We start from the raw sequence: 55,776 nt of genomic DNA, 5'->3' as shown, positions 1-55,776 counted from the left end.
AGGTCGACATTCGTGACGTCGAGGCGTTCCTGTATCGCGAGGCACGGTACGCCGACGAGAACGACTACGACGCCTGGGAGGCCCTGTGGACCGACGATGCGATCTACTGGGTGCCCGCGGCCGACGCCGACGGGGATCCGTTGACGACGGTCTCGGTCATCTTCGACAACCGAAACCGAATTAGCACACGCTTGAAGCAGGTTCGGACCGGTAAGCGCTACGCCCAGGCTCCGCCGTCGAACCTGCGACGGTTGATCTCGAACGTGGAGATCCTGGGCACGGTCACAGCGCCGACCGGCGACTCCGATCTCGAGGTCGGGGCCAATGTGCTCGTCTTCGAGTCCCGCGAGCGTGGCAACGAACTCTGGGGCGGCCGGATCACCTACCACCTGAGGCGCTCACCGGACGGATTTCGGCTGTCGTACAAGAAGGTCGTCCTGGTCGATCACGACAAGGCCATTCCCACTCTGGGTTTCCTGATCTGAGACACGATGGCGGTGATCAAGATGAAAGGAACCGGCGACGGTGACGATGCCGTCTTGTCCAGTGGTGACGTGATCGGCAGTGAGTTCGCCGAGGTGCGGGTCAGTGTCGACCATGCGGGCAATTCGAGCCGCCTGCGCCTCGAGGACCTGCGCACCGGGCGCGTGCGCCACCTCGACGCCTTGGAACTCGAGACGATCGTGTGGCTGACCGACGGACATCTGAACCGGTTGCTCGATCCGTCCGCCGACCGCTGGAACGAACGCAACGGAGATCACCGATGACGGCCGGGATCATCTCCTATGCAACCTATCTGCCGACCTGGCGACTCGACGGAACCGACATCGGCGCCCGCGGCGACCGGGTGGTTGCCGGCTTCGACGAGGACAGCACCACGATGGCGGTGGCGGCTGCCGATGCCGCCCTGTCCGGAGCGGACCAGGTGGACGGGGTGTACCTGGTGACCAGTTCCCCTGCCTACGCCGACAAGACCAATGCCGTCACGGTACACACCGCACTGGGCATCGAATCAGACGTGGTTGCCGCCGACCTCGTCGGGACTGGAAAGTCGGCAGTTGCCGGCCTCACCCTGGCGGGTCATACAAGTGGACTGGCCGTCCTCTCCGATGTCCGGGTCGGACTGCCCGGCAGTCTCGACGAGAAGAGCGGAGGCGATGGCGCGGCCGCATTCCTGTTCGGCACCGGCCAGGATAGACCCGTCATCGCCGAACTGATCGGGGCGGCAAGTCGATCCATCGAGATCCTGGACCGCTGGCGAGCACCGTCATCGACCACCGGCGAGCGATGGGAAGAGCGCCTCGGCCAGGAGGTCTACGAGCCTGCCGTGCGCACTGTGGTCGCGCATGCGCTGGCGCAGGCCGGTATCGAGCACGTCGATCACGCCGTAGTGGCATCCGGGAATCCGTCGGTGGTCAAGCGGGCGTCGAGACTCGTTCCCGCTCAGCGCACCACGACCTCACCCGTGGGGTACTCCGGTGCGGCAGACCTCGGTATCGCACTGGCAGCTGCCTTCGACGTCGCCGCACCCGGCGAGGTTGTCGTCGCCGTGTCTGTCACCGACGGGGTCGATGTGCTCGTCTTCCGTACCACCGGTGCAATTCTCGATGCGCGGCAGGATGTTCCGGTCGCCGAGTCACGTGCCCACGGCACCCGCGTGGACTATCCGCGGTATCTGCAGTGGCGGGGGCTGCTGTCGCGGGAGAGTCCGCGACGACCCGAGCCGGATCGGCCCGTCGCACCTGCCTCGATGCGTAACGTCGAATGGAAGTTCGCGCTGACCGGGACTCGCTGCAACGCTTGCGGTTTCCTGCACCTACCGCCAATGCGGATCTGCCGGTCATGTGGTGCGGGTGACCTCATGGCCCGTGAGCGGGTGGCCGGACGAGGCGGCAGGGTGGCCACGTACACGGTTGACCGGCTGGCGTACTCGCCGTCGCCACCGGTGGTGGGAGCAGTCATCGACTTCGACGGTGGTGGCCGTTACACGTTCGAGGTGGCCGACGGCGCCGAGGGCATCGAGGTCGGTGCGCGCGTCACCACGACATTTCGGCGGCTGTACACCGCGGGATCGGTACACAACTACTTCTGGAAGGCGCGACTTCTGTCCACCGTCGACAGCGGGAACGGATCGGGCGAGGGCGGTGGCAGGTCGAGCGGTGTCGGAAGCCGACGAGAGGAGATGCCCGCATGAGCAGGGGTATTCGTGACGCCGTTGCGGTGGTGGCCATGGGTTGCACGCGATTCGGCGAACGCTGGGAGTCCTCGACTGACGATCTGCTCATCGAGGCGGTCGGCGAATGCATGGGCGATTCCCGAAAACTGGAATTCGCCGACGTCGAGGCGTTCTGGCTCGGCACCCTGGCCTCCGGGCAGAGCGGGATGACCTTGTCGCGCCCCCTCGGCATCGACTACCGTCCGGTGACCCGGGTCGAGAACTACTGTGCGACAGGCTCTGAAGCATTTCGGAACGCCTGCTATGCAGTAGCCTCGGGTGCCTACGACACAGTGATGGCGGTGGGCGTCGAGAAGCTCAAGGACTCCGGCTTCTCGGGCCTGCTCAGAGGAGACCCGCCGGCCGACCAGACCGCGTCGGAGGTGTCGTTCACCGCCCCCGCTGCGTTCTCCCTTCTCGACCCGGCCTACTGCGCCCGCTATGGTGTCTCCGCAGAGGAGATGCGCGCGGCCATGAGCCACGTGGCGTGGAAGAACCACGTGAACGGCGCCCGAAATCCGAAGGCCCAGTTCCGGTCGGAGGTCTCGGTCGAGAAGATCGAGGCGGCACCGAAGGTCGCCGGGCGGCTGGGTGTCTTCGACTGTTCGGGGGTGTCGGACGGCGCGGCGTGCGCGGTGATCGTGCGCGCCAAGGACGCGCATCGATACACCGATCACCCGATGTATGTGAAGGGGCTGTCCCTTGCCGCGGGCCCGGCGCAGGGCGCCGCCGATCCCGTTTACGATTTCACCACTTTTCCCGAGGTGGTGCGCAGCGCGCACGACGCCTACGCGCAGGCCGGCGTGACCGATCCGCGCGGAGAGTTCTCGTTCGCCGAGGTTCACGACTGTTTCACCCCGACGGAGATCGTGCTCATGGAGGATCTCGGTTTCGCCGACCGTGGTCAGGCATACAAAGACGTCCTCACCGGAGAATTCGACGCCGATGGCGTCTTGCCGGTCAACATTGACGGCGGGCTCAAGTCGTTCGGTCACCCGGTGGGTGCCAGCGGTCTCCGGATGCTCTACGAATGCTGGCTGCAGTTCAGCGGGCGAGCAGGCGACCGGCAGATCGGCGACCCGAAGCTCGCGTTGACCCACAATCTCGGTGGCCGTCCGGGAGGGTGTGTCTCATTCGTCTCGGTGGTGGGGTCGACTCTGGGCTGACACGAACTCCGGGCGCACACGGACGTGGGCGCACCCGGGACATGGCTGCCGGTCGCAGGCGCGAGCGAGAGTTTTCGAAGAGGAAGTCAAAAAGCGATCCGAAGAGGTGATGTCGATGGATGCGCCGGTCCGCCTTTCCGGCACCCGCGGTGCGGGCGTGCACGAACGCCGTCGCCGCATTCTGGACGATCATCCCGAGTGGCAACCACGCACGCTGAGCCGATGGCTCGATGACTGCGTGCAGCGATACGGTGACCGCCCGTTCATCCTCACCGATGAGATCACGTGGACCTATCGCGATGTGGCCGCACGGTCACGCGACCTGGCCGACGGGCTGCACATGCTTGGCGTGCGGCGTGGTGACCGGGTGGGCATGCTCATGGCCAACTATCCCGACTTCGTGGCGATCAAGTTCGCCATCGCCCGAACCGGCGCCACCGCAGTCCCATTCAACTATCTCTATCGTCGCGACGAACTCGCCTACGTGCTCGCACAGTCCGAGTGTTCGGTGCTCGTTACGATGACCTCCTTCGCGGGTCTGGACCAGTGCGCGATGCTCGATGACATCGTCCCGGGCTGGGACACCGAGGGATTCGCCGAGCGTGCGACCGACGCCGACGGCGTTCCCGCGCTGCGGCACGTGATCACCCTTGACACCGGTGGTCGCGCACCGGGTATGTCCACCGTCGAGTGGTTGGCCGAGGTCGGACGTCGGAATCCGGGTGTTGCCCGGGAGAATGCCGCGCCGCAGGATGTCGGTGACATCCTGTACACGTCCGGAACAACGGGATCACCCAAAGGGGTCATGGTCACCCACGATGCGGTCCTGCGCACGGGTTTCGCGTCGGCGTACACGCGCGCTTACGAGGACGGTCGTCGAATCCTGTTCTCGCTGCCGTGTTATCACATGTTCGGCTACGTGGAGGGGTTGCTCTCCGCCATGTACGTCGGCGGGTCGGTGGTGATGTATCCGTCGTTCTCCGCCGAACAGTATCTGGCCGGAGTGCAACGGCACCGTGCCACCGACCTGTTGTGCGTACCGACGATGGCCGTGGCGATGGTCGAACACCCCGATCGTGCCCTGTACGACCTGAGCAGTCTGACCGCGATTCTGTGTGGTTCGGCACCCGCGCCGATCTGGTTGTGGCACAAGGTGAGTGAAGAGTTCGGTGTGGACGAGATCGTCACCGGATATGGCATGACCGAATGTGGTGGTGCAATGACCCTGACTCTTCCCGAAGATCCCTTGACTTTGACGTCCGAGACCGCGGGAGCGCCGAAGATGGCCGGCCCGGCAGGAATGCCGCCAGACGGCAGGCTGACCGAATACGTTGCGCTCGACCCGCTCACCCACGAGGTGTTGCCCGCTGGAGAAGAAGGTGAACTGGCCTCCAGAGGACCCACGACGATGCTCGGCTATTGGCGCAAACCTGCCGAAACCGCGGCGTCGACGCACAACGGTCTGCTGCTTTCCGGTGATCTCGGAAGGGTGCGGCACAACGGCTACCTGGAGATCACCGGTCGAAGCAAGGAGCTCTACAAGAGTGGGGGTGAGCTGGTGATGCCCAGGGAAATAGAGGATCTGCTCGCCGCGCACGACGCCATTTCGCAGGTGTTCGCCGTGGGAGTTGTCGACGACCGGTGGGGAGAAATCGGCGTCGTGGTGATCGTGCGGACTCCCGGGTACGACATCACCGCAGAGGAAGTCGTGGACATCTGTCGCGAACACTTGGCTCGATTCAAGGTGCCCAAACGCGTCGTCTTCCTCGATCCCGAGGACCTCCCGAAAACGCCCACCGGGAAGGTTCAGAAGTTCCGGTTGGTGGGCCACGTGACCGAGAACGCCCGCACCGACAACGCGATACAGACGAGGAAGTAGACCATGACTGACAACCCACCCCGCCGACTCGTCGTGGTCGGAGCGTCGCTCGCCGGGCTCCGCGCCGTCGAAGCCGCGCGCAGACAGGGTTTCGAAGGAAGGATCACCCTGATCGGAGCCGAGGAACATCTGCCGTACGACCGTCCGCCGTTGTCCAAGGCGTATCTCGACGTCCTCGACGACGGCGATCCGCAGATCCCGTCTTTTCGTACCGAGGACACCTTTCGCGAGGAGTTGCGAGTGGAGCTGATGCTCGGGGCCGCGGCGACCGGCCTCGACACCGACGCTCGATGTGTGATCGTCGGCGAGACAACAGTTCCCTACGACATCCTGGTCATCGCGACCGGTGCGGGTGCGCGATCATTGCCCGGCACCGACGGCATTGACGGTGTACATGCGTTGCGGACACTCGATGACGCGAGGGCAGTGCGTGAAGCACTGGAATCCGGCGCACGCACGGTGGTGATCGGTGCCGGTTTCATCGGATCGGAGGTTGCGTCGAATGCCAACAAGCGAGGCCTCGAGGTGACCGTGATCGAAGCGATGCCGACGCCGCTCGTCCGGGCGATCGGGGCCGGCATGGGCACGGCCATCGCCGCATTGCATGAGCAGAATGGAACCGAACTGCTTTGCGGTGTGGGGGTATCGAAGATCCTCTCGGATGCCGGACGGGTCACCGGCGTGGAATTGGCCGACGGCCGTGTGCTGCCTGCGGACCTGGTGATCGTCGGCATCGGCAGTATCCCGGCGACGGAATGGCTGACCGGGAGCGCGGTTCGGCTCGACAACGGCGTGTTCTGCGACGAGTACCTTGCCACCGGAGTCCCCGGGGTGTTCGCTGCCGGCGACGTCGCCAATTGGTACAACGGTCTCTTCGACAGACATCAGCGACTCGAACATTGGACGAGCGCAGCCGAACAGGCAAGCGCAGCCATCCACAACGCCCTGCATCCGGAATCCCCGAAACCGTATGCGACAGTTCCATACTTCTGGTCGGACTGGTACGACAGCCGGATTCAGTTCGTCGGGGTGACCGATGCCGACGAGATCCGGCCGGTCGAGGGTGCACCGGGGGCCGATCGTCGATGGGTTGCCCTGTATCGCACCGGCGACCGGATCACCGGTGCGCTGGCGGTCAACGGGCAGAACGTCATCATGAAATACCGCATGTTGATCATGCGCGGAGCCTCCTGGGCCGAGGCGCTCGAATTGGCTGAGAAGCGCAAGGTCGCCGCCGGGCGATGAACCGAAGGACCGCAGCATGACCAGTACTGAGACTCCTGGATTGCGCAGTGAATCGCGTTGGGAGAAGGACACATCGATCGATCTCGACGAGTCGACGATCGGCGCGGTGCTGGTGCGCCGGGCACACGACCATCCGACCGTCGTGGCACTGATCGCCACCGCGCATGACGGGTCGGCCGTCCGCCTCACCTATTCGGAGTTGCTGGACGAATCGCGTCGGGTGGCCACACGGTTGCGCCAGCTCGTCGCCCCTGGCCAGATGATCGCGCTGTGGGCGCCGAACGTGGCCGAGTGGCCGATCATCCAGTACGGAGCGGCCCTGGCCGGCGTGGTGCTCGTCGCGGTCAATCCCGCGCTGCGGCCGCCTGAGTTGGAGTACGTGCTCCGGCATTCGGGGGCCACGGTGCTCATCCATGCCGATCGAGGACGTGATTACGACATGGCGGCGGTGGCCGAGGAGGTCGCCGCCACGGTGGGAGACGTTCGTACTGTGAGCCTGTCGGACCGAGACCGTTGGCGCGGAACGGATTCGGCGCCGGACGTCGAGGCCGAAAGCCGGATATCGCCCGACGACGTCGCGATGCTCCAGTACACCTCGGGAACCACGGGAAATCCCAAGGGTGTCTTACTCCGTCATCGGTCCCTGATCAATGTCGCGCGACTGACGATGCGTGAAGCACGGATGCCCGACCACTTGACGGCGGTCAATCCGCTGCCGATGTTCCATACCGCTGCATGCGTCATCGGCACGCTGGGGCCCTTGAGTGCGGCAGGAACGATGATCTTGGTCAAACAGTTCGCACCCGGACCGGTCATCGACGTGATGCGGTCGGAATCGGCAAACGTCCTGTTCTTCGTGCCCGCGGTGTTATCGGCGCTCGTCGAGTACGTGCGCAGTACCGGAGATGGCGCGCCAGAGTTGCGGGTCATGCTCGGTGGGGCGGCCACCATTGCCGCGACTCTCATCGAGTCCGCCGAGGCGACATTCGGTGGTCGCCTGGTGAACGTGTACGGGCAGACCGAACTCGCGCCGGTGCTCACGGCGACGAGGCCAGATGATTCACGTGAGGACAAACTGCGCACGGTCGGTCGTCCGCTACCCCAGGTCGAGTGCACGGTAGTGGACCCGGTGACCCGCGAAATCGTCCCGGTCGGTGTGGTCGGAGAGATTTGTGCCCGCGGATATCAGCAATTCGTCGCCTATCACGACGATCCGGAAGCGACCGCCCGTGCCGTCGACGGCGCAGGCTTCGTGCACACCGGTGATCTGGGTTCGATGGACAGCCGAGGATATCTGACGATCACCGGGCGACTCAAGGAACTCATCATCCGTGGCGGCGAGAACATCGCACCGGCCGAGGTCGAATCGAGGATTCTCGAGGTCGATGGGGTCGTCGAGGTGGCGGTCGTGGGCTTGCCCGATGCCCGTCTCGGCGAGACGGTCGCAGCTGTCCTGCGTTTGTGTGACACCTCCGTCGACCCTTCCGACGTGAGTCAGCAGGTTCATGCTCACCTGGTGACGTGTCTGACGCCTTTCAAGATCCCGGCGAGGTGGTTCATCGCCGATGCGCTACCGGTGACCCCCACCGGGAAGGTGCGCAAGTTCGCGATCGTCGAGGCGATTGCGAGCGGAGCGCTGGCGGAGATCTGAGGCGCGCCGCCAGAAAAAGGGGTCAGCGGGGGGAGAGGCTGGCCCGCACCATCGATTGTGCGGTGGCCACCACGGAGTCGACAGAGCCGCGGCGTGGGCGCCACCACTCAGCGGCCCAGTTCAGCGCGCCCAGGATCAGCATGCGTGCCACGAAGAGATCGAGATCCGCGCGGACCTCGCCCTCGTCGAACGCGTCCTTGATCAGGCGACGCCAGATGTCGCCGTACTTCTTCTCTTCCGAGCGTTGCCGGTCCCTGATGTGCTCGGGAATCTGGCCGGCATTGCGGATCGACGCCGTGGTGTAGTCGGACACCTCGAGCTCGTGCCGCAGATGGGCGTCGACCGCGATCATGATGCGGTCCATGGGGGTGTCCTCCGGAGTGGCCTGATCGAGCGCGGCCTGGAGATAGGCGCGCATCTCGGCCAGCCCGGACCACATGACCTCCTCGACGAGTTTCTCGCGGGAGTCGAAGTAGTAGTAGATGGCCGGCGCCTGCAACTCCGCGACTTTCGCCACGTCGGTCAGTCTGGTCCCCGCATACCCTTTCTCACTCAGTACGCGCGCCGCGGCATCGAGGATGCGTGCTCGCGTCCTCGCGGATTTCATTTCCCGATCGGGCTTCCGCGAGCGAGATTTTGATCCTGGGTTAAGCGTCACCACCTCACTATATCGACGGTGCGGTGCTGCGATGAGTCGGCCCGAGCCATCCTCACGCCTCAGGCGTATCCGCCCCCAATCGCGCCGCCGGCCCGGTGAAATAGTGTTCGCCATCGAACGATGCCGGATGCCCGGCCGCCAGGTATGTCCCGATGCCGGTCTGGGTGAGTTCGGCGAATAGCGGGTTGTCGGTGAGTGCTCCCGAGGCGACCACCTCGTCGAAGGTGCGGTAGCGCTGCGCGAGCACCGACGACCCGTTGAGCGCGGTGGCCGCCTCATCGGTGGAGTGTTCGGCGAACCACCTGCCGAACAACGCATTCAGCACGCTACGATGGATGTAACGGTCGGCCTCACGGGAGAAGTCCGCGTCGAGCGCCTGCTCGAGCGAAGCGATGACGGACTCGGTTCCGGTGATACGAACCAGATCCCGGAAATGCCGGGGCGTCAAAGCCACGAGCATGAATCGGTCGCCGTCGGCGGTGACGACGTCGGTGCCATAGGTGCCGTACACGTCATTGCCGGTCGCCGGGCGTGAGTATGCGTTGACCTGCGGTTCGGTCAGGTAGCCCAGGGTGCTGGCGATCGACAGTGCGGTGTCCTCCAACGGCAGACGGATCGACGCGCCCTGCCCGGTCCGCTCACGCCGGCGAACTGCGGAGGTGACGGCCAGAGCCGCATACAGACCGCAGATCACGTCCCACGCGGGTAGCACGTGATTGACAGGTCCGTTGTGGTCGACGGGGCCGGTGATGTTCGGGAATCCCACTCCTGCATTGACGGTGTAGTCGACGGCGGGCGAACCGTCGGAGCCGCCGAGCAACTCCAGGACAATGACGTCGGGGCGAAGTCCGCCCAGGGTGGCGTAGCTCATCCAGTCCCGACCACCGGCGTTGGTGACGAGAATGCCGCCGCCAGGACCGGATTCGGTGACCAGACGCTGAACCAGCCGCTGACCTTCGGCAGAGCGAAGGTTGGCGGTGACCGACTTCTTGCCCTTGTTGAGACCCGTCCAATAGATCGAGGTAGTGCCGTCGTCGGTGAGTGGCCAACGGTTCACGTCGGCGGCGCCGCCGATCGGATCGACCCGGATGACCTCTGCGCCCAGTTGTGAGAGGGTCAGCCCACAGAGTGGGGAGGCTACGAAGCTCGACACCTCGACCACCCGGACCCCGGCCAGGGGCCGGGGGTGTTCGGTCGGCATGTCAGAGGGCCTCGACGGTCGCGGCGAGACCCTGACCGCCGCCGATGCACATGGTGACCAGTCCGGTACCGCCACCTCGGCGGTGGAGTTCGTGGAGCAGGGTGGTGGTCATCCGAGCGCCGGTGGCTCCGATCGGGTGGCCCAGCGATATCCCGGAACCGTTGACGTTCAACCGATCCTGATCGTCCCACTTCCAACCGTCGAGCACACTGAGTACCGCTACGGCGAATGCCTCGTTGAGTTCGACGAGGTCGCACGTCTCCAGTAGTGCCGCGGCGGAGTCCAATCCGCCACGGGTGGCCAGCTTGTCGACCGCCGGTACCGGCCCGATGCCCATCCTCGACGGATCGCATCCCGCAGCAGCCCATCCGGTGAGGTAGCCGATCGGTTCGAGCCCGAGCTCATCGAGCTGGTCCTCGGCGACGATCAGGCAGGCGGCTGCGGCGTCGTTCTGCTGACTGGCGTTGCCGGCGGTCACGGTGCCGCCAGGCGTGACGGTGCGCAGCCGGGCCAACGATTCGGGAGTCGAGTCGGGCCGGATGCCCTCGTCTCGGGCGAAAACGATCGGGTCTTTTTTGCGTTGCGGCACGGTGATTTCGACGATCTCGTCGTCGAAACGGCCAGCTTCCCAGGCGGCGGCGGCACGCTGATGGCTGCGGGCGGCGTAGGCGTCCGCAGCCTCACGGGTGATGTTGTACTCGGCGGCGAGGTTCTCGGCGGTCTCGATCATCCCGGAGATCTCCCCGAAGCGCCATACCGGTTGGGAGCGTTCGCGTCCGCGGTCCAGGCGGTCATACATGGTGACATTGCCCGAGCGCGCGCCCCAGCGGTTCGTGGTCGAGTAGTACTCGATTCGGCTCATCGACTCGACCCCACCGGCCAGCACGGCGTCGGCGGCGCCGGTCTGCACCATCATCGCGGCGGTGACCAGAGCCTGCAGTCCACCACCACACCGGCGATCGAGTTGCATGCCGCCCACCGAGATGGGGAGGTCGGCGTGCAGCGCGATCCAACGTCCGACGCACGGAACCTCGGAATTGGCGTAGGACTGGGCGAAGACGACGTCGTCGATGCGTTCCGGGTCGATACCCGAGCGGGCGACGACGGCTTTGGCGACCGCGGCGCCGAGATCCTCGACGGGGACATCGCGCAACGCGCCACCGAAGGTGCCGACGGCGGTGCGCGAGGGTGCCACGATAGCCGCGCGGCGTAATCGGTTGCTGCTCATGTCACATGAACCGCCCGCCGGTGACCTCCATGACCGTGCCGGTCATGTAGGAGGACAGGTGACTCGCGAGAAACAGTGCGACCGTAGCGACCTCGCTGACCTCACCGGCCCGATTCATCGGGATCTCGGCCATCTTCTGATCCCACGCTTTCTGCGGCATCGCCTCGGTCATCGCCGAGCGGATGAGGCCCGGTTGGATCGCGTTGACTCGTACACCATGGTGTGCAAGCTCTTTCGCCGCAGCCTTGGTCATCCCGACGATCCCGGCCTTGGCTGCCGAATAGTTGGTCTGCCCGACCATGCCGACCTTTCCCGACAGGGAGGAGAGGTTGACGATGGCGCCGCTCTTGCGTTCGCGCATGATCGCCGCCGCCTTGCGGGTGCCGTTCCAGGTGCCCTTGAGGTGGACGTTGATGACCTGGTCGAATTGCTCTTCGGTCATATTGCGCATGGTGGCGTCCCGGGTGATGCCCGCGTTGTTGACCATCACGTCGACGGGTCCGAAATGTTGTGCAGCAGTTGCGAGCAGCGCGTCCACGTCGTCGCCGCGGGTCACGTCACACGCCACGCCGACGGCAACGCCGGCGTCGCCGAGTTCGGTGGCGGCCTTCTGCGCGGCCTCGGCGTTGATGTCGCCGATGACGACGTGGGCGCCTTCGTCGACGAATAGCTGTGCGATGGCGAAGCCGATACCCTGTGCGGCACCGGTGATCACGGCGGTCTGGTCCTTCAAGAGCGGTCCGGGCATGGGAATCCTGTCGTGTGAGTGTGCTGGGATGGTGTGGGGCGCGGCCGGCTACTTACTTGCAGCACGAATGAGGTTGCCGCCGATGATGAGTCGCTGGATCTCACTGGTGCCCTCGTAAAGCCGGAGCAGACGGACGTCGCGGTAGATCCGCTCCACCGGAACCTCGCGCATGTAACCGGTGCCGCCGTGGACCTGCACCGCGAGATCGGCGACCTTGCCGACCATCTCGGTGCAGTAGAGCTTGGCCACCGATGGTGCGGTCCGTCGGTCCTCGCCGGTGACGTATTTGAGCGCGGCGTCACGTACGAGTGCGCGCCCGGCCATCACTCCGGTCTGCTGGTCGGCGAGCATGGCCTGCACCAATTGAAAAGAGCCGATGGGCTTTCCGCCCTGGGTGGCAGTGGCCGCGTATTCGACCGACTCATCGAGGGCACGTTGTGCCTGCCCGACCGCGAGCGCAGCGATATGCACCCGACCTCGCGCGAGGGAGGTCAGCGCGGCGCGATATCCGGTCTCCTCGTCACCGCCGACGAGCGCCGAGGTGGGCACACGCACGCCGTCGAAGCTGACGTCGGAGGTCCACGCCCCCTCCTGGCCCATTTTCTTGTCCTTGACCCCGACCTCGACTCCGGGAGTATCGGCGGGAACCAGGAATACCGCGATCCCCGTGTTCTTGCCTTCTGCGGACTGTTCTGATTCAGCCCGCTCCCGGCGCTGGGTTCTGGCGAATACGACGAACAGGTCGGCGATCGGTGCGTTGGTGATGAAGCGCTTCTGCCCGTCGATCACCCACTGGTCGCCGTCGAGCGTCGCCTTGGTGCGCAGGCCGGCGGGATTCGATCCGGCGCCGGGCTCGGTGAGCGCGAAGGAGGCGACGACGTCACCGGAGGCGATGCGCTCGAGCCACTCCTTCTTCTGCTCGTCGGTCCCGAAGTTCACCAACACCTGCCCCGCGATGCCGTTGTTGGTTCCGAACATCGAGCGCAGAGCTAGCGTCGTGTAGCCGAACTCCATCGCCAGCTCGACGTCCTGGGTGAGATCGAGGCCGAGTCCACCCCATTCCTCGGGGATCGCGTACCCGAACAGGCCCATCTCGGCTGCTTGGGCGCGCAGGTCGTCGGGGATGGCGTCGGTCTCGGCGATCTCGTTCTCGCGTGGCACGACCTTGGTGCGGATGAAGTCGTGGACCACCGAGCGGATCTGCTCGAAGTCGTCGGCGCTGACGGCCGGGGTGTGCTGCTGTGCGGGTGAAGCCATGCGATCGAAATTATCAAATCGGGGAGGTTGTGCCAACTGTCCGACCTATATGTCCTGGCTATGGCTTGTATGGCGATTGGGCGATAGTCGAGTTTGATAATCTCTTCGCGTTGATGCGAGTCTAGGAGGCAGTGGTGGCACAGCCCGTGGGTGGTCGATCGGTCGAGGCGGCATCGTCGGTGCTCAAGCAGATTGCGGCCCAGGAGATCCGCCGTATGGTCTTCGCCGGCGAGATGCGGCCGGGAACCAAGGTCGATCAGGATGCGGTCGCCGAATCCCTTGGCATGAGCAAGCTGCCGGTGCGTGAAGCGCTGATCTCACTCAGCGGGGAGGGGATCATCGAGACGATTCCCCGGCGCGGCGCCTTCGTGGCCGACCTGTCCCGCGAGGACATTCGCGATCACTACTGGATGCTCGGCGTGATCTCCGGGCTGGCCGCCGAACGGGCCTCGGCAACGCTCTCCGATGCCGATATCGACGACTTGCGTGCTGTGGCGACCGAGATGGAGGAGGCGACCGATCTCCTCGAGATTGAGCGCCTCAACTTTCGCTTTCATCGGCTGATCAACCTCGGCACGCGCTCACGGCGTCTCATCGCCGAGCTCAAACTCCTCAGTGGGGCAATCCCGTCCGGCTTCTTCGACTCCCACCCGGACTCGGTCGCGTCGTCCTTGCGAGATCATCGCGAGATCGTCGATGCACTCGCCGGCCGCTCGCCAGGTATGGCGCGCACGCTGACCGAAGGCCACTTCCTCCGCGGAGGTCATCGTGCGGTGGCTCTCTTGGAGGAGCGCGGGTTCTGGAGGTGAGTAATCGTCCGCGGTCGGCGCGCTTGACGCGCGTCGCTCCGCGAGAGTGGCCGACGTCCGGGCGGAGCACGGCGGCGGCATGTCTTCCCCCGGAACCAAGGGTGCTGGTGTTGCGTGGGAGACCCTCGGCGAGAGTACTTACGCCTGGCTGGCCGAAGAATCGGTCCACCACCTCGATGGTGATCCGATGGTCGTGGGTGTCACGCCCTTCACAGCGGGCGCCGGCCAAGCGCGAGAAGGGAATCCGGTTGCGGCAGGCAGACAACGCGGTTCACCTGTTCGGCCCCGAGACCGGCGACCGGGCTGGTCTGACGGTGCGCCCGGCGAGGGGTCAGTGCGAGGTGGCCGGAGCTGCCGAGCCCGGTGCTGCCGAATCGGCGATCACCACGCCGGTAGGCGTCGGCTGGGGCCGTTGTTTGGGGATGCACAGGGTGATGGCCACGCCGACGAACGCTGCGACGGCGCCCACCAGGAAGCACCACTTGAATGTCGTGTGGGTGGGAATATCGTTGCCCGCCATACTGATCGTCGAGGTGGTGAGCAGTACCGCCATCACTGCCGAGGAGACGGTGGTGCCGATCGAGCGCATCAATCCGTTGAGGCCGACGGCCGCACCGGCCTCGGTCATAGGTACCGCGCCCATGATCAAGGTCGGCATCGCCGCGTAGCCGATTCCGACGCCCGACGCGGCGATGATCGACGCGATCATCAGCTGCCACGGTGAGCTCATCAGGAACATCGCGAGTAGGTAGCCCATACCGAGCACCGTCGCGCCGATGGCCAAGGTGTACTTGGCGCCGATCTTGTTGATCAACGTGCCCGAGATCGGTGCGAAGACCAGCATCATCAGTCCGCCGGGCGCCATCCACAGGCCGGCCTCGAGCATGGTCTGGCCGAGTCCCACTCCGGTGCGCACGTCCATCTCGAGCAGCATCGGGATGACGATCGACTGCGCCATCATGCCGAATCCGATGGCGACGGCGGCGATGTTGGTCAGTAGGACCGCCGGACGTGCGGTGGTCCGCAGGTCGACGAGCGGTTCGGGGGTTCGCAGCTGAGAGAAACCCCACGCGCCGAGCACGACGAGTCCGCCGATCAGCGTGCCGAGCGTGGTGCCCGACGTCCAACCCCAGTCGTTACCTTTGGACACGGCGATCAGTGCGGCCGACAAACCGATGGCCAAGCCGATCGCGCCGGCCAAGTCCAGCCGGCCACCGGCCGCGTCGGGTACGTGCGGGACGACCACAACGACCAGGGCGAGGACGGCCAACGACAGGATCGCCGACACCCAGAACAGACCGTGCCAGTTCCAGCTCTGCGCGATCCACGCCGAGAGCGGCAGGCCGATCGCGCCACCCACACCGAGCGTCGCGCTCATCGCCGCGATCGCCATCGAGGTGATCGCGGGTGGCGTGACCTCACGCATGAGGCTGATGCCGACGGGGATGAAGCCCATGGCCAGGCCCTGGATCGCGCGGCCGGCGATCATCGGGATGACCGAACTGCTCAGGGCGCACACGATGGAACCGCAGACGAGCAGCGCGGTGCTGCCCACCAGGACTCGCTGTTTGCCGAACATGTCGCCGAGGCGGCCGGCGATGGGCATTGCGATGGCGGCGGCCAGCAATGTCGCGGTGATCACCCACGACGCATTGGAATGGGAGGTGCCCAGCAAGGTGGGTAACTCGGGCTGGATCGGGATGACCAGCGTCTGCATCAAGGACGCGACGAGGCCACCGAAGCACAGTGCGATGACAGTGGTGATCGTGGCGCCATTGGACGACCCGTTGCGTGGAACGGACCTTCCTGCTCTCGGGCCTTCTGCTGACGGCGACGAAGTGGTGTCTGACACCGCACCTCCTAGGCTTTATGTAGCGTACATATGTACGGTACACATTCATGCCGCCCGCCTCGTGAGGGGCCTCGATCGGACATGCCGGGGGCTGCGGCAGAATGTCGGTGAGCGGGATGTCGAAAGAGGTCGTAGTGGGCGTATTCCACGGGGGTGAGCGCAACGGCACGTCACCTCCGGCGACCGCGACCTGCGACGGGGTCGACCACGCACCGTGGCCGTCGCCGCTCTACCGCGACATCGTCGAGGAACTCGATCGCTTTCGTCGACGCAAGAGCGAGCACCCCGCCGAGTCCGTACTCGAGCGCTCGGCGTTCGCGATCCTGCTCGTTCTCTCCGACGGCCGTGCACGGACCCTGCGGGAACTCGCCGACGAACTCGACCTCGAACAGTCCACGGTCAACCGGCAGGTGAACGCCGCGATCACACTCGGTTACCTCGAACGCTTTGACGTCGAGGGGTCGATGAGTAGGCTCATTCGCCCGACCAAGAGTGGACGTGCCGCATTCGCCCATGACGGCATGCTGCGGGTGAGTCGTCTCAAGCAGGTCTTCGCCGACCTCGATCCGGGTACCCCGGAGGTGCTGTTGCGCGAATTGCGCGCTTTCAACGAGGCATATGACCGTACGCTGCGGGCAGAACAACGGGGAGCGCGTTCGCGCGCCGACGGCTGAGGGGCGCGTGTGGGGACATACGCGGTGATCTGTTCGGCGTCGGGAATGGGTGCAGCGGTTGCTGATTCGTTGCCAATGGCCGAGCGTGTCGCGATCGGCATCGATCGAGACGAGCCGAGGTCCGGGACCGCGGCACGTGGGGCGGAACGCACCATCGTCGAGGTGAGCCTACTCGGGGTGACCGAACTACTCTTCGCCTTTCGTCTGCTACACCTTGCCGCCGGAGGGTGAAAGTGGTTGTCTTCAGCGTCAATTCGACAACAACGTTGCCGCTGGTCTTCGGGCCGCGCGGCGCCCGACTCGAGGACGGCGACACCGAGGGGCTGCAAGAATCCTGCACAGGCGGGGGTAAGGCGTTGTCGGGTCCCGCGGGCTACGCGGCGCCGAAGATCACGGTCACCCGGTGGTGTCGCGTCCACGGCACCGCCCCGAATGGGCGCCGGGAGGGCGTCACGGTCACTATCACCGCCCCCGGGCCTGTGATGACCCCGCTACCTCGGTCGTCACTGACCGGCGCGTCGTCGAAGAACGTCCGTTCGTTCCCGATTCCGTTGCGCGACTACGGAACACTGGGCCAGATCACGCAGTGGGTGATGCTGATGCTCTCGCCCTCCACCGATTTCATGGCGGGTTTGGTGATCGCCGTCGACGGTGGTATCGAGGCTCAGCTGCGTGCGCGGGATTGGCCTCGGGCCGTGCCGTGCACAGCTGTCCCGCGAGCTCGTCGCGAATGTGGGCGCCCGCCGGGTCGAGGCTCTATAGGTCGAGCACCAGCTTTGGCGAGAGCGATCGGGAGACGCAGGTCATGACCGTGTCGCCGCGTTCGCGTTCGGCACGTGACAGCACGGAGTCGCGGTGGTCGGGGGAGCCGCAGAGAACGTCAGCCTCACATGTACCGCAGATGCCTTCCATACACGACCCGATGACGTCGACGCCGGCCTCCTCGACCGCGGCGAAGATCGTCGTGTCCGGTTCGACCGTGACAGTCACCCCTGAAGCCGCGCACTCCACCTCGAAGGAGTCGAGTGCGCCCTCGGGTGCGTGACCGGTCGCGGCGACAAACCGTTCGAGATGCACGCTCCCGTCCGGCCATGCAGCGCACATCTCCTCGACGTCGTCCATCAGCGCGGCGGGTCCGCAGCAATAGACCAGGGTGTCGGTCCGCGGCTCGCCGAGTATTGCGTCGAGATCGAACCGCCCGCGGCGTTCGTCGCTGGCCCAGACCGTTACCCGATCGTCGGCGCCCAGTTCGTCGAGGAATGCCATGGAGTTCCGAGACCGACCGCAGTACAACAGGTTCCACTCGGCCCCGTCCGCCTGCGCCGCGCCGATCATAGCGCGAACCGGGGTGATACCGATGCCGCCGGCGATGAACAAATATCGCGGTGAGCCGACGAGCGGGAAGTGGTTGCGGGGACCCCTGACCTGCAGGTGCGAGCCCTCGAACAGCTTGTCGTGAACGAACTCGGATCCGCCGCGGCCGTTGCGCTCACGCAGAACCGCGACGGTCCATGACGAGCGGTCTGCAGGATCTCCGCAGAGGGAGTAGTGCTTCGACATCCCCGGACGCAGCAGAAGCTCGATGTGCGAGCCCGGACTCCAGGCGGGTAGCGAACCGCCGTCGGGATCGGTCAGGGTGAGCTCAACGACACCCTCAGCCGCGGTCCGCCGGCGCGCCACCCGCAGATCGAGCGTCCGCAATGCTGCACCACGGTTTCCGTGAGATGGTCGTGCAGGCACGTGGGCCGAACTGCTTGCTGCAGAGTCGTTGTCACCGGCCTCGCGTAGATGTGTGCGGTAGGGGCCCGGCTCGGGCCGCCGACCGCCGATCGGGGTAAGGCGCACCATCATCGAGCTGTAACCCCGCACGAAGTTCGACTGCACGCGCTCCGGCTCCGCAAGAACCTCGACGTCGTCGAATCGGGTCAGCAGTTCCTCCCACAGAATGCGCAACTGCAACTCCGCCAGCCGGCTCCCCATGCAGCGGTGCGTGCCGATCCCGAAGGCCAGGTGGTGGCGGGCATTGCGGCGGTCGATCACGAAGCTGTCCGGGTCGTCGAAGGTGCGCTCGTCCCGGTTGGCCGAGGCGTACCACATCACCACCTTGTCGCCCTGACGGATGAACTGGCCGTTCAACACGGTGTCACGTGTGGCGACCCGACGCATGTAGGCCAGCGGGGTCTGCCATCGAAGGATCTCGTGGACCAGCTTGGGCACGAGCCCAGGGTTGGTGCGGAGGCGGTCGAACTGATCTGGGAACTGGTTGAGCGCGAGCACACCGCCGGTCATCGAGTTGCGTGTGGTGTCGTTACCGCCCACGACCAGTAACACGAGGTTGCCGAGGAACTCCATCGGGCGGTTGATCAGATCGTTGGTGTCGTCGGAGAGCTGCATGAGGGTGATCAGGTCGTACCCGGGCTTCTCTCCGGCCGCCAGACGAGCCGCTTTGTCGTGCCATAGTGCGCTGAAGCTCCGTGCCATGTCGGCGGCGCCCCGATAGATCTCATCGGTGTTGTTGACCCCGCCGGTGGCCGACGCACTGGTGGCCACCAAGTCGGTCCACTGCACCAGCTTGCGTCGGTCCTCGTACGGGAAGTCCAGCAGCGTGGCCAGCATCCGTGAGGTCAGTTCCACACTGACCCCCTCGACCCAGTCGAACGGCTCACCCACCGGCAGCGCGTCTAGGACATCTCGAACCCGCGAACGGATCAGGCCCTCCATCTCCTCCAGATTCCGCGGAGCGACAACGCCCTGAACCGCGGCGCGTTGCTGGTCGTGGCGCGGCGGGTCCATCGCGATGAACATCTCGATATCGAGTCCTTCGGGTGGCGCGCCGAGAACGATCTGGGGTTCGGCGGAGAAGGTCTGAAAGTCCTTGTCGACGGTGACGATGTCGTCGTAGCGGGTCACCGACCAGAATGGGCCGAAAGCGCTGTCAGCCCGAAAGTGCACGGGCGCTTCGTCTCGCAGCCTCTTGAAGTAGGGCTGCCAGTGTCCTTGACGCCACAAGAATGGATTGCTGACGTCGATCTCGGTGAGATCCAGGTCCGCAACGTCGGGGATCTCCGACGCCTCGAAACGTGGCTGGCCATCGTCGACCATCAGCCTCTTGGCGCGCTGGAACAGATGCAGACCCTGGATTTGGCGTTCCATCGGCACCACGACCTGGGCTTTGTTGATGAGTCGATCGACAACGCGCATGACAACCATCGCTTTCGCTGGGTTCCGGGGTTCTTAGACAATAGCAGAGTAATTGTCTGCATCGGAGACAAACTGACACAATTTGTCTTGACGTCGGATCGAGTGTGGGCTCGGCCATGGACGGGGACCGGTGGGGCCGCCGCTCGGAATTCGTACCGGCCCGTGACCCCTCGACTCTGGCGATCGGCCCGCTGGCCGGCTCGGTAATCTCGTCGAGGTGAACACCCGGCAGACCTATGCGGAGGCGAGTAGGGCACTCTTGCGCACAACTCTGCTCGACGGTCTGCGGGATCTGCTGGTCGAAAAGGACTGGCCATCGATCACGATGGCCGACGTCGCCCGGAAATCGGGCGTCGGACGGCAAACGGTGTACAACGAGTTCGGTTCCCGCCACGGTCTGGCGCAGGCGTACGCGATGCGCCTGGCCACGGAATTCGCCGGCATCGTCGCATCGACCGTCGCCGAGCGCCCGAACGATATCCGCGGCGCGCTGCACGATGCGTTCGCCGCCTTCTTTGCCGTGGCCGCAGCCGACCCGCTCATCACCTCGCTCCAGCGCGGTGAGGCCAAGCCGGATCTACTGAGGCTGATCACCACCGATGCCGCGCCGCTGATCACGACCGCGAGCGCTAGTCTCACCGGCATGCTCACCACCTCGTGGCTCGGGCTCGCCGACGACGACGCGGTGTGCATCGCGCGGGCGATCACGCGCATGGCACTGAGCTACGTGGCGATGCCACCCGAGAGCGACCGCGATGTCGCCGCCGACCTCGCTGCGGTCATGGCCCCTGCGGTCATCGCTGCCCGCGGCGGTGACTCGGGGGCGGCTGTCACCCTGCCGACCGAGGAGTGAATGTTCATGGCGCAGAACCTGATCGACGTCGACTCGCTGACCGAGGAGATGCTCTCGGCCCATCCGCCGGTGATCCTCGACGTCCGCTGGGCGCTGGGGCGGACCGATGGGCGTGACCGGTATCGGCAGGGTCACCTCCCCGGCGCCGTCTACGTCGATCTCGATTCCGAACTGGCCGACCCGCCGTCGGCCGAACTAGGGCGCCACCCGCTGCCGTCCTCGGATCGCCTGCAGGAGGCCGCCCGACGCTGGGGTGTGGACGACTCGTCGTCGGTGGTGGTCTACGACGACATCGGCAACCTGGCGGCAGCCCGCGCGTGGTGGTTGCTGACCTGGGCCGGACACGCCGAGGTCAGAATGCTCGACGGTGGGCTCGACGCCTGGCGCTCGGCCGGGATGCGTGTCTCCGCCGGCGACACCGCCGCGCGGCCGGGCACCGTCAGCCTGACCGGCGGCGGTCTCCCACAGGTATCGCTGGACGAGGTGGCGCGATTGTCCTCGGAGATCCGGGACGGCCGCGATGACGTGGTCATCCTCGATGCCCGCGCCGTCGAACGGTATCGCGGGGAGACCGAACCGATGGATTCCCGCGCCGGACATGTGCCCGGCGCCGTCAGTGTCCCGACGGTCGGGAATCTCGCCGACGACGGGCGGTTCCTCTCGCCGGAGCAATTGCGGGAACGGTTCACCGAGGCCGGGGTCACCGAGAATGCGCAGGTCATTGCGTACTGCGGATCGGGAATCAACGCCGCGCACGAGCTCGCGGCGCTGGCCATCGCCGGGTTCTCGGGCACCTTGTTCCCGGGGTCGTGGTCACAGTGGTCGGCCGACGCGCGGTTGCCTGCGGCGGTGGGCCCCACCCCGTAGTGTGATGTCAGGCACTCACATGTGCACATTCGGCCATGTGTTCCGACAGAAAGATCGATGGGCCAGGTCCGCGTCGAGCATGTGCGGGGGCCGTTCCGGGCCAATCTGAGATCCACGCGACCCCGCGATACCCGAGCTCGACTTCACCCAAGGAGTGCAACGTTGCGCGATTTCCACTGCCGTAAGTGTGGCCAGCAGCTGATTTTCGAGAACTCGCTGTGTCTGAACTGCGCGAGCTCGCTGGGCTTCCATCTGCCCTCTCGAACCATCCAGGTCCTCGACGACAAGGCGCAAGCCCAGGTCGACGACACGTTGATCGGTCGCTGCGCCAACAGCGGCGTCGCGGCGTGCAATTGGCTTGTCGAGATCGGTGAGGGGTTGCCCGCTCTGTGTGAGTCGTGCCGGCTCACCCGCACCCGTCCCGACGACTCCGACAACGACGCCATGGCCGCCTTCGCCGAGGCCGAACTCGCCAAGCGCCGCGTCATCGTCGAACTCGACGAACTCCATCTGCCGATCTTCGGCAAGGACGAGGACCCGGAGATCGGCCTGGCCTTCGACCTGCTCTCCAGTGCCACCCAACAGGTCATCACCGGTCACGCCAACGGTGTGGTCACCCTCGACCTCGCCGAGGGCGACGACGTCCACCGCGAACAGCTGCGGGTGTCGATGGACGAGCCCTACCGCACCCTCATCGGCCACTTCCGACACGAAATCGGCCACTTCTATCAGATGGTGCTCGTCGGTGACGGCCCCAATCGCGGGCGCTACGAGGAACTGTTCGGTGATCCCGACGAGGACTATCAGGCCGCCCTCGATCGCCACTACGGCGACGGGCCGCCGGAGAACTGGAAGGACGACTACGTCTCGTCCTACGCCACCATGCATCCGGCCGAGGACTGGGCCGAGACCTTCGCCCACTATCTGCACATCCGCGACACCCTCGACACGGCCGCGGCGTTCGCCCTGGCCCCGGCCGGCGCCACCCTCGATGCCGACCTCCCCGGTCAGGTGGGATTCGATCGCATCATCGAATGGTGGCTGCCGCTGACCTGGGCGCTCAACCAGATCAACCGCTCGATGGGCCATCAGGACCTCTATCCCTTCGTACTTCCGCCGAAGGTCCTGGAGAAAATGGAGTTCATCCACGAACTGATCACTTCCGACGACTGAGCGGGCCGACCTCCGGTGATCCTCCCCGGTGGTCGAGGAGCCTCGTGCGGGTGCAGCGAGCACGAAGCGTCTCGAGACCTCGGCAAGCCGACGCTGGAACCCGAAACCGTCACCGGTGCACAAGGTCCCGAGGCTCCGTCGCCAGCGCTCCGGCGCACCTCGACCTCCGCGAAGGGCACGTGGGAGGTCGATCGGGTGCGTGCTTCGACCACCTGGGAGGGTCGGGCCGAGTGGGGCTTATTGTCCGGTGGTCCGGACGGGGGCCGCGGGGATTGACTCGCCGCGCGGAAAACCCTTGGGTGAGCCGAGCGAGTCGGATGAAATGGTCTGGTTGTGCACGGTATCCCCGAGTCGAAAGTGGATCGATCAGGCGTGAAGTTTCATTGGTTTCTCCCCACCAACGGCGGCGACGGCCGGACGGTGGTCGGCGGCGGCCACGGGGTGGCGGCGCAGGCCTCGTCACGTCCGGCGTCGGTGCCCTACCTCGGACAGATCGCGCGTAGTGCCGAACAACTCGGCTTCTCCGCGGCGCTCACCCCGACCGGGGCATGGTGCGAGGACGCATGGGTGTCGACGGCCATGCTCAGCAGCGTCTCCGAGCGGCTGAAGTTCCTGGTGGCCTTCCGGCCCGGTGTCACCGCTCCGTTCCTCTCCGCGCAGATGGCCGGGACCTTCCAGAATCTGTCCGGCGGACGCCTGCTGCTGAATGTGGTGACCGGTGGTGAGGATGCCGAGCAGGCCATGTTCGGTGACTTCAGCACCAAGGAGGAGCGCTACGCCCGCGCCGACGAGTTCCTCGAGATCGTCCGTCGCCTGTGGACCGGGGAGACGCTGACCTTCGAGGGCAAGTACCTCTCGGTGGAGAACGCGACCCTGCACCAGATCCCGGACCCGCTTCCCGAGATCTACTTTGGTGGCTCGTCGGCGGCCGGAATCGCCGTGGCCGCCAGGCACGCCGACGTCTACCTCACCTGGGGTGAACCGCCCGAGGCGGTGGCCGAGAAGGTCGCGCGCGTTCGTTCCGCGGCCGCCGAGCAGGGGCGGGAACTGACCTACGGCATCCGGTTGCACACCATCGCCCGCGCGACCTCGGAAGAGGCGTGGGCCGAGGCGGATCGGTTGCTGGAGAACATCTCCGCCGAGGACATCGCCCGCATCCAGTCCGGCCTGAAGCGCTCGGCGTCGGAAGGTCAGCAGCGGATGCTCGCACTCAACAAGGGTTCCAAGGACGGCCTGGAGATCTACCCGAATCTGTGGGCCGGTATCGGGCTGGTGCGCGGTGGGGCGGGGACCGCGATGGTCGGTTCCTACACCGAGATCGCCGACCTCATCGAGGCCTACCGCGACGTGGGCATCGACGAGTTCGTATTGTCGGGGTATCCGCACCTCGAAGAGGCGTACTGGTTCGGCGAGGGCGTGCTGCCGGAGCTGACCCGTCGTGGACTGTGGGAACATCCGGCGCCCCCGCGCGTCACTCGCGCCGCAGTGCCCTTCGGTGCGCCTGTCGCAGCGGTGTCGGCCTCGTGACCGTCGGCCCCGTGATCACCGCCGTCGTCGTCGGGAATCCCACGCCTGCCAGTCGAACCCAACTCACCGTGCGGCCGGTGTTGACCGAGATCGGCGGGACCATCCCCGGTCGCGGGCTCTACGTCGTCGATTCCCGCCATGACGATCCGGAGGCGTACGCCGACTGGTTGGCGGCGACCGCGCCGGTCGTATCCCGATTGACGGAGGTGCACGCGTGAGCGGGTTCCGAACCAACCAGGACCTCGACGCCACGCGACTTCGCAAGGCGTTCGGGATCTTTCCCACCGGCGTCGTCGCGGTGGCCGCGGAGGTCGACGGAGCGGTGATCGGCCTGGCCGCAAGCTCGTTCACCAGCGTCAGCCTCGATCCGCCGCTGGTGTCGGTGTCGATCGCGAACACCTCGAAGACCTGGCCGGATCTGCGTCGCGCCGATCATCTCGGCGTCACCGTGCTCGCCGACCATCAGGACGTCCTCTGCCGGCAGCTCGCCGGTCCGGTGGCCCAGCGATTCGACGGCGTGCTCCTCAACGCGTCCGATGAGGGGGCCGTCACCCTCGATGACGGTCTCGCACAATTCGATTGCACCGTGTACCGCGAGGTCGAGGCCGGTGACCACATCATCGTCCTGCTCGAGTTGCACGGCGTCGACCACCCCGAGACCGGCAGCCCGCTCATCTTTCACCGCAGCGGATTCGGTCGGCTCGCCACCACCGCGTGACGAAAGCCGCCGTAGATCCGTCACTGCCGTTGTGGTGAGCCGCATTCTGTCGGCCAACCCCACGTGAGAAACTCTGGCTTCCAGAGCAATGCATGGCCGACGACCGCCGCGCTGTCGAACGGCTCGGGACGCGGCAGCGCACCGAGGTGCAGCAGCCCCGCCGTGGCGGTGTTGATGGCGCCCCAGGCGATCGGCGCCGTGGCGCCCAGCCAGTAGCCGGGCCGAAGCACACCGGCGCGCAATCGTCGAGCCGTCAGTGCCGGTGCCGCGGTCAGTACCGTCTCGGTCATTCCGATGAGGACGAATAACCAACGGCCGTAGGCGAAGTGGTCCTCGGAGAATCTGTCCGCAGTCTGCCCGACGGTGCTCAGTAGAGCGTCGCCACCCAGACCCCTCTAGGTGCTGACCCCGGCGTGAACGAGACCGCGGATAGCGGCGATACCCAGAGCGGCGGACGCGCGTGCTGTCAGGCACTCATCCTCGTCCGAAGCCCACCGCGACAGATCCGGTCGGACCCCCCGATTGCACCCCAAAGTTGTTGTCGGGGTCAACGCCGAGTGCGTGAGTCGGGCACGGCAAAACTTCAGTGGCGCGCTACGTCGCCCACGGCGTGTTCGGTGACGCCAACCACGGCGGCGGGTTACCGTCGAGCGATGACCGAGAGACCGTCGACCGAGAGACCAGGGACGCAAAGCCGGGGGATCTTCCGGAAGAAGTCGGTCGATACCGTCATCCACCAAAACGACGAGGGGCATCAGCTCGAGGGCGGGCGACTCAAGCAGGCGCTGCGGACCCGTGACCTCATCGGGTTCGGCGTCGGAATGGTCATCGGTACCGGCATCTTCACCCTCACCGGCGTGCAGGCCAAGAACAACGCCGGTCCCGCGATCATGATCTCGTTCGTCGTGGCCGGTGTGATCGCGCTGTTCGCCGCATTCTGTTACGCCGAGCTGGCTTCGGCGGTGCCGACCGCGGGATCGTCCTACACCTACGCTTACACCACGCTCGGCGAGATCATCGCCTGGATCATCGGCTGGGACCTCATCCTGGAGTTCGCCCTCGGCGCGGCGGTGGTCTCGCGCGGTTGGTCCGGATATCTGCAGGATGTGTTCAATCTGCCGACGACCTTCTTCGGCGAGAGCTCGACGGTCAACCTGGGAGCGGTGGCGATCGCCCTGGTGCTCGGCGTGGTCGCCACCATCGGCATCAAGGAATCCGGTTGGCTCACCAACGCTCTGGTGTATCTCAAGGTGAGCATCTGCGTGTTCATCATCATCGCCGGGTTGTTCTTCATCAAGGCCGCCAACTACACCCCGTTCATTCCGCCTGCGCAGCCGACCGGCGGCGACGGCGGGTTGAGACAACCGTTGTGGCAGTGGGCCACCGGCGTCGAGGCGACGGCGTTCGGTGTGGCCGGGGTGTTGTTCGCCTCGGCGGTCGTATTCTTCTCCTACAGCGGGTTCGAGATCGTCGCGAATCTCGGGGAGGAGACCAAGAATCCGGCCCGCGCCATGACCCGTGGACTACTCGGCACCCTGCTCATCTGCACGGTGCTCTACGTGGGTGTGTGTTTCGTCGTGGTCGGCATGGTGCACTACACCGACCTCAGTGAGGGCGCGCCACTCTCGGATGCGTTCAATCAGGTGGGCTTGAGCTGGGCGGGCGTGCTCGTCGGTATCGCCGCGGTTGCCGGCCTGACGTCGGTGATCCTCGTCGATATCGTCGGTATGTCGCGGATCGGGTTCGCGCTCGCCCGCGACGGTCTGGTGCCGCATTCGGCGGGCAAGATTCACCCGAAATGGCAGACGCCATACCGCATCACGATGCTGACCACCGCGGTCGTCGTGCTCCTCGGTGCCTTCGTCCCATTGTCCGCGCTTGCCGAGATGGTCTCCATCGGTACCCTTTTCGCATTCCTTGTCGTCTCCATCGCCGTCCCCGTCCTGCGTCGAACCCAGCCGGAGATGAAGCGTCCGTTCCGGGTTCCGTGGTCGCCGGTGCTGCCGATCATCTCGGCGATCTGCTGCGCGGGGCTGATGGTGAACCTTGCGATCGAGACCTGGATACGGTTCGTGGTCTGGCTGGTGATCGGTTTGGGCATCTACTTCTTCTACGGCCGCACGCATTCCAACCTGGCTCGTGCGAACCGGGATTGGTCAATCACGGCCGAGGAGTCACCCGCGTCGTAGCGTGAGGATCGCCACCTCGGGTGGCGCACCGACCCGCACCGGTGGGCCCCAGGCGCCGGCGCCGCGCGTCGTGTACAGCGTCGTCTCGCCGACCCGGTCGAGGCCCTCGACCGATGGCTGCTGCAGCGGCACCAGATAGCGGATGGGCCAGATCTGACCGCCGTGAGTGTGACCCGAGAGTTGCAGATCCACACCGAGATCCGAGGCCCGAAGTGCCTGCCGGGGTTCGTGGGCGAGCAGCAGGCGAAAGCGTTGCGGGTCACTGCCGGCCAGCACGCCCGCCAGGTCGGGCCGGTACGGTTCGGGCGCGCTGTGGTCGTGGATGCCGACCACGTCGATCGTCGCCCCGCCGCGGCTGACGGCGACGCGCTGGTTGCGCAGCGTGGTCACGCCCACCCGCTCCCACTCGTCGAGCCATCGACCGCCGTCGTCGCTGTAGAACTCGTGATTGCCGCTGACCCCGAACACCCCGAGCGGTGCGCGTAGCGCGGTCAACGGCGCGAGATCGCCGAAGAGTTCGGCGACCGTGCCGTCGGTCAGGTCACCGGCGATCGCGATCAGGTCTGGCCGCTGCGCGTTGACCAGGTCGACGACGCGCCGGGTGAAATCGGCGTCGCGGGCCGGTCCGACGTGCAGATCGGAGATGAGCGCCACCCGCGTGCCGTCGAAGGATTCGGGCAGGTCGGCGAGCCGGATCTCGGTGTGGGTGACCCGCGGATCGGCCGCCTCGACCACCCCGTACGCGGTGAGTGCGACGGCCGTGACGGCCACGGCCCCGGTCGCCGCGCGGACCGCCTGCAGGCGTCGTCGGCGTCTCGGCCCGGCGAGCTCGTTCGGTGACCGCCGGAGGACCAGCCGCCAGATGAACGCGCCGATACCGACCACCGCCAACCCGAGCACCAGGTACAACACCGTCGCCAGCCAGGTCAGCCCGAGCCAGGCCAGGGGACGAAACGTTGAGGGATTCAGTCCGCGCCCGGTGGCGATACCGACGACGGCCAACGCCCAGAACGCGACGAGCAGGGCGTCGGCGATCACCGACCAGGGGCGCGGCAGGGCTGTGGCCCGCACGAGGCGACGATGCAGCCAGAAGGTGATGAGCGCGAGGAATGCGGCGAAGAGGACAATCATGGCAAGTTGCCGCGAACACTACCGCAGAACGGGCCCGAAGTGCTCATCCGTTCCCGCACGCTCAGTTCGGATCGCGGGTGATCTTATGCCCGGCATCCGGGTACAACATCACCCGGAACCATCCGGGCGGAGTCCATGATGGAGTGATGAGCTTCGACATCGCGACCGCACAGACCGGCACCTACTCCGAGCTCGCCGAGGCCGCGGCGGGCCTCGTTGCCGGCGAGCACGACCGCATCGCCAACGCGGCCAACATCTCCGCGCTGGTGTATCACTCACTGCCCCAGCTGAACTGGGTCGGCTTCTACTTCTTCGACGGCACCGAGCTGGTCGTCGGGCCGTTCCAGGGCAAGCCCGCTTGCGTGCGTATCGGTCTCGACCGCGGGGTGTGCGGCGCAGCGGCACGCACCCGCACGACGCAGCGCGTCGCCGATGTCCATGCGGTTCCCGACCACATCGCCTGCGACGCGCAGAGCCGCTCGGAACTCGTCGTGCCCCTCGTCGGCGCCGACGACGAGTTGATCGGCGTCTTCGACCTCGACAGCCCGGTGCCGGAGCGCTTCACCGCCGACGATCAGCGCGGACTGGAGGCCATCGCGGCGGTCTTCGTCGACTCGCTGCGGTGATCGCCGCGCACCGGCGTCGCCATCACCGCCGACCACCAGCTCGACAGTGGGGACGGGTCGGGCCACACCACGTCGGTGCGGGTGGGCGCATCGTGTTCACGGTCGGTCATGCTGTCCTCCTTGTCTTTTCGCCGTGAGACGATCGACGAAGACTATTAGCACTCTTTTGCTTCGAGTGCTAGACGAGTGCGTTCGGCGGGGTTATAGTGGGACTCGTACAGCGTGAGAGCTGCCTGTCAAAGGGTGGCAGGCAGCCTGGTCTTCAGGAGGTGAGTGCTGTGCTTCGTTTTGATCCGTTCAGTGATGTCGACGCGCTTGCTCGGGGATTGATGACCGGCTCGATGGCCGGCAGTCAGCGCGCCCCGCGGTTCATGCCGCTGGACCTGTACAAGGTCGGCGATCATTACATGCTGATCGCCGACATGCCCGGCGCCGATCCCGGATCGATCGACGTCAATGTGGACAACGGTGTGCTGACCCTCTCTGCGCAGCGCAGCGCCCCGTCTGACGACGGAGTGCAATGGCTGGCCAGTGAGCGGTTCTCGGGGAGCTATCGCCGCCAGATCACCCTGGGTGACGGCATCGACCCGGCGCGCATCTCGGCGACCTACGACAACGGTGTGCTGCATGTGAGCATCCCGCTCGCCGAGGAGGCCAAGCCGCGCAAGATCGCCGTCGAGACCAAGAGCGATCCGCACGCGATCGCGGCCGGAACATCGGGCTGAGACAACCGGTCGGGCAGAGGCACCCCATGGCCGGCCGGGGAACCGAGGACAACGCAGGAGGTTGTGATGAACATGCCTGCACAAGAACCGTTTCCGAAGGCCGACGAGGCCGACTGGGTGGAACAGACCGTCGAGGTCACCGACGACTCCGGTGTCGAGGAGTATCCGTACACGCCCCACGATGACGGTCCCGACACCCAGGCGGAGCCGATCCCCGGTGAGCAGCGCACGCCCGGTTCGCGCTGACACCCGGATCCCGCATCCCCGATGGGGACTCGATGGCGGTGGCGTCACCAACAAACGGTGGCGTCACCGCCGTCACCGCATGAACGGGCGGGCGTAGGCTCGATGTGACGTCACCGACATACGACCCCGGGGGATCTCGTGACCACTGCCTACGACTTCACCGCCACCGACATCGACGGCAATCCCGTCGATCTGAGCACCTATCGCGGCCATCCGCTGCTCATCGTGAACACCGCCTCCAAATGCGGATTCACACCCCAGTATCAGGGTCTGGAGAAGCTGCACCGCGAGTACGCCGACCAGGGGCTGGTGGTCCTCGGATTCCCGTGCGATCAGTTCGCGCACCAGGAGCCCGGTGACGAGGACGAGATCAAGAACTTCTGCTCGTTGACCTACGACGTGACCTTTCCGATGTTCGCCAAGGTTGACGTCAACGGTCACGACGCTCATCCGCTGTATCAGTGGCTGCGCCAACAGAAGTCAGGAATCCTGGGTAGTCGGATCAAGTGGAACTTCACCAAGTTCCTTGTCGACAAGTCGGGTGCGGTGGTCGCGCGGTTCGCGCCGACGGTCAAGCCGGAGAAGCTCACCGACGATATCGACAAAGTGCTCTGACGGCGGCTATCGAGCACGAACGTCTCGGACAACAACTGCGGGGCACCGGTATGAACCGGTGCCCCGCAGTTCTTTCCGCGATGCTGTGTGCCGTATCAGTCGGCAAGGGTCGCCGCGTCGATGACGAAGCGGTAGCGCACGTCGCTGTCGACGACGCGATCGTAGGCCTCGTTGATCCCATCGGCGCTGATCGTCTCGATCTCTGCGCCGATGCCGTGCTCGGCGCAGAAGTCGAGCATCTCCTGGGTCGGGGCGATTCCGCCGACCATCGACCCGGCCAGCGAGCGCCGATTGTTCAGCAGCGGGAATGCCTTGAGCTGCAGTGGATGCTCGGGTAGCCCGAGTTCGACGAAGGTGCCGTTGACCGCGAGCAACGAGAGGTATTGGTTGAGGTCGAGGTTGACCGACACGGTGTTGAGGATCAGATCGAATTCGTTGCGCAGCGTGCGGAAGGTCGACTCGTCACTGGTCGTGTAATAGTGATCCGCGCCGAACCGCTTGCCGTCCTCCTCTTTTCGCATCGACTGGCTGAGTACGGTTACCTCGGCGCCGAGGGCGTGGGCGATCTTGACGCCCACGTGCCCGAGCCCGCCCATGCCGATGATGGCGACCTTCTTGCCCGGCCCGGCGCCCCAGTGCTTCAACGGCGAGTACAGCGTGATGCCCGCACACAGCAGTGGGGTGGCCACATCCAGCTTCAGGCCGTCGGGAATCCGCAGCACGAAGTCCTCGGTCACCACGACCTGCTGCGAATAGCCACCGTGGGTGAACTCACCCTCGTAGGTGGTGGAGTTGTAGGTTCCCACAGCACCTTTCACGCAGTACTGTTCGTCACCGTCCTTGCAGGGGCCGCACTCGCCACAGGACTGGACGAAACAGCCGACGCCGACGCGGTCGCCGACCTTGTGCCGGGTGACCTCGGCACCGACCGCTGAGACGGTGCCGGTGATCTCGTGGCCGGGAACCACCGGATAGGTGGTGCCGCCCCACTCGTTGCGGGCGGTGTGGATGTCGGAGTGGCAGATGCCCGCGTAGGCGATGTCGATGAGAACGTCGCGCGGCGCGAGGTCCCGACGTTCGATGGTGGTCTTCGACAGCGGCTGGTCGGGTGCGGTGGCGATGTAGGCGTTGACGGTGGTCGTCACGGGTGTCCTTCCCGAGCGCACGCCGCAACCCGAGGGAGGTCGGGGGAGTGGCGCGGCTCTACTCGATTGCCTGCACCATCCATTGTGCTCACATATGGCCGCGCGCGCATACTCGCAGCGCACACCGTCGCGGATGCCGGTCCGGGGTGATTTGCGGAGATCGCGCCAGGTCTACGTCCGACGCCACCGCGGTCCGGGATCCACGTCGAGTCCGGCAACGTGCAGCGACCCCACAACGAGGGCCTTGACGGTCCATCGGAGGTCGGTCTCGATGTCGTCGTCGGGGAGGTCGGCGCGTGCGCTCGACGGTCGTTTCTCCCACCCGTAGGAGGCGTAGACGGTATCGGCCAGTGCGACAGCGGCAAACGCGATGCCGGAGAGCAGGGTCCGCGCGGTTGCCGGGTCCAGGTCGTACACCGCGGCGACGCGATGGTGGTGCGCGCCGATCTTGGCGACCATCGTCGCGGTGGTGTCGGTACGACGGGTGAGAAACGGGGTGATGCCGGGGTGGTGGTGCGCGAGCAGACGTATCGACAGCGCGAAGTCGAGGAGGTACTCGTGGATCGGGAGGGTTGGGTGCGGGTCGGGGATCGACCAGTCGAGGAAGATCTGCTCGGCGATGAGTGTGCGCAGTTCGCCGAGGCCGTCCACGTGTTTGTACAACGCCGCCTGGGTCACCCCGAGCTGCTTGGCCAATCCGGCGAAAGTTACTGCGGGAAGCGTCATCTCGATTCCGGTGGCGATGATGCGAGCACGGTCGAGGGTCGGTGGGCGGCCCCGACGCCGAGGTGGCGCCGGGGCGTCGGCACTCAGGCTCACCTTCTCGTCCATGATTTTTATAGTACCCATAAACTAATTGATGGTAGCGCGTATGGCCACCGAGTTCGCCACTCCGTCCGCCTGATCGGGTGACCCCGATCAGACATCACTGCGCGGCGACGAGCATCGCAGTGGGCTCACCGACCTCACCGCACGAGTGGTGCGCATCATGCGAACCAGTGCCGGACTGCTGCGTGTGGTGCTGGACATCGGTGAAGCGGCTCGGGACTCTACGTGGGCGCGGCCGAATGTGGCGGTCCGGATCGGCCTCGACGACGCCGAGGCCCGCTCCCGCGTCTACACCGTGCGTGACGCCGACCTCGACGCGGCACGGATCACACTCGACGTGGTTCAGCATGGTGCCGACAGCCCGATGATGCGATGGAGCACGGTGCTTCGTGTCGGCGATGCCGATCGGGTCCGCTTGCGGACCTATAACTCGTTGATGGCGCAGTGTAAGACGCTCGCCGATCTCGACGACCTGGCTCTCGAAGTCGGATCGACGTTCCGCGGCGGGCATCGAAAATACATGCGTGCCAGCGCATCTGGTACTTATCGCCCGATAGACGATCTTCTTCGCATATCGCCCGACGGGGTGGCTGTCGCTCGGTTTGCGTCGTATCCTCCTCCTGTTAATGGTTGTCGTTGCCAGTAGGGCGTGAGCCCGGAACGGATCGAGAGTGCGCATCAGCAGAATGGCGGTGGCGGCCGTGGCCGCTGCGGCCGTGGTGGTCGGTATCGCCGGATGTTCGAGTTCGTCGGGCGGGTCCGACGACTCGACGATCCATGCCGTGGCTGCGGAAAACGAGTACGCCGACGTGATCTCGCAGGTCGGTGGTCACTACGTATCGGTCTCGGCGATTATGAGCGACCCCAACACCGACCCGCACACCTACGAGGCGAGTCCGGCGGTGGCAGAGGAACTCCGCGACGCGACCCTGGTGGTACAGAACGGGGTGGGCTACGACGACTTCATGTCGAAGCTCGAGCAGGCGTCTCCGGCCAACGGTCGCAAGGTCATTGTGGCCCAACAGGTACTCGGACTCCCGGACTCCACCCCCAATCCGCACCTGTGGTACGACCCCAAGACGATGCCGGCGGTGGCCAAGGCCATCGCCGACGATCTCGCTACGCTGCAACCCGCCCACAAGGACGAGTTCGAGAAGAACGCGGCGGCATTCGTCGCCTCGCTGCAGCCCTGGACAACAGCCCTGGCGAGCTTTGCCAAGACCCACCCCGCGACACCGGTTGCCGTCACCGAGCCGGTCGCCGATTACATGCTGCAGGCGGCGGGCACCGACATCAAGACGCCGTGGACTCTGCAGGCGGCGATCATGAACGACACCGATCCGTCGCCTCAGGACTCGACGCTGCAGGATTCGCTGCTGAGCGACAAGCAGGTCAAGGTCTTCCTCTACAACCAGCAGGTCACCGATGACACCACCAGCAAGTACCTGGCACTGTCCAGGCAGCACGGGATTCCGGTGGTCGGCGTGTACGAGACGATGCCCACCGGCTACACCTACCAACGGTGGATGACCGCCGAACTCGATGCGATGTCCAAGGCGGTCACCGACGGCACCTCGACCGAGAAACTCTGATCCGGTGGAAGGTCCCGCGAACTCGATTGTTCTCGCCGCACACGACATCCGGGTGAGTCTGGGCGGCCAACCGGTGCTCGGCGACGTCTCCGTCGAGGTGGCGCCGGGAGAGTTCGTGGGACTGATCGGTGCCAACGGCGCCGGCAAGACGACGCTGCTGCGCGTGCTGCTCGGAGTGCTTCGTCCGAACTCCGGGCAGGTACATCGGCCCCCGCGTGGCGCGATTGGGTACCTCCCGCAGAAGGTCGGCGTCGACGCCGACACCCCGTTGCGGGCCCGCGACATCGTGGCCCTCGGCGTCGATGGCGGGAGACTCGGTATACCGCTGCGGCGCAGTAGGTTACGGCCCATCGTCGACGAGGCGCTCAAAGCGGTGGGCGCGTCGCGCTTCGCCGACAAGCGCATCGGCGAGCTTTCCGGGGGACAACAGCAACGCGTCCTGCTCGCGCACGCGCTGATCCGAAAACCGCAACTGTTACTCCTCGACGAACCGTTGGCGGGCCTCGACCCCGGCAGCTCCTCGGACATCGTGGATCTCCTCGACACCTTACGCCGCACCACGGGGGTGAGCATCGTGATGACCGCCCACGACATCAATCTGCTCCTGCCTGTGATGGATCGCGTCGTCTACCTCGCCGGTGGCGCGGCCGTCGACGGCCGCCCCGACGAGGTGATCACCACCGAGGTGCTCAGCGGGCTCTACGGACGGCCCATCCGCGTCATCCGCACCGACGGGCGAATCCTGGTGCTCGCCGACGACCGGATGTCCTCGCCCGGTCTCGTCGCGCACGACGCACTCGGGGTGTAGGGGCCACATGAGCGGAAATGAGTGGCTCACCGGATTCTTCACCACCGAATCGGTCCAGACCGCACTGCTGGTGGGTGGTTTCGTGGCCGCGGTCGCCGCCGTCGTGGGCGTCTTCACCGTCGTGCGTGGGCAGTCCTTCGCCGGTCACGCACTCGCCGACCTCGGCGCCGTCGGCGGTTCGGCGTCGTTCCTCCTCGGCATCAGTCAGCTCTGGGGATTCGTGGGGGCCGGCGTTCTCGCGGCACTTCTCATGGAGGCCATCGGGATTCGCCGTATCCAGGGTCGCGACGTGGCCACCGGGGTGATCCTCGGGTTCGGTCTGGGCCTGACCTCGCTGCTGCTGTACTTGGCGACCACCAACGGTTCCGGCGCGTCACACGACGCCACGGTGTCGGTGCTGTTCGGATCGCTGTTCGTCATCGATCGGGCACTGGTGCCGGTCGTCGTCGCCCTCGGCCTCGTCGCACTCGCCGTGGTGGCAGCCATGTACCGGTGGCTGCAACTCGACCTCGTCGACCATGACCTCGCCACCGCCGCCGGCGTGCGAGTTCGGTTGTCCGGCTGCGCCTTCCTGATCGCCTTGGCCCTGGCGGTGGAGTTGTCGTCGCTGACGATCGGCGTCATCCTGTCCACCGCGCTGCTCATCGGGCCACCGGCGACCGCGCTGCTGGTGACCCGGCGGTTCTCCACCGCGATCCTGCTCTCGGTCATTCTCGGCGTGGCCGCCACCTGGCTGGGTTGTCTGCTCTCCTATGAGAGCCACTATTGGGCTGGTACGCACGGCAATTGGCCGGTCAGCTTCTGCATCGTGACGCTGGTGTTCCTCGCCTATCTCCTCGCGCGCGTGGTGTCGGCAGGCCGCCGGCGCCACGTCCCCGTCGCGGTGCCGGTGCCGAGCTGATGTTCGAGCCGTTTCTGATCAATGCCTGGATCGCCGGCACCCTCGTCGGGATCATCGCGGGAGTGGTGGGGTTCTTCGTCGTCCTGCGCGGGGATTCCTTTCTGGCGCATGCCGTTCCGCATGGCGCCTTCGCCGGTGCCGCGGCTGCTGTCCTGGTGGGCGCCAGCCCGCTGCTCGGTCTGGGCGTCGCCGCCACCGCCGGTGCGATGACGATCTCCGCGCTGGGGGCGCGCGCCCGCCGTGATGTCGCGACGGCGCTGGGCCTCGTGCTCATGTTGGGGCTCGGTGAGTTCTTCCTCAGCCGCGGCGACCAGTACTCCTCACAGGTGTACGCGCTGCTGTTCGGGCAGATCCTCGGAGTGTCGACGATTGCCATCGTCCCGATGGTGGTTCTCGGTGCGCTGTGTGTGCTGACGGTGGGCGTCGTGTACCGACCGCTGCTGCTCGGCTCGGTGCTGCCCGACATGGCGGCCGGTCACGGCGTCGACACCCGGTACATCTCGATGGCCTTCGCGCTGCTCCTGGCATGTGCCACCACGATGAGCGTGCCGATCGTCGGTGCTCTGCTGATGTTCGCCCTGCTCGTGGGTCCGGCGGCGACGGCCCGATGCTTCACCCGCAGCCCGGGTCGATCGATCGCAGCCTCGGTGGTGCTGTCAGTAGGCGGGGTGTGGGCCGCCATCGCCCTGTCGGTGCAGACCGATTGGCCGATCGGTTTCTTCGTCACCGCGATCTGTGCCGCGATGTACATCCTCGGACGGGCCGCCTCCGTCGTCTCGGCACGACGCGTCGGACGGGCCGCGCGAAAACGGGATCGACCTCTGCGGACATCGCGCAGGTACTCCACAGCCACCCTGTGACGGTCCTCATGCTGTGAGTAAGGTCGTCTATACGTCCGCGAATCGGTTGTTCGCTATCCTCTAGCCAATTCATCAGGCCGACGGGGAGACGGGTTTGTCGACGCTGAACTTCTCGCTGGTGGCGGCGGTGACGCTGTTCGATCCCACGCGCGGGCCGGTCGGGGACCTCGGGCGTCCGTGGGTCATCGCGTGCATCGTCGCCGATGTCGTGGTGGCGGTGGTCTGGTTTGTCAGCGACGTCATGACGCGCGGCGTGGCGGCACGCGCCTCCGGGATCGATGCGGTCTGCCTCAGCATCGGGTTGGCGTCCCTGTCGATCCGGGCACCGCGGGAGATGGACGCCTCGACCGCCTGGCATCTGCTGGCCGCCGCGGACGAGGCGATGTATCGGGCGAAGGCGCGGGGCGGGGCGCGCGTCGAGAGCGTGAATCTCGTGGACACACCGCCATGCCTGGGCTCTCACCCGTCGCCGAGGACCCGCACGACGGTACGGCCGGTGAGCTTTCCGGCCTTGATCTGATCGAGCGCCGCGGGCACCTCGGCCAGGTCGATTTCGCTGATGATGCGATGGAGATTTCCTGGGCGCAAATCACTTTCGATGCGCGACCAGATCGACCGGCGCAGCTCTGCGCCGATGAGCACCGAGTCGATTCCGAGTAGTGCGACCCCGCGCAGGATGAACGGCATCACGGTGGTCGGTAGATCCGCACCGCCGGTAAGGCCGCTCACGGCGACCGCGCCACTGTGGTTCATGGTGCTCAGGACATAAGCCAGGGTCTTGCCGCCGACGCAGTCGACCGCACCGGCCCACATCGAGGTGCCTAGCGGGCGGATCTTCGTCTCCTGGTCCACGAGCCGTCCGATGACCTCGGCGGCCCCGAGTTCGCGCAACAGGGGTTCGGCGTCGGGCTTGCCGCTCGATGCGGTGACCGAGAAGCCGGCGCCGGCGAGAAGATCGACGCTCACCGCGCCGACACCACCGGAAGCGCCGGTGACGAGCACCGGTCCGTGATCGGGGCGCACGCCGTGTCGAAGGAGTGAGGCGACGCTCATCGCCGCGGTGAAGCCCGCGGTCCCGATGGCGGCGGCCTCGCGAGTACTCAGTGATCGCAGCGCGACCACCTGTGCTGCGGGCACCCGCGCATAGTCGGCGTAGCCGCCATTGGCCTCGGTGCCGATCGGCCCGCCGTGGGCGACGACCCGATCACCGGGGGCGAAATCGGGGTGATCGGAGGCCACGACCTCCCCGGCGACGTCGATGCCCGGGACGATCGGATACGCACGGACCACTCCGCCGCGCGGGGTGACCGCGAGCGCGTCTTTGTAGTTGACGCCCGAGTAGTGCACGGCGATCGTGACCTCGCCGTCTGGAAGACCGTTGGCCGACAACGTAGTGCGATCCAAGGAGACCTGCCCATCGCCCTCGGTCGCCAGCAGGGCGGTGAAGTTCTCGGGCGTGCTCGTCATCGTGGTCCTCCGTTGGGCGTTGATGGTCGGTTCTCCGGTTATGGTAGGCATCGGTGTGCACGAAGGCAGGGCCGGTGCTCACACCCCGGTCCGGCCGATTCGCTCCCGTACTCGCACACGATCGCGGTGATGGCGCACCACCACGGTACGGCTGGGGCGCCTCCGTGGATCTCTTTCCAACACCGCAGGCGCACACCGGCCGGAGGCCGGAAGGGATGTCACAGTGCACCGTGCAGGACACGAACAAGCGTCACCGACTGCCGACTGCTCGGGGAGCGAGAAGCCGGGAGCACAGCAAGCCGGAAGGTCGCATCCAGCGGACCTTCAGCATTGCTGCGCACGCTGAACGGACAGCCGCCGGTGCCCTGTCGATCACGGTGAACGACCCGGCGGTGCGAGGAGTTACCCGTGCCCATCCCACCGCCCCTTGCCCATGCCCGATGGATCACCACCGCTGTGTGTGCCGGAGCGGTCGTCGCCACCGCTGGCATCGCCGGCGGACTGGCCCTGAGCGGCGACACCCATGCTGCGACCACCTCGACCGGCGCCACCGCCCCGACCACGTCGTCGTCGGCCGACACCGGTGACAACGGCGGACCGGGGTGGACGCCGACAGCTCCCGCGCAGACCACCGAGAATGCCCCGCACGCTCACACGGGTGCGTCATGACCACCACCGTCGGCTCGACCGTGTACGCGACAACGATGCGCGCGCTGGGCACCGACGTGCGGCTGCTCGTCACCGAACCGACGGCGCTACCGCCCGCCCTCGAGTTCCTCGATAACGAACTCGCAGAACTCGACTCGGTCGCCTCACGGTTTCGCCCCGATTCCGAATTGTCGCGCACCAACCGACTGGCAGCGACAGAGGCACTCCGTGACCGCGACCGTACGACGCTCGCCGTGTCACCCGAACTGGCCGAACTCCTGACCGTCGCACTGCGCGTCGAAGACATGACCGACGGCCTGGTGACTCCCGCCGCGGGTGCTGCGCTGGTGGCCGCCGGATATGACGCCGATCTCGATGTGGTGCGCCGCAGGGGGCCAACGACGGAACCCGGCCGTCCCCAGCCCATTTCGACGCCCCGCATCATGCTCACCGGATGTCGAGTCACCCTGCCGGTGGGCACGCAGCTAGACCTCGGTTCCAGCGCCAAAGCTTATGCGGCGCAACGGAGTGCGAATCGGATCGCCGAGTATGTCGGTGGCGGGGTGCTGGTCGATCTGGGCGGAGACATCGGCTGTGCCGGAACACCGCCGTGCGACGGATGGCGGATCGGCGTGCGCGACTGGACCGGCCGAACCCGACAGGCGGTGTGCGTTCATGCCAATCAGGCCTTCGCCACCTCGTCCACTCGCGTGCGGACCTGGCAGTATGGCCGACGGGCCGTGCACCACATCATCGATCCCCGCACCGGTGCACCGGCGCGTACCCCGTGGGCGCAGGTCACCTGTATGGCCGCAGATACCGTCCTGGCCAACGCTGCCTCGACGGCAGCGGTGATCGCCGCGAACAAGGCACTGGAGTGGTTGGCGCGCAGGGGAATACCGGCACTTCTCATCGACCACGACGGCCATGAGTACAGGGTTGCCGGATGGCCGGAGCGTTCGACCGGTGAGGAGATCTGATGGATAGCGCCTGGCTGTGGTATTTCTCGCGAGCCGCCGGAGTGGTCACCCTGCTGATGTTCACCGGAGTGCTCGTCCTCGGTGTGCTCACCGCGGCAGACGGCATCCGATCACCCCGGGCGGCGACGGTCATCACCGCTGTGCATCGTGGGCTTGCGATGGCGGCCATCGTCTTCCTCGGGGTGCACGTGCTCACCGCGGTCCTCGACAGCTATGTGCATGTCGGCTGGTGGGCCACGCTGGTGCCGCTGTCATCGGAGTATCAGCGGATGGACGTGGCGTTCGGAACCGTCGCCGCCGACCTCGCGCTCGCCGTGATCGTGAGTTCGCTTCTGCGGTACCGAATTCCAGAGCGATGGTGGCGATCCATCCACTGGGCCACCTATGCGGTGGCAGTGTGCGCACTTGCCCACGGACTCCTGATGGCCGCCTCTGATACTCCGGTGCTCACCTGGATCACCATCGGGGCCACGGCGCTCGCCGCGCTGGCGGTGGTGTGGCGGCTCCTGAAACCCGCGAGGACGCTACGCAGCAGACCGTCTCGATCGGCGATTGTGATGAGGGAGTGGACATGACAGATCTCATCGACCTGGTGGCCCGTGCGGGGCTCGGCGGTCGCGGTGGCGCGGGCTTCTCGACAGCGATCAAACTGCGCGCCGCGCACGAGCACCGCGCGATGGTGGTGATCAACGCCTGCGACGGTGAACTGGGGGCGGCCAAGGACGGCGCCGTGATCGCGCATCATCTCGACGAGGTGCTGGCGGCCGCGAACCGCATAGCCGCAGACAACGTGCTGATCGCCGCTCACCGCGGATCGGACACCCTTGCCCGGGTACAGGCCGCCGGTGTGGAGTGGCTAGAGGTGCCGAATCGGTATGTGGCGTCCGAGGAATCGTCGTTGGCGGCCCTTGCCGCCGGTGGACATGCGCGTCCCCTCATGCGTTTTGCGCCGATCACCTCCGGCGCGCGCGACGCCGCAGGTCGTTCGATCGGCCCCACCGTGGTGTTCAACGCCGAGACGGTCTGGCGCATCGAGCAGATCGTGCGGCGCGGACCTGGGTGGTTCCGGTCGTACGGAACCGATGAAGAACCGGGCCCTCGTCTGGTGACCATCGGTGGCGCGGTCTGCCGACCGGGCGTGTATGAGAGCTCGGCCGGTGTGAGCATCGCGCACCTGCTCGATCTTGCAGGAGGACTGGCGGAGCCTTCACATTTCCTATGGCTCAACGGAGCCGGCGGTGGTCTGCTTCCGGTGCGGGCGGCGCGGTCGGTCCGCTGGTCACGCGCGGGTCTGGGTCCGCACGGTCTGGGAGTCGGCCCGGCGATCGTTCATGCGGTTCCCGCCCACACCGACATCTGGGAGCTGGTGGCCGGCGTGGTGGAACGGGCCGGCGCTGAGTCCGCCGGCCAGTGCGGACCCTGTGTGTTCGGCCTGCCCGCACTGGCCGAGGCCTTGGACCGGGTAATCGGCGGGCGCGCAACCGTCGGTGACCGTCGATTGCTCTCCCGGCGATTGGCGCTACTGCACCGGCGTGGTGCGTGCCGTCATCCCGACGGCGTGGCCGGGTTCGTCGATAGCGCATTGCGAGTGGCCGCGCACCTCCTGCCGCCGCCGGTCCGCGTCGCCACCGAGGCCGGGGTCGCGTGATGTCGATTCGGAATCGTCTGGCCGGAATCGCCGCTCCCGAGGTGGATGCCCGGCTGGCCGTCGATCGGATTGCCTGCGAAGGGCGCGGTGTCTGTTCGGAGCTGCTCTCGCCGGCCTTCACCTCGGATGAGTGGGGATACCCGATCGTTCACGACGAGCATGTCGATCCCGACCTCGGTGTGAGCGCGATCCGGCTGTGCCCGGTGCGGGCGTTGCGCTGGCGGTGAGGGCCGCGCCACTCAGTGCAGCCAGACCGACCGGGCGCCGGCGTCGCCCACCAGCACCACCATCACCAGCGTGCCGACGGCCACGATGACGATGGCCACGGCCAGGATCACCGTGATCGTTCGGCTGACCTGTGCCGATGGCCGCCGTGGCACTCGGGCGAGAATGCGCTCATCGTGTGCCGCCCACCACAGCACGGTGAGTGTGAACAGTGTTGCCACCCAGGCGATCATCTGATCACCGAGTTCGGCATGACGGACAAGATCGGGATTAGGGGCGGTCTTCTGTTGTAGAGCTTCGCCTGCCGAGGTGGTCAGCGGCGTCACCACGAGGGCGATCGTGGCGACGAGTAGCGGCACGATGCCGAGTCGGCGGCGGGCGCTCGGCCACACTGCGCCGACCCCGGCGAGCAGTGCGGCAAGCGGAATCGCTACCACCGCGAGGTGAACGAAAAGGGGATGGGCAGGGATGCCGTTGATGGTGTCCATGGGTCAGAAGTGTTGCGCGTCTCGGCTGAAGGATCGCTGAGACGTACATACGGACAGGCGATGCGCACGATCCGGTGGATCCACCGGATCGGCAGGTCGCAGCGTGGGCGGACCAGGTCAGTCCGGTCGCGGGCGAGCGGTGTTGGTTGAGCAGGTAGATGCCGGTGCTCAACACCGCCCACCGCAAGTGCCATGAAACCGTCACCGGAGTTTCATGCCGAGGCGGCCACCGCTTGCAGTGTTCGGATCACGCGGTCGGTATCGCACCGATCGCCGATGGTGATACGCAGGCCGTATGGCCGATACGGTGTGACCGCTATGCCGCAGGCGGTGAGCACCTCGCCGAGCGCGATGCCCTCGACGCCGGGCAAGAACACGAAGTTGGCGTGGCTGGGAAGTGGTTTCGCGCCGGCGTCGTGCAGGCTCTCGACGAGATATGTGCGCTCGATGCGCATCTGCCGAACCCGCTCGGCGAGCTCGTCGTAGGAGTCGAGGGCTAGTGGGACCGCAAGTTCGGCGAGCGATCCGACAGCAAAAGGTACTTCGTGACAACGTATTTCGTCGATCAAGCGGGTTTGGCCCACCCCGTAACCAATCCGCAGTCCGGCGAGCCCGTGAGCCTTGCTGAAAGTCCTTACCGCAATGACGCGCGGATGTGCCTGTAGTAGAGTCCGCAGATCCGGTGCGGTATCGGCGAATTCGAGATAGGCCTGATCGATGATCAGGGTCACGTCGTCGGAAAGTGCGGCACAGAAGCCGAACAATTCCCTGGGATCGACAACCGCGCCGGTCGGGTTGTGCGGTGAACACACGGCGACCGCGACGGTCTCGGGGCCGACCTGCTCGTACAGAGTCGGCAGGTCCGGGCGGCCGGACACGCCGAGGGGTACGCCGCGCAGTCGGAGGCCGAGACTGTCGGCGAGAATCGGATAGCCGCCGAAAGTAGGTATAGGGGTGAGTAATTCGGGATTCGATAGGCCGCGTCGTGCACCGTATTGCAGGGCCGAGCGCAGCGCGGCGGCGAGTACGCCGGTCGCGCCCGGTCCTACCGTCACCGCGTCGTCGTCGACGCCGAGATGCCCGGCGATGGCGTGACGGGTCCGATCCGGCAGAAACTCCGGATAGCGGTTGAGTGAGGGCACCGCATCGGTCAGCGCGCGAGCCAGGGTAGGCAACGGCCCGTACGCGGATTCATTGAGATCGAGCCGTACACGTGGCGGTGCCGCAGATTTCTGAGGTGAATCGGGAGCCGAGTGTAGGTGACGGGTCATCGTCTGCCGGCCCAGCGTATGGCGGTGGCCGCGGCGAAATCGCCGGCGTGGGCGAACGCCGACATCATCACCACATCCCCCGGCCGGATCCGGCCGTCGTTGATCGCGGTGTCGAGGGTGACCGGAACGCCGACGGCGAAGAGGTTGCCGCACTCGTCGAAGGTGTCGGGGTGACGCTCGGCAGGGAGCTCGAGCGCTTCTCGCCAGTTGCGCAAGAAGATCCGATTGGGCTGATTGGTGATAAGCCAATCCAGTGCCGACGGAGCGATCCCGATCGCATCGGCCACCTCGATCGCGACCTCGGGCACCATGCGGTTACCGCGTGCGAGCACCTTGGTGATTCGCGACTCGGTGAAGCCGATGTGGATCTGTCCGGCCCCGGCCTCCCAGTACTTCCGGGGTGGAGAAGACACCGACGCCATGTCTGCCGAGTACTCACCGAAGGAATGGGCGGCCGATCCGAGAACCGGCGACCCGTCGTCACCGAGGGTCAGCAGTGCCACCGCCGATCCATCACCGGGGATGGCGGCTTGGGCTTTGCCCCGCACCTGCTCCTGGGTGAAGATCTGGGAAGCACTGTTCTGTGCGAGGGCGATCAGCGCCGTTCCACCGCCATCGGCACGGAGCAATGAGCCGGCAATATCGATCATGTGCATGAATGCCGCACAACCCGCGTTGTGGACGTCGAGGACGGTACGGGGCCGTAGACCCAGCCGATGCGCCAACTCCCCACCGCACCCCCGTACCGGGACCTCGGGCAGTTGGCTGTGGGTGAGCACAACGCTCACGTCGTCGAGATAGTCCGGACCATGACGGTCGGTGAGAATGTCTGTCGCCGAGACCATCATGTCCGCCGAGGTCTCGCCGTCGGCGGCGTGATGACGAAAGGCGGGAGCCGCGAACATCACGTTGTCCGCGAGATCGTCGTCGGTGGCGTAGTGGGCAAAATAGTCGGCCGGCACCCGGTTGTCGGGCAGATAGGCGGCGAGATCGCGCAGGATCACTGCTGGGCGGGCTTGATCAGATCCGGTCGAGGCGGTCATGACGTCATCCATTCCGGGGTGAGGGGCAGGTTGTTGTGGTGGCGGAACTCGGCGATCGCAGTGAGGTTGCTGAGCTCGAGTTGGTGTCCGGCAGAGAACATCTCCCAGAAGTCGCCCACCCACACCGGGCGATCGGGCGGCGCGGAGTCGGGGTAGGGATTCTCGTCGTAGAAGGGATGCCGGCAGTTGTTCCAGAGCACCACCGAACCGGGGCGGTTCAACACCACCTGCGCATCGACCACCCGCATCAGGTAAATCATCCACAGGTGCTCGCCTTGATCCCATGCGCAGTGGTAGTCGACGGTCATCGCATGCGGATCGGCGATGGTGCGGGTGTAGATGTCGGTGTTGTCGCCGAGTCGGTCCTGGGCAACCCACAGGCCAGGCTCGTCGGTTTCGGTGAATCCGCGCAGACTGTAGGTCCATTCCTCCAGCGAACGGGTGTCGGAGAGCCAGGAGAACAGCTCGCGTGGCGGGGCATCGACAAAACCCTGGACGGGGCAGAACTCCCCGAAGATCTTGTCGTGCGGGTACACCGAGCGGAGCATGTCGACGATGATCGGTGTCGCGGTCGCGCGGGGGTGCGTCTCGACGCGGATGAGGCCGTCGAGATCGGCCGCACGGTCCCCGAGGTCGGCGAGTGGGGTGGGCTGACTGGTCATGCGGGGGCCTCTCGGTTCAGGAAGGGGGCGAACGGTGGGAACTCATCGCTATGACATTCGACGACGAGACAGTTGGGTCCGGGCTCGGCGAACAATGCCGCACACGCCAGACCGGTGTCGGTGGCATCGCGGGGATGGCTGACGGTTACCCCGGAGAACATCGTCGAGAGGGCGCCCGCAATATCCGACGAGCGAAACCGGTTGACACTGGCTGTTTCCGGGAAGTAGAGATTCTCTCTGGTCACGCACATGCCGTGGGCATTGTTGTTGAGGATGATCAGGGTGACCGGGGCGTCATGCTCCACCGCGGTGTGAAACTCCATGCCGTGCATGAAGAAGGCGCCGTCGCCGGCGATCACCACACTTCGGTGAGAAGGATCGTCGATGGCTACTCCGATTCCGGCGGCTATCGCGTACCCCATACCGCCCATGCCGAGAGCGACGGTGAATCGTCCGGATTGCCGAGGTGTCAGATGATGCAGCGCAGCGGCTCCGGTGTTGCCTGCGTCGGCGAACACGCGCGCATCACGGGGCAGGCGCGCGTCGATCGCCGCCATGAGTGCCGGTAGGCTGGGCAGTTGCGGATCGGGGGCCGGTGGTGTTGTCAGGTGCTCGATGACCGCTCGCGGGGGGCGAGGCGGCGGGAGTCGACGCAGGAGCGACGACCCCACGAGGTGGGTCAATGCCGCAGCGATCGAGGGAACGGCAACGGTCTTGCTCGAGTACCGAGGATGGTGTTCGCCAACGTGATACAGCTCGATCCCCTCGAGCAGCTCGTCGAGGCCACCACGGTCGGTGACCGTCATCCGAGTGCCGACCGCAAGGCATACGTCGGCGTCGGCGAGGGCCTGCGCTGCCGACGGGTGGCCCATCACCCCGGTCACCCCTGCATGGGTGGTGAGGTCGGTGACGGCATCGGCGCCACCGGGGGCGGCGACGATCGTGGCGCCGAGTATTGTCGCGAGCGCGCTGAGGGCGTTGCCCGCATCGCCGCGTGACACTTCCTCGCCGACCCACACACAGATGCGTGCGCCCGCGGTGACGCGCTCGGCGAGGAGCTCGGCCAAGGCGTCCAGCGATGCCTGATCCTGCTTCACGGGATCGGCGATCTCCGAGATGCCGGACGCAACCCTGGGGTCATAGGTCTGCGTCTGAACGTCTTTCGGCACGATCAGTGCGGCGGGCATACCGCGATGCAGGGCGGTGAACGACTCCTCGAGTGCGGGTGCGAGATCGGCGGCCGAGCGCAGCACGACGCAATGTCCGGTGACGCCTCCGAGAACGGCGGCGAGATCGATCGTGTCGGGCGGGTCGAGCATGTCCTGGAAGGCACCCCGCGCGGTCAGCGTCGTTGGCGGCGCGCCGATCACCGCGAGTACCGGTACTCGGCTGTCATAGGATTCCGCGAGCGCGGCAACCACATTCAGTGCACCGCCGCCGGAGGTGGTGACCACCATGCCCGGACCGCCGGTCATCCTGGCAACTCCATCGGCCATGGCGCCCGCCGCAAACTCGTGCTTGGCAACCACCATCGGTATGCCCATGGTCTGGCCTGCGGCAAACAGGTCCTCGATGTTGGCGCCGTGCACCCCGAAGACGGTGTGGACTCCGTGCGCTCGCCCCACTGCGAGAATGTGGTGGGCAGCGGTGTACGCGGCAAGCATGCCCTCCAGTCTTCGCTGTGCAACCTGAAGGCTTGCTGAATGTGAACACTGGTTGGTGTGAGGGTACGCGAATAGACTGTGACCTCAGTGTCGCGCCGGACGCGGTCCCCCACACCATCGTGACGTCCCTCGCTTTCGGCCCGATGCGGAACGGACGCCACCGTGGGTAGATCCCTCACCTCGATACTCCCCACTACCCGATGGGGAGTACGAGTCCAGTCAGCGTTGATCGCGGCCGTCGTCGTGGCGGCGGCTCTCGGAATCGGCGGCATCGTGACGCTCTTCATGCTCCATCGGGCAAACACCGACGCGATGTATCGATCCACCGCGTGGCAGGCCCACCAAATATCCACCGCGATCAGCCATGGCGGACCGGCGGCCGTTGACTCCGACGACCTCGCGCCCGGTGCGGGCGTCGATGTGATCCAGGTACTCGACGCGCAAGGGTACGTTGTCACTGCCTCTCCCGGAGCGCCCTCGGAGGCGGTAAGACTCGCTGGGTACCAGTCGGCGGAGTCTAGGGTGCCGGCCGACGATTCGCCGGTGTACGCCGATGACGTCTACATCCCCGGATTCCGGGGCGAGTACTGCGCGACAGCAGTGAGTACGTCGTATGCGGGACAGCGTTACACGGTGGTCGCATTGGATCGTGCCACCGGCATTCGTAGCAGTGAGTGGACGATGGCCGCCATCATGGCAATCGAGTTGCCGATCATCGTGGCAGTGGGCGCCGCGGCGGTCTACGTTCTCGTCGGACGTTCGTTGCGTCCGGTGTCGCGGATTGCCAGACGAGTCGACGAGATCAGCGCAACCCGTCTGGGGCAACGAGTTCCGGTGCCCGACGCTCACGATGAGATCAGGGAGCTGGCACTGACGATGAACGGGATGCTCAGCCGACTGGAATCCAACCACGACGCCCAGCTCCGCTTTGTCGGCGACGCCTCCCACGAACTGCGCAGCCCTTTGACCACGGTCGTGGGACTGCTCGATCTCGCCGACGATACCCGCAGTGCGATCGATGTGCAGACGGTCCGGGCAGTGCTGCTGCCCGAGGCGAGGCGGATGCAACACATCGTCGACGATCTGCTCCTGCTCGCCCGCGCTGACGAGAGTGGCATGGTAGTGACTCGGACCGAGATCGACCTCGACGACATCATCGGATCGGAGATCGCCAGGCTTCGATCCTCGAATCTGGTTGCGGTGCAACCAGACATGATCCCAGTGCGGATGGTCGGTGACCGTGACATGATCACCCGCGCCGTGCGCAACCTCACCGACAATGCGGTGCGATACGCGCGTACGAGGGTGACGCTGTCACTCTCCGTCGACTCCGGTGACGCGATGATTGTCGTCGGTGATGACGGCCCCGGAGTGCCCGCCTCCGAGCGTGAGCGGATCTTCGACCGATTCGCTCGCGTCGATGCCGACCGGCGCCACGGGTCGGGTGCCGGTCTGGGGCTGGCCATCGTGCGCGAGATCGCCAGTGCTCACCGAGGCCGGGTCACGGTGCATGACGGTCCCGATGGTGGCGCCGAATTCGTTTTGCGACTGCCGTTGCCGGAAACATCAGGGTCGGGGGAGTACGGCGTCGACTACTCAGTCCGGCCGCAGCCGATACCCGGCACCCCGGACGGTCTCGATCGACAGGAGTCCGAACGGCTGGTCGATCCGTCGTCGTAGATAGCCGATGTAGACCTCGACGATGTTGTCGTCGCCGGCGTAGTTCTCATCCCACACCGACTGCAAAATCGATTGCTTGGAGATGACCTCGCCCTTGTGCCGCATCAGATGTTCGAGGACGGAATATTCGCGGGGTGTCAGGCTGATGACCTGCCCGGATCGCGTCACCTCCCGCTCTGCCGGATCGAGACTCAGTGTGCCGGCGGTGAGCACCGCTGGGCGTTCCCGACCGCCGCGCCGGACCACCGCGCGCAAGCGGGCCTTGAGGACCACCACCGAGAACGGCTTCACCAGGTAGTCGTCGGCTCCATAGTCCAGTGCTTCTGCCTGATCGTATTCGCCGTCCTTGGCCGAGAGCATCACCACCGGCGTCCATACCTCGCGGCGACGCAACTCGCGGACCACCTCGAACCCGTTGAGTCCGGGAAGGATGATGTCGAGGACGATGGCGTCGAACTCCTCAGCGCTCGCCACGGCGAGGGCCTCGACCCCGTCGTCGCGCACTGTGACGTTCCATCCGCTGGTGGCAAGCACCCGCCGGACTGTCTCGGCGACGTTCGCGTCATCGTCGACGACCAGCACGCGCACGTAGCCTCCACTCGGATGTTCTCGGGACCGACTCTACTATCGACCTCGCGAGGGACCGTGCGCGCGAACCCGCGGCTGGCTCAGGCGCCGGTGACAACCCGCGACCGGGGCAGGTGGCGGCCGACGTCGCGAGGCCAACAGCGTCCGGGAATTGATCCATGCCAGCACCGCCGCAGGGAGATCGTTGAGGTATGCCGCGTGGTCGGTGTCGGGTCCAGCGCCACGATCGACCGGGGTGGCGTGGTGTGCGGGTCGCCTTCGCGCAGATGATAGAGCGGATGGTGCTTCGAGAAGTCCCGTCGTCACCGCCGTCGATGCTCACCACCGCGCGGTCGCCGTCGACGTCCACCGGATCGAGCCCTGCGACGTCGTCACCGTCGGTCGAGGCAACGGCCGTCCCGAGGACGTTTTCCCCCGACGCGGCGCTGGCGTGGTCGCAGCTCCAGGCCCCGCCGGTCAAGGGTCGCGCGCCGAAGACGGGTTACAGCCGGGCACGTCTCGCGCGTCTGGGCACGGAGGTGGCCGAGCGAGTGCGAGAACCTCACCCTTGCCGCAGACAAGCTTGTTCGAAGGGTTCCGCGGCTGCGTAGGTGTGCAGAGAGCGCAGGTGCGCCGTCAGCGAAGGCATTTCGATCTCGGACAGGCCTTGTCCGACTCGCTTTGCGAGCGAGATTGTCTGCACTGCAACGCATTACCGGCCCGATGCGAGTACGGTGCCGATGATCGGTATCAGGTGCCGACGTTCTACTGTCGGTTGAAGGCCACCGCCGCACGGATCAGCTCGACGAACGCGTCGTCATCGAGTGGATCGTTCTCCTTGAGGTCGACTGCCCGTCGGGTGCCGGCGGTCAGGCTTGCGTTGAAGACCTGTTGCGGGTCGGGCAGTGAAGCGCCCTGAGCGAAGGTGACCTTGATCTTGTCTTTATAGGTCTCCAGGGTGCAGAGAAGTCCATCGAGCGAGAATACGGGTACACCATCGGGATTGGACGGCTTGCGCCACTTGATCTCTTCGGTGATGTCGGGGTCGGCCTGCAGGATGAGGGTGCGCACCTCGTCGGCGCGGGACGCTCGCCAGTCGGTCGTCATAGGCAAACAGTAGCCAGGCCGTCAATACTTGGTCCGCCGAGACCTGCCGGACCAGTCATTCTTTTTCCCGGCGGCGTCGACGTCGACACCGAAACTCTTGAGCTGAGGCTTTTCTCGGAGGCTGCGCTTGAGCTCGGCAAAGCCCGGGAACCGCGCGAGACCGACCACGTGATCCCACAACTCGAGGGCGTCTGCGTCGTCGGGCAGGCGGCTGATGACCGGCCCGAAAAAGGCGACACCCGTGGGTGGCTCGACATGGATGATCGGGGTGCCGACGTCGCGGCCGGTCAGTGCGAGGGCTTCGTCGGTCTCCGCGTGGATCTCGGCGTCGAGTGAGGTGTCGTCCAAGGCCGCGATATGGTGTTCGGGAAGCCCGAGTTCGGTCAGGACGGGCCGCAGGAACTCCTCGGTGCCCCGCACGTCGTGGCCCTCGACGAGGTAGGTGCCGGTGTGCTCGTCGAAGATTCGTCTACCGACGGCTTGGTACAGCGGATTCATCAGCTCGCGCCCGTGGTCACGTCGGACACTCGCGCACACGCGGAGCAGGCGCAGCCCCGCGGTGTGCCCGGCCTCGTACTCCGGCGGGAAGTGGGTCGCATAGTCGATGTGCGCGTTGAGTTGGCGTAGAGAGATGAACCGCCAGTCGACCGAGTAGTCGCGTTGATCCTGCACTTGTCGCACCCATTGACCGGTCATCCAGGCGAAGGGGCACACGGGGTCGAAATAGAAGTGGAGGTCCTCGGGCATGAAACCCATTGTCCACGACGTCCGAGGTATGGCGGCGAGATCACCGAGAAGGATGGCGATCCCGCCACCGTCGTCGTGACCTGGTGATGACCGAGCATGAGACATGAATCCCCATGTCTAACAATGATCCGATGGCCGATGTCACCGCGCGCCACCTCGATCTCGACGGCGGCGAACTGACGGTGTGGACCTCGCGCAGTGCTCCCCACGGCGGTTGGACCGAGCCTACCGCAGACCGATACGGGCACGGCGATCATGAAGGGGGAGTGCGTGAGCCGGAGTTCCACAATGGCACATCGATCCAGAAGGCACTCGAGGATATCGCCGCCCTGACCGGACTCCCGGTCAACTGAAAGGAATGCCGGTCATGGCCACCACCCACCGAATAGACCTCGACGACGTCGAGCGCGACTTCCTCCTCACGGGCCTACTCCAGTGGGGCGGGGTGGTCGCCATGACCGACGATCTCGCCAAAGCGACCGGGTTCAGCGGCGCCGAAGACTACTACTCGCGCGTCGTTGACCTGGTCAACGCTCTAGACGACCCCGGATTGTCGGCCACCGATTGGCGTCGAGCCCTCGCCGTAGCCGAGGTCGCTTTCAGCAGCGAGATCCTCGGACTCGGCCATCAATGGGAAGACTTCAGTCACTACGACCCCGACGACACCTACCAAGCAATGCGACGCCTGCAATGGCGAGTCTTAGGACTGAGTTACTAGGGCCCCTCGGGCCTTATCTGCCAGCGGTCTCCTCGTGCAGCTTTGCCGGCGCGATATACAGACGATTCATCGCCGTGACCAGCGCTCTCCACTCGCCCGGCAAGGTCTCTGCGACCAGGCGTTCCAGTTCGGCGTCGCCTTCACTGAGTGCCGCGCTCAGCATGGCCTCTTACTCCACGTAGCCCATAGTCACTTCCCCCTTTTGGTGATCGTCGGATGAAATTCTTCGTTGACCAGCGGAATTGGGGTTGCCCGCTACTGCGTGTACTCCTGTCAGAGGTTGCGTGGGTGGTCATCGTGCGATGATGCCGTCGGTGGGGTGCCAGTCCAGGTGCAGGGGCCCACGGAGGTAGGTCGAGGTCCAGGGGAACGGTCGGTCGTCGCCGAAGACGACACCGTGGCCGTGGTCGAATCGGCAGACCAGGGAGCCGTCTGCCTGGGTGAGCACGATGGCGCGTTCGGGGACGTCGGCGGGGTCGTTGATGGTGCGCAGCGACTGCCATGCCTTGAGAAGCTCGGTGATCGTGGTTGGTGTGGCGTTCCAGTCCAGGAATCCAGAAAAGGCACCCCAGCTAGTCCAGACTTTGGCCGCGCGCGGCAACCGCCGAGTGTGATTCACATCACCAGTATGCCTAACTTGAGCGGAATGCGCTCAACCCTACTCGCGTTGAACGAGTCGAACGGCCATACTTGAGCCGGACAGACTTAAGAACGCAGAGAAAGGTGCACCCGACGTGGACAGCTTCACCCCGACCACCAAGACGCAGCAAGCGCTGAGCGCTGCGGTGGCTGCCGCGGCCGCTGCTGGCAACCCCGACGTGCGTCCCGCCCATATCCTGGTTGCTCTGCTCGACCAGTCCGACGGCATTGCCGCGCCCCTGCTCAAGGCAGTGGGGGTCGATCCGTCGACTGTTCGTCCGCAGGCCCAGGGCATGGTCGATCGCGCGCCGACGGTGGCCAGCGCCAGCGCTCAGCCGCAACTATCGCGCGAGTCGATCGCCGCGGTCAGTGCTGCCCAGCAGCTCGCGACCGAACTGAACGACGAATACGTCTCGACCGAACACCTCGTCGTCGGTCTCGCGACCGGCGACTCCGAGGTCGCCGAACTGCTGCACAACGCCGGTGCCACACCGCAGGCATTGCGTGAGGCCTTCGTCGCCGTGCGCGGCAACGCCCGCGTGACTTCCGAGGACCCGGAGTCGACCTATCAGGCGCTGGAGAAGTACTCGACCGACCTGACCAAGGCCGCCCGCGAGGGCAAACTCGACCCGGTCATCGGCCGCGACACCGAGATCCGTCGCGTCGTGCAGGTACTCTCCCGTCGGACCAAGAACAACCCGGTCCTCATCGGTGAGCCCGGCGTCGGCAAGACTGCCATCGTCGAGGGGCTCGCCCAGCGCGTCGTCGAGGGCGATGTGCCGGAGTCGTTGCGCAACAAGACCGTCATCTCGCTGGACCTCGGTTCGATGGTTGCCGGCGCGAAGTACCGCGGCGAATTCGAGGAGCGGCTCAAGGCCGTGCTCGACGAGATCAAGGGTTCGGCCGGACAGGTCATCACCTTCATCGATGAGCTGCACACCATCGTCGGCGCCGGTGCCACCGGTGAATCCGCGATGGACGCGGGCAACATGATCAAGCCAATGCTGGCCCGTGGCGAGCTGCGACTGGTCGGCGCGACCACGCTCGAGGAGTACCGCAAGTACATCGAGAAGGACGCCGCTCTTGAGCGCCGTTTCCAGCAGGTCTACGTAGGGGAGCCGAGCGTCGAGGACGCCATCGGCATCCTGCGTGGACTCAAGGAGCGTTACGAGGTGCACCACGGCGTGCGCATCACCGACTCCGCATTGGTCGCTGCGGCAACGCTTTCCGATCGCTATATCACCTCGCGGTTCCTCCCCGACAAGGCCATCGACCTCGTCGACGAGGCTGCCTCGCGGTTGCGGATGGAGATCGACTCGCGCCCGGTCGAGATCGACGAGGTCGAGCGTGTCGTCCGACGCCTCGAGGTCGAAGAGGTCGCGCTGGGCAAGGAGCACGACGAGGCGAGTAGGGACCGGCTGGAGAAGTTGCGTCAGGAACTGGCCGATCAGCGCGAGAGGCTCAATGAGCTCTCGGCGCGCTGGCAGTCGGAGAAGACCGCCATCGACGCCGTCCGCGACGTCAAGGAACAGCTGGAAAACCTTCGTGGAGAAGCCGATCGCGCCGAGCGTGACGGTGATCTGGGGCGGGCTGCAGAGCTCCGGTATGGCCGAATCCCGGGTTTGGAGAAGGAACTCGAGGCTGCGATCGAGAAGACCGGCACCGATCCCGACCAGGACGTGATGCTGCAGGAGGAGGTTGGTCCCGACGACGTCGCGCAGGTCGTGTCGGCGTGGACGGGTATCCCCGCGGGCAAGATGCTCGAGGGGGAGACCGCCAAACTGCTTCGCATGGAACACGAACTCGGACATCGGGTCGTCGGGCAGCAGGCCGCCGTGGTGGCGGTCTCGGATGCGGTGCGTCGTGCACGCGCCGGCGTCGCCGACCCCAACCGACCGCTCGGATCGTTTGTGTTCCTCGGACCGACCGGCGTCGGTAAGACCGAGCTGGCCAAGGCGTTGGCGGAGTTCATGTTCGACGACGAGCGCGCGATGGTGCGCATCGACATGAGTGAGTACGGCGAAAAGCACGCCGTGGCACGACTTGTCGGTGCCCCTCCGGGCTACGTCGGGTACGAGCAGGGCGGTCAGCTGACCGAGGCGGTGCGTCGTCGGCCGTACACGGTGGTCCTCTTCGACGAGGTCGAGAAGGCACACCCGGACGTGTTCGACATCCTGCTGCAGGTCCTCGACGAAGGACGCTTGACCGACGGCCAGGGCCGGACCGTCGATTTCCGCAACACCATCCTGATCCTGACCTCCAACCTGGGGTCCGGCGGCGATGCCGATCACGTGATGGCGGCGGTGCGGGCGGCGTTCAAGCCGGAGTTCATCAATCGCCTCGACGACGTGGTGATCTTCGATGCGCTGAGCCCCGAGGAACTGGTGTCCATCGTCGACATCCAACTGGGACAGCTGCAGAAGCGGCTGGCGCAGCGTCGACTAGAACTGCAGGTCACGCCGAAGGCCAAGGAATGGCTGGCCGAGCGGGGATTCGATCCGCTCTACGGTGCCCGGCCGCTGCGGCGCCTCGTGCAGCAGGCCATCGGCGACCAGCTCGCCCGAGCCCTGCTGGCCGGTGACATCCGCGACGGCGACATCGTGCCGGTCAACCTCAGCGCCGACGAAGAGTCGTTGGTGCTCGGCTGATTTCACCCAAGAGTTGGGCTGTCCCACTGCGGTGGGGCAGCCCAACTCTCGTGTTCGGAAGCGCCCTTCTGGTGGGTGAGAACCCTTCCCTCTGATGGCCGAGGCGCCCTCTCCCCCGGATGGTCGAGGTGTGAGGCGCGTGCGCCGAGCGTCGAGACCCGTTGCGCTACAGCTATTTCCACCCCATCGCTGAGATCTGTCACCGTGGGTAGGTGACGATGATCTGCCCGGTCCGTCGACTCCGCCACTGCGCCCGCCGGTCCAGTAGGAGCGTCGGCACCCACTCCGCGAGGTGCTTGCGTTGATGATCAGCCCGACACAGCGGGATGAGATCACCGAGCACCGTCCAGCCTCCGGCTTCGGGGTCGGTGTGGTTGAAGGGTCGCCAGTGGTCGAGGTCGCACAGGTGTGAGGGCATGCCGCAGTAGGGGTATCGGCACCAGGCGTCGTTGGCCAGCACCTCAGCGCGCAACGTGGCGCTGGGTGCATACGTCATTGCGCCAGGTGGTGGCACGGTGTGACCGCCGTGTCCGGTGGGATCGGCCGGTGGTGCTTGGGCTCGGTCGGCGATCTGCGGGATCAACGGACCAGCCGTACGTACGGATTCGGGGTAGTGGATGGTCTTCGCGATCTCGGCGAGGGTGGTGGCATAAGCGGGGTCGATGGGTCCGTATCCCTGCAATCGGGGTACGAGAATGCCGTCGGGGGTCCTTCAACACGGTCAGTACGGGTGCGCCGGGTACGACCAGGGCACGTCCGAACGACACCGGTGCCTCATCCGGCGTCGGCTCATCCATGGGGTCGGGGATGTCGGGTTCGGCGATCGGCTCGACCAACTCGACTTCGGGAGCATCGGCGTCGATAGGTTCGGGGAGCACGTCGTCCCAGGCTGCCGCGTCCTCGGCGTCGGCGGGTGTTTCGGCCGACCCGTTGCTGTCGGTGCCGCCACCTCGTTTTGGGCAATCATCTTGTCCGCATTCGCAGTC

The 55,776-nt window shown here is 65.9% G+C and carries 60 protein-coding genes and 1 pseudogene (1 of these 61 only partly in view); 37 read left to right on the top strand and 24 right to left on the bottom strand.

All coding sequences use genetic code 11. The features are described 5' to 3' along the window. From EF294_RS18705 to EF294_RS18675, 7 genes are all read left to right on the top strand, one after another. Window positions 1-485 carry the 3' portion of an aromatic-ring-hydroxylating dioxygenase subunit beta gene (locus tag EF294_RS18705; protein ID WP_123932456.1) on the top strand. The gene continues 31 nt to the left of window position 1, outside the view, so only the last 485 of its 516 coding nucleotides appear in the window; the start codon falls outside the window, past its left edge; the stop codon is at window positions 483-485. Window positions 486-506: 21 nt separating this feature from the next. Beyond that, window positions 507-767: a hypothetical protein gene (locus tag EF294_RS18700; RefSeq protein ID WP_123932455.1), complete on the top strand. Its 261-nt coding sequence runs from the start codon at window positions 507-509 to the stop codon at window positions 765-767. Next, a complete protein-coding gene (locus tag EF294_RS18695; RefSeq protein WP_123932454.1) occupies window positions 764-2,194 on the top strand; it encodes an OB-fold domain-containing protein in 1,431 nt (476 codons plus the stop codon). Before EF294_RS18700 ends, EF294_RS18695 begins: the two co-directional genes overlap by 4 nt. Then, entirely contained in the window at window positions 2,191-3,381 is a 1,191-nt protein-coding gene (locus EF294_RS18690; protein ID WP_123932453.1) for an acetyl-CoA acetyltransferase, read from the top strand. The genes EF294_RS18695 and EF294_RS18690 overlap by 4 nt, the downstream gene beginning before the upstream one ends. Before the next feature lie 115 nt (window positions 3,382-3,496). Then, window positions 3,497-5,260: a class I adenylate-forming enzyme family protein gene (locus EF294_RS18685; protein ID WP_123932452.1), complete on the top strand. Its 1,764-nt coding sequence runs from the start codon at window positions 3,497-3,499 to the stop codon at window positions 5,258-5,260. Window positions 5,261-5,263: 3 nt separating this feature from the next. Then, a complete protein-coding gene (locus EF294_RS18680) occupies window positions 5,264-6,505 on the top strand; it encodes an NAD(P)/FAD-dependent oxidoreductase (RefSeq protein WP_123932451.1) in 1,242 nt (413 codons plus the stop codon). A gap of 16 nt (window positions 6,506-6,521) precedes the next feature. Then, window positions 6,522-8,156, top strand: a complete 1,635-nt coding sequence (locus EF294_RS18675; RefSeq protein WP_123932450.1) for a class I adenylate-forming enzyme family protein — start codon at window positions 6,522-6,524, stop codon at window positions 8,154-8,156. A gap of 22 nt (window positions 8,157-8,178) precedes the next feature. Here EF294_RS18675 and EF294_RS18670 read toward each other — a convergent pair whose 3' ends face one another. The 5 genes from EF294_RS18670 to EF294_RS18650 all read right to left on the bottom strand — a co-directional run bounded on the left by EF294_RS18670 (window position 8,179) and on the right by EF294_RS18650 (window position 13,248). Beyond that, window positions 8,179-8,763: a TetR/AcrR family transcriptional regulator gene (locus tag EF294_RS18670; protein WP_094601187.1), complete on the bottom strand. Its 585-nt coding sequence runs from the start codon at window positions 8,761-8,763 to the stop codon at window positions 8,179-8,181. A 103-nt stretch (window positions 8,764-8,866) separates the two neighbouring features. Continuing rightward, window positions 8,867-10,015: a CoA transferase gene (locus tag EF294_RS18665; RefSeq protein ID WP_123932449.1), complete on the bottom strand. Its 1,149-nt coding sequence runs from the start codon at window positions 10,013-10,015 to the stop codon at window positions 8,867-8,869. A 1-nt stretch (window position 10,016) separates the two neighbouring features. Beyond that, on the bottom strand, window positions 10,017-11,243 hold the full coding sequence (locus EF294_RS18660) for an acetyl-CoA C-acetyltransferase (RefSeq protein WP_123932448.1): 1,227 nt from the start codon (window positions 11,241-11,243) through the stop codon (window positions 10,017-10,019). Between the two features lies 1 nt (window position 11,244). Continuing rightward, on the bottom strand, window positions 11,245-11,991 hold the full coding sequence (gene fabG / locus EF294_RS18655) for a 3-oxoacyl-ACP reductase FabG (protein ID WP_123932447.1): 747 nt from the start codon (window positions 11,989-11,991) through the stop codon (window positions 11,245-11,247). A gap of 48 nt (window positions 11,992-12,039) precedes the next feature. After that, complete coding sequence (locus EF294_RS18650) at window positions 12,040-13,248, bottom strand: acyl-CoA dehydrogenase family protein (RefSeq protein WP_123932446.1); 1,209 nt, start codon at window positions 13,246-13,248, stop codon at window positions 12,040-12,042. A 134-nt stretch (window positions 13,249-13,382) separates the two neighbouring features. On the opposite strand from EF294_RS18650, the gene EF294_RS18645 reads away from it, so the two are divergent. Then, a complete protein-coding gene (locus EF294_RS18645; protein ID WP_123932445.1) occupies window positions 13,383-14,057 on the top strand; it encodes a GntR family transcriptional regulator in 675 nt (224 codons plus the stop codon). A 331-nt stretch (window positions 14,058-14,388) separates the two neighbouring features. Here the strand turns inward: EF294_RS18645 and EF294_RS18635 are convergent, their stop codons facing one another. After that, entirely contained in the window at window positions 14,389-15,909 is a 1,521-nt protein-coding gene (locus tag EF294_RS18635; RefSeq protein WP_123932444.1) for an MFS transporter, read from the bottom strand. 101 nt (window positions 15,910-16,010) lie between these two features. Between EF294_RS18635 and EF294_RS18630 the strand changes: the two genes are divergently transcribed. Genes EF294_RS18630 through EF294_RS18625 form a run of 3 tightly spaced genes read left to right on the top strand, consistent with a single transcriptional unit; the run spans window position 16,011 to window position 17,392 of the window. After that, window positions 16,011-16,583, top strand: a complete 573-nt coding sequence (locus EF294_RS18630) for a MarR family winged helix-turn-helix transcriptional regulator (RefSeq protein ID WP_185091153.1) — start codon at window positions 16,011-16,013, stop codon at window positions 16,581-16,583. A 9-nt stretch (window positions 16,584-16,592) separates the two neighbouring features. Next, window positions 16,593-16,814: a hypothetical protein gene (locus EF294_RS22270; RefSeq protein WP_246007954.1), complete on the top strand. Its 222-nt coding sequence runs from the start codon at window positions 16,593-16,595 to the stop codon at window positions 16,812-16,814. Then, the gene (locus EF294_RS18625; RefSeq protein ID WP_342774369.1) at window positions 16,811-17,392 is read left to right on the top strand and encodes an SDR family oxidoreductase; all 582 of its coding nucleotides are present in this window, start codon (window positions 16,811-16,813) and stop codon (window positions 17,390-17,392) included. Before EF294_RS22270 ends, EF294_RS18625 begins: the two co-directional genes overlap by 4 nt. Here EF294_RS18625 and EF294_RS18620 read toward each other — a convergent pair. Beyond that, window positions 17,340-19,784, bottom strand: coding sequence for a cytochrome P450/oxidoreductase (locus EF294_RS18620; protein WP_123932443.1), 2,445 nt, complete (start codon window positions 19,782-19,784; stop codon window positions 17,340-17,342). The genes EF294_RS18625 and EF294_RS18620 overlap by 53 nt on opposite strands. Window positions 19,785-20,001: 217 nt before the next feature. Between EF294_RS18620 and EF294_RS18615 the strand changes: the two genes are divergently transcribed. From EF294_RS18615 to EF294_RS18590, 6 genes are all read left to right on the top strand, one after another. After that, window positions 20,002-20,637, top strand: a complete 636-nt coding sequence (locus tag EF294_RS18615) for a TetR/AcrR family transcriptional regulator (protein WP_123932442.1) — start codon at window positions 20,002-20,004, stop codon at window positions 20,635-20,637. Continuing rightward, on the top strand, window positions 20,638-21,504 hold the full coding sequence (locus tag EF294_RS18610; protein ID WP_123932441.1) for a sulfurtransferase: 867 nt from the start codon (window positions 20,638-20,640) through the stop codon (window positions 21,502-21,504). It begins immediately after the preceding gene. Between the two features lie 162 nt (window positions 21,505-21,666). Next, on the top strand, window positions 21,667-22,677 hold the full coding sequence (locus EF294_RS18605; protein WP_123932440.1) for a zinc-binding metallopeptidase family protein: 1,011 nt from the start codon (window positions 21,667-21,669) through the stop codon (window positions 22,675-22,677). A gap of 372 nt (window positions 22,678-23,049) precedes the next feature. Continuing rightward, entirely contained in the window at window positions 23,050-24,204 is a 1,155-nt protein-coding gene (locus EF294_RS18600; protein WP_123932439.1) for an LLM class flavin-dependent oxidoreductase, read from the top strand. Further along, window positions 24,201-24,422 (top strand): hypothetical protein, encoded by a 222-nt coding sequence (locus tag EF294_RS18595; protein WP_246007952.1) that lies wholly within the window; start codon window positions 24,201-24,203, stop codon window positions 24,420-24,422. Before EF294_RS18600 ends, EF294_RS18595 begins: the two co-directional genes overlap by 4 nt. Beyond that, a complete protein-coding gene (locus tag EF294_RS18590) occupies window positions 24,419-24,922 on the top strand; it encodes a flavin reductase family protein (protein ID WP_123932438.1) in 504 nt (167 codons plus the stop codon). Before EF294_RS18595 ends, EF294_RS18590 begins: the two co-directional genes overlap by 4 nt. A gap of 20 nt (window positions 24,923-24,942) precedes the next feature. Here EF294_RS18590 and EF294_RS18585 read toward each other — a convergent pair whose 3' ends face one another. Continuing rightward, entirely contained in the window at window positions 24,943-25,212 is a 270-nt protein-coding gene (locus EF294_RS18585; RefSeq protein ID WP_123932437.1) for a hypothetical protein, read from the bottom strand. A gap of 363 nt (window positions 25,213-25,575) precedes the next feature. On the opposite strand from EF294_RS18585, the gene EF294_RS18580 reads away from it, so the two are divergent. Further along, complete coding sequence (locus EF294_RS18580; RefSeq protein ID WP_123932436.1) at window positions 25,576-27,111, top strand: APC family permease; 1,536 nt, start codon at window positions 25,576-25,578, stop codon at window positions 27,109-27,111. Here EF294_RS18580 and EF294_RS18575 read toward each other — a convergent pair. Then, on the bottom strand, window positions 27,097-28,242 hold the full coding sequence (locus EF294_RS18575) for a metallophosphoesterase (protein WP_123932435.1): 1,146 nt from the start codon (window positions 28,240-28,242) through the stop codon (window positions 27,097-27,099). The genes EF294_RS18580 and EF294_RS18575 overlap by 15 nt on opposite strands. Window positions 28,243-28,388: 146 nt before the next feature. On the opposite strand from EF294_RS18575, the gene EF294_RS18570 reads away from it, so the two are divergent. After that, window positions 28,389-28,868 (top strand): GAF domain-containing protein, encoded by a 480-nt coding sequence (locus tag EF294_RS18570; protein WP_185091152.1) that lies wholly within the window; start codon window positions 28,389-28,391, stop codon window positions 28,866-28,868. Here the strand turns inward: EF294_RS18570 and EF294_RS21585 are convergent. Further along, window positions 28,817-28,978, bottom strand: coding sequence for a hypothetical protein (locus EF294_RS21585; RefSeq protein WP_185091151.1), 162 nt, complete (start codon window positions 28,976-28,978; stop codon window positions 28,817-28,819). The genes EF294_RS18570 and EF294_RS21585 overlap by 52 nt on opposite strands. A 168-nt stretch (window positions 28,979-29,146) precedes the next feature. Here EF294_RS21585 and EF294_RS18565 point away from each other — a divergent pair, with 168 nt between their 5' ends. The 3 genes from EF294_RS18565 to EF294_RS18555 all read left to right on the top strand — a co-directional run bounded on the left by EF294_RS18565 (window position 29,147) and on the right by EF294_RS18555 (window position 30,454). Then, complete coding sequence (locus tag EF294_RS18565) at window positions 29,147-29,593, top strand: Hsp20/alpha crystallin family protein (RefSeq protein ID WP_123932476.1); 447 nt, start codon at window positions 29,147-29,149, stop codon at window positions 29,591-29,593. Between the two features lie 66 nt (window positions 29,594-29,659). Then, window positions 29,660-29,839 (top strand): hypothetical protein, encoded by a 180-nt coding sequence (locus tag EF294_RS18560; RefSeq protein WP_123932433.1) that lies wholly within the window; start codon window positions 29,660-29,662, stop codon window positions 29,837-29,839. Between the two features lie 138 nt (window positions 29,840-29,977). After that, window positions 29,978-30,454, top strand: a complete 477-nt coding sequence (locus tag EF294_RS18555; RefSeq protein ID WP_123932432.1) for a glutathione peroxidase — start codon at window positions 29,978-29,980, stop codon at window positions 30,452-30,454. Between the two features lie 95 nt (window positions 30,455-30,549). Here the strand turns inward: EF294_RS18555 and EF294_RS18550 are convergent, their stop codons facing one another. Together EF294_RS18550 and EF294_RS18545 are read right to left on the bottom strand one after the other, a co-directional pair. Further along, complete coding sequence (locus tag EF294_RS18550; protein ID WP_123932431.1) at window positions 30,550-31,599, bottom strand: NAD(P)-dependent alcohol dehydrogenase; 1,050 nt, start codon at window positions 31,597-31,599, stop codon at window positions 30,550-30,552. Window positions 31,600-31,770: 171 nt separating this feature from the next. After that, a complete protein-coding gene (locus EF294_RS18545) occupies window positions 31,771-32,430 on the bottom strand; it encodes a TetR/AcrR family transcriptional regulator (protein WP_123932430.1) in 660 nt (219 codons plus the stop codon). A gap of 157 nt (window positions 32,431-32,587) precedes the next feature. Here EF294_RS18545 and EF294_RS18540 point away from each other — a divergent pair, with 157 nt between their 5' ends. The 6 genes from EF294_RS18540 to EF294_RS18515 all read left to right on the top strand — a co-directional run bounded on the left by EF294_RS18540 (window position 32,588) and on the right by EF294_RS18515 (window position 37,108). After that, complete coding sequence (locus EF294_RS18540; RefSeq protein WP_123932429.1) at window positions 32,588-33,073, top strand: siderophore-interacting protein; 486 nt, start codon at window positions 32,588-32,590, stop codon at window positions 33,071-33,073. A 25-nt stretch (window positions 33,074-33,098) separates the two neighbouring features. Next, window positions 33,099-34,019 carry a metal ABC transporter solute-binding protein, Zn/Mn family gene (locus tag EF294_RS18535; RefSeq protein WP_246007951.1) on the top strand — a complete coding sequence of 307 codons (921 nt, stop codon included), beginning with the start codon at window positions 33,099-33,101 and terminating at the stop codon, window positions 34,017-34,019. Between the two features lie 4 nt (window positions 34,020-34,023). After that, complete coding sequence (locus tag EF294_RS18530; RefSeq protein WP_123932428.1) at window positions 34,024-34,827, top strand: metal ABC transporter ATP-binding protein; 804 nt, start codon at window positions 34,024-34,026, stop codon at window positions 34,825-34,827. A gap of 7 nt (window positions 34,828-34,834) precedes the next feature. Continuing rightward, window positions 34,835-35,728: a metal ABC transporter permease gene (locus EF294_RS18525; RefSeq protein ID WP_123932427.1), complete on the top strand. Its 894-nt coding sequence runs from the start codon at window positions 34,835-34,837 to the stop codon at window positions 35,726-35,728. Beyond that, complete coding sequence (locus tag EF294_RS18520; RefSeq protein ID WP_123932426.1) at window positions 35,728-36,588, top strand: metal ABC transporter permease; 861 nt, start codon at window positions 35,728-35,730, stop codon at window positions 36,586-36,588. Before EF294_RS18525 ends, EF294_RS18520 begins: the two co-directional genes overlap by 1 nt. Window positions 36,589-36,682: 94 nt before the next feature. Next, on the top strand, window positions 36,683-37,108 hold the full coding sequence (locus EF294_RS18515) for a nucleotidyl cyclase domain-containing protein (protein ID WP_246007950.1): 426 nt from the start codon (window positions 36,683-36,685) through the stop codon (window positions 37,106-37,108). On the opposite strand, the gene EF294_RS18510 is transcribed toward EF294_RS18515, so the two are convergent. Then, window positions 37,048-38,055 (bottom strand): acrylyl-CoA reductase family protein, encoded by a 1,008-nt coding sequence (locus EF294_RS18510; RefSeq protein WP_123932425.1) that lies wholly within the window; start codon window positions 38,053-38,055, stop codon window positions 37,048-37,050. The genes EF294_RS18515 and EF294_RS18510 overlap by 61 nt on opposite strands. A 408-nt stretch (window positions 38,056-38,463) precedes the next feature. On the opposite strand from EF294_RS18510, the gene EF294_RS18505 reads away from it, so the two are divergent. From EF294_RS18505 to EF294_RS18485, 5 genes are read left to right on the top strand one after another with little or no spacing between them, the layout of a single operon-like run. After that, window positions 38,464-38,724: a hypothetical protein gene (locus tag EF294_RS18505; RefSeq protein ID WP_123932424.1), complete on the top strand. Its 261-nt coding sequence runs from the start codon at window positions 38,464-38,466 to the stop codon at window positions 38,722-38,724. Then, on the top strand, window positions 38,721-39,683 hold the full coding sequence (locus tag EF294_RS18500) for an FAD:protein FMN transferase (protein WP_123932423.1): 963 nt from the start codon (window positions 38,721-38,723) through the stop codon (window positions 39,681-39,683). Before EF294_RS18505 ends, EF294_RS18500 begins: the two co-directional genes overlap by 4 nt. Then, a complete protein-coding gene (locus EF294_RS18495) occupies window positions 39,683-40,258 on the top strand; it encodes a ferric reductase-like transmembrane domain-containing protein (RefSeq protein ID WP_123932422.1) in 576 nt (191 codons plus the stop codon). The genes EF294_RS18500 and EF294_RS18495 overlap by 1 nt, the downstream gene beginning before the upstream one ends. Then, window positions 40,255-41,331: an NADH-ubiquinone oxidoreductase-F iron-sulfur binding region domain-containing protein gene (locus EF294_RS18490; RefSeq protein WP_123932421.1), complete on the top strand. Its 1,077-nt coding sequence runs from the start codon at window positions 40,255-40,257 to the stop codon at window positions 41,329-41,331. The genes EF294_RS18495 and EF294_RS18490 overlap by 4 nt, the downstream gene beginning before the upstream one ends. Next, entirely contained in the window at window positions 41,331-41,558 is a 228-nt protein-coding gene (locus EF294_RS18485) for a ferredoxin (RefSeq protein WP_123932420.1), read from the top strand. Before EF294_RS18490 ends, EF294_RS18485 begins: the two co-directional genes overlap by 1 nt. A 12-nt stretch (window positions 41,559-41,570) precedes the next feature. On the opposite strand, the gene EF294_RS18480 is transcribed toward EF294_RS18485, so the two are convergent. From EF294_RS18480 to EF294_RS18460, 5 genes are all read right to left on the bottom strand, one after another. Continuing rightward, entirely contained in the window at window positions 41,571-42,044 is a 474-nt protein-coding gene (locus tag EF294_RS18480; RefSeq protein ID WP_123932419.1) for a DUF2231 domain-containing protein, read from the bottom strand. Window positions 42,045-42,256: 212 nt separating this feature from the next. Beyond that, window positions 42,257-43,315, bottom strand: a complete 1,059-nt coding sequence (locus EF294_RS18475; protein WP_123932418.1) for a pyridoxal phosphate-dependent aminotransferase — start codon at window positions 43,313-43,315, stop codon at window positions 42,257-42,259. Next, window positions 43,312-44,358, bottom strand: a complete 1,047-nt coding sequence (locus EF294_RS18470) for a 3-oxoacyl-ACP synthase III family protein (RefSeq protein WP_246007949.1) — start codon at window positions 44,356-44,358, stop codon at window positions 43,312-43,314. The genes EF294_RS18475 and EF294_RS18470 overlap by 4 nt, the downstream gene beginning before the upstream one ends. Further along, window positions 44,355-45,020: an SRPBCC family protein gene (locus tag EF294_RS18465; protein ID WP_123932416.1), complete on the bottom strand. Its 666-nt coding sequence runs from the start codon at window positions 45,018-45,020 to the stop codon at window positions 44,355-44,357. Before EF294_RS18465 ends, EF294_RS18470 begins: the two co-directional genes overlap by 4 nt. Then, window positions 45,017-46,684, bottom strand: coding sequence for a thiamine pyrophosphate-binding protein (locus EF294_RS18460; protein ID WP_123932415.1), 1,668 nt, complete (start codon window positions 46,682-46,684; stop codon window positions 45,017-45,019). The genes EF294_RS18465 and EF294_RS18460 overlap by 4 nt, the downstream gene beginning before the upstream one ends. A gap of 162 nt (window positions 46,685-46,846) precedes the next feature. Between EF294_RS18460 and EF294_RS18455 the strand changes: the two genes are divergently transcribed. Beyond that, window positions 46,847-48,364: a sensor histidine kinase gene (locus EF294_RS18455; RefSeq protein WP_246007948.1), complete on the top strand. Its 1,518-nt coding sequence runs from the start codon at window positions 46,847-46,849 to the stop codon at window positions 48,362-48,364. Here EF294_RS18455 and EF294_RS18450 read toward each other — a convergent pair. From EF294_RS18450 to EF294_RS18430, 3 genes are all read right to left on the bottom strand, one after another. After that, window positions 48,281-48,952 carry a response regulator transcription factor gene (locus EF294_RS18450; RefSeq protein WP_123932414.1) on the bottom strand — a complete coding sequence of 224 codons (672 nt, stop codon included), beginning with the start codon at window positions 48,950-48,952 and terminating at the stop codon, window positions 48,281-48,283. The genes EF294_RS18455 and EF294_RS18450 overlap by 84 nt on opposite strands. Before the next feature lie 744 nt (window positions 48,953-49,696). Beyond that, window positions 49,697-50,038, bottom strand: a complete 342-nt coding sequence (locus tag EF294_RS18435) for a DUF1801 domain-containing protein (protein ID WP_123932413.1) — start codon at window positions 50,036-50,038, stop codon at window positions 49,697-49,699. Window positions 50,039-50,059: 21 nt separating this feature from the next. Then, window positions 50,060-50,794, bottom strand: coding sequence for a mycothiol-dependent nitroreductase Rv2466c family protein (locus tag EF294_RS18430; protein WP_123932473.1), 735 nt, complete (start codon window positions 50,792-50,794; stop codon window positions 50,060-50,062). A gap of 122 nt (window positions 50,795-50,916) precedes the next feature. On the opposite strand from EF294_RS18430, the gene EF294_RS18425 reads away from it, so the two are divergent. Both EF294_RS18425 and EF294_RS18420 read left to right on the top strand, forming a co-directional pair. Further along, the gene (locus EF294_RS18425) at window positions 50,917-51,138 is read left to right on the top strand and encodes a hypothetical protein (protein ID WP_185091150.1); all 222 of its coding nucleotides are present in this window, start codon (window positions 50,917-50,919) and stop codon (window positions 51,136-51,138) included. A gap of 14 nt (window positions 51,139-51,152) precedes the next feature. Further along, entirely contained in the window at window positions 51,153-51,503 is a 351-nt protein-coding gene (locus EF294_RS18420) for a hypothetical protein (RefSeq protein WP_123932412.1), read from the top strand. Between the two features lie 13 nt (window positions 51,504-51,516). Here the strand turns inward: EF294_RS18420 and EF294_RS21580 are convergent, their stop codons facing one another. Both EF294_RS21580 and EF294_RS18415 read right to left on the bottom strand, forming a co-directional pair. Then, window positions 51,517-51,666, bottom strand: coding sequence for a hypothetical protein (locus tag EF294_RS21580; RefSeq protein WP_185091149.1), 150 nt, complete (start codon window positions 51,664-51,666; stop codon window positions 51,517-51,519). A gap of 129 nt (window positions 51,667-51,795) precedes the next feature. Next, entirely contained in the window at window positions 51,796-52,122 is a 327-nt protein-coding gene (locus EF294_RS18415; protein WP_123932411.1) for a hypothetical protein, read from the bottom strand. 115 nt (window positions 52,123-52,237) lie between these two features. On the opposite strand from EF294_RS18415, the gene clpB reads away from it, so the two are divergent. Then, entirely contained in the window at window positions 52,238-54,790 is a 2,553-nt protein-coding gene (gene clpB / locus EF294_RS18410; RefSeq protein ID WP_123932410.1) for an ATP-dependent chaperone ClpB, read from the top strand. Window positions 54,791-54,989: 199 nt separating this feature from the next. On the opposite strand, the pseudogene EF294_RS18405 reads toward clpB, so the two are convergent. Then, window positions 54,990-55,776 (bottom strand): annotated as a pseudogene (locus EF294_RS18405) (HNH endonuclease signature motif containing protein); the annotation flags it as partial.

It is taken from the genome of Gordonia oryzae (genome assembly GCF_003797185.1).
Taxonomy (GTDB): domain Bacteria; phylum Actinomycetota; class Actinomycetes; order Mycobacteriales; family Mycobacteriaceae; genus Gordonia; species Gordonia oryzae.
Note: the sequence above shows the minus strand (reverse complement) of the source record. Positions and strands in the feature narration are given on the sequence as shown.

Bases quoted from the DNA above. Each gene is read 5' to 3' on its own strand.
- EF294_RS18475 (WP_123932418.1), bottom strand. From the start codon at position 43,315: ATGACCCGTCACCTACACTCGGCTCCCGATTCACCTCAGAAATCTGCG.
- EF294_RS18650 (WP_123932446.1), bottom strand. From the start codon at position 13,248: ATGGCTTCACCCGCACAGCAGCACACCCCGGCCGTCAGCGCCGACGAC.
- EF294_RS18465 (WP_123932416.1), bottom strand. From the start codon at position 45,020: ATGACCAGTCAGCCCACCCCACTCGCCGACCTCGGGGACCGTGCGGCC.
- EF294_RS18665 (WP_123932449.1), bottom strand. From the start codon at position 10,015: ATGCCGACCGAACACCCCCGGCCCCTGGCCGGGGTCCGGGTGGTCGAG.
- EF294_RS18680 (WP_123932451.1), top strand. From the start codon at position 5,264: ATGACTGACAACCCACCCCGCCGACTCGTCGTGGTCGGAGCGTCGCTC.
- EF294_RS18580 (WP_123932436.1), top strand. From the start codon at position 25,576: ATGACCGAGAGACCGTCGACCGAGAGACCAGGGACGCAAAGCCGGGGG.
- EF294_RS18690 (WP_123932453.1), top strand. From the start codon at position 2,191: ATGAGCAGGGGTATTCGTGACGCCGTTGCGGTGGTGGCCATGGGTTGC.
- EF294_RS21585 (WP_185091151.1), bottom strand. From the start codon at position 28,978: ATGACCGACCGTGAACACGATGCGCCCACCCGCACCGACGTGGTGTGG.
- EF294_RS18490 (WP_123932421.1), top strand. From the start codon at position 40,255: ATGACAGATCTCATCGACCTGGTGGCCCGTGCGGGGCTCGGCGGTCGC.
- EF294_RS18425 (WP_185091150.1), top strand. From the start codon at position 50,917: ATGGCCGATGTCACCGCGCGCCACCTCGATCTCGACGGCGGCGAACTG.
- EF294_RS18520 (WP_123932426.1), top strand. From the start codon at position 35,728: ATGTTCGAGCCGTTTCTGATCAATGCCTGGATCGCCGGCACCCTCGTC.
- EF294_RS18430 (WP_123932473.1), bottom strand. From the start codon at position 50,794: ATGGGTTTCATGCCCGAGGACCTCCACTTCTATTTCGACCCCGTGTGC.
- EF294_RS18620 (WP_123932443.1), bottom strand. From the start codon at position 19,784: ATGCGCGTTGTCGATCGACTCATCAACAAAGCCCAGGTCGTGGTGCCG.
- EF294_RS18570 (WP_185091152.1), top strand. From the start codon at position 28,389: ATGAGCTTCGACATCGCGACCGCACAGACCGGCACCTACTCCGAGCTC.
- EF294_RS18630 (WP_185091153.1), top strand. From the start codon at position 16,011: ATGTCGGTGAGCGGGATGTCGAAAGAGGTCGTAGTGGGCGTATTCCAC.
- EF294_RS18460 (WP_123932415.1), bottom strand. From the start codon at position 46,684: ATGCTTGCCGCGTACACCGCTGCCCACCACATTCTCGCAGTGGGGCGA.
- EF294_RS18420 (WP_123932412.1), top strand. From the start codon at position 51,153: ATGGCCACCACCCACCGAATAGACCTCGACGACGTCGAGCGCGACTTC.
- EF294_RS18695 (WP_123932454.1), top strand. From the start codon at position 764: ATGACGGCCGGGATCATCTCCTATGCAACCTATCTGCCGACCTGGCGA.
- fabG (WP_123932447.1), bottom strand. From the start codon at position 11,991: ATGCCCGGACCGCTCTTGAAGGACCAGACCGCCGTGATCACCGGTGCC.
- EF294_RS18610 (WP_123932441.1), top strand. From the start codon at position 20,638: ATGTTCATGGCGCAGAACCTGATCGACGTCGACTCGCTGACCGAGGAG.
- EF294_RS18500 (WP_123932423.1), top strand. From the start codon at position 38,721: ATGACCACCACCGTCGGCTCGACCGTGTACGCGACAACGATGCGCGCG.
- EF294_RS18480 (WP_123932419.1), bottom strand. From the start codon at position 42,044: ATGGACACCATCAACGGCATCCCTGCCCATCCCCTTTTCGTTCACCTC.
- EF294_RS18685 (WP_123932452.1), top strand. From the start codon at position 3,497: ATGGATGCGCCGGTCCGCCTTTCCGGCACCCGCGGTGCGGGCGTGCAC.
- EF294_RS18700 (WP_123932455.1), top strand. From the start codon at position 507: ATGAAAGGAACCGGCGACGGTGACGATGCCGTCTTGTCCAGTGGTGAC.
- EF294_RS18670 (WP_094601187.1), bottom strand. From the start codon at position 8,763: ATGAAATCCGCGAGGACGCGAGCACGCATCCTCGATGCCGCGGCGCGC.
- EF294_RS18525 (WP_123932427.1), top strand. From the start codon at position 34,835: ATGAGCGGAAATGAGTGGCTCACCGGATTCTTCACCACCGAATCGGTC.
- EF294_RS18675 (WP_123932450.1), top strand. From the start codon at position 6,522: ATGACCAGTACTGAGACTCCTGGATTGCGCAGTGAATCGCGTTGGGAG.
- EF294_RS18495 (WP_123932422.1), top strand. From the start codon at position 39,683: ATGGATAGCGCCTGGCTGTGGTATTTCTCGCGAGCCGCCGGAGTGGTC.
- EF294_RS21580 (WP_185091149.1), bottom strand. From the start codon at position 51,666: ATGCTGAGCGCGGCACTCAGTGAAGGCGACGCCGAACTGGAACGCCTG.
- EF294_RS18560 (WP_123932433.1), top strand. From the start codon at position 29,660: ATGAACATGCCTGCACAAGAACCGTTTCCGAAGGCCGACGAGGCCGAC.
- EF294_RS18660 (WP_123932448.1), bottom strand. From the start codon at position 11,243: ATGAGCAGCAACCGATTACGCCGCGCGGCTATCGTGGCACCCTCGCGC.
- EF294_RS18575 (WP_123932435.1), bottom strand. From the start codon at position 28,242: ATGATTGTCCTCTTCGCCGCATTCCTCGCGCTCATCACCTTCTGGCTG.
- EF294_RS18435 (WP_123932413.1), bottom strand. From the start codon at position 50,038: ATGACGACCGACTGGCGAGCGTCCCGCGCCGACGAGGTGCGCACCCTC.
- EF294_RS18585 (WP_123932437.1), bottom strand. From the start codon at position 25,212: ATGACCGAGACGGTACTGACCGCGGCACCGGCACTGACGGCTCGACGA.
- EF294_RS18540 (WP_123932429.1), top strand. From the start codon at position 32,588: ATGCGAACCAGTGCCGGACTGCTGCGTGTGGTGCTGGACATCGGTGAA.
- EF294_RS18510 (WP_123932425.1), bottom strand. From the start codon at position 38,055: ATGACGAGCACGCCCGAGAACTTCACCGCCCTGCTGGCGACCGAGGGC.
- EF294_RS18470 (WP_246007949.1), bottom strand. From the start codon at position 44,358: ATGACCGCCTCGACCGGATCTGATCAAGCCCGCCCAGCAGTGATCCTG.
- EF294_RS18545 (WP_123932430.1), bottom strand. From the start codon at position 32,430: ATGGACGAGAAGGTGAGCCTGAGTGCCGACGCCCCGGCGCCACCTCGG.
- EF294_RS18485 (WP_123932420.1), top strand. From the start codon at position 41,331: ATGTCGATTCGGAATCGTCTGGCCGGAATCGCCGCTCCCGAGGTGGAT.